The following is a 56426-nucleotide window of genomic DNA, read 5'->3' on the forward strand; positions in this document are numbered from 1 at the left end:
GAGATACGGAATTGATCAGCAGTCTTCGGGCACGGGCGATTACCAGTGCCAAGATGGCTGTCACAATCAATATGCTGATCACCTTGTCAAACTCGGCCCCGATCAGGATTTTGTGGGACATGGTGTAGAGCACATAATCGTCTGTAATGACATTCATGCCTCCACTTTCATAAATGGCATAGCTCATTAATATGAGCCATCCGATTGCCGCCGTAAAACCAGCCAGCAACACATAACGTAATTCAAAGCGAAGTGCCCTTAAGGCAATGAATATAAAAACATACAGTAGCGTTGGTGCTTTTAAATAAAAGGATGGTGGTTGTTGATACTGAATATGGAAACTCCAGATCAGAAACAGAAGGAGAGACATATCCGCGATAACGGATATAGAAAGTACCCATCCTGGAAGACGCCAGTTTATCGCCCAGATAAGTCTGCACACCGAGAAGCTGAAGTAAGCAAATAGCGCATAGGGCACTGGTGCAAACATGGTGTCCTGAGAAAAGGTTTTGGGAGATAGAAAATACAGAACCGCAAAAACCAGAACCAGCAACAATTGAACCGATGCTATCAGGACTTCGGATTGATCTTGCTGGCGTTGAATGGCTAACTGCACACGTTCAGGTGGATGACCTTCGATCGGTTCTCCCAAAAGATATGCGCTTTTTAAAAAAGATATCATCGCATTACTATGCCTGATCCCTTTTAAAATGACAGTCACAACTTCTCATATGTTTGTTAGAATTGTTTTCGAAGCCATAGACTGGTCTCCACGGCACCTTTTCGAAGCGGAATATTATCGAGACCGCTCGCCTCGATTTCTGTTTTCATGCGGCGAGCTACATAGGCGCTTGAAAACAGGAGTTCGAAACCACAAAGCAATAAAGGCGCTACAGCCTGTTGCTCGTTGTAACCCCGCCAGTGCCAACTATCCGGATACGCAAAGGGGAGCATAATGTCGTGGATATGGATTATTACGCCTTTAGGGAGAATGGGCAAAACAGTTAGCAGTAAATGATCGACATCGCTTCCGGGCATTGCAATGTGACTGCTATCAATAAAAAGAATGTCGTTCTCTCCAAGTTGTCTGAATATTTCAGTATCGACAGACTGAACGATATTTCCATGGATTTCGACGGGTAATTTGGATATGTCCGCCCGCGGGGCCGGATCAATTGCTGTGAAGTTGGTGTTGAGTTCACCGTCCTGCACTGCCTGCATCATGAAACGTGTTGAATGCCCGGAACCGATTTCGATAATTGAAGACGGTTTGTATTTTCGAACCATAGAATAGGCGGATGCACCATCCAGCCGGGGAAACCAGTCCTGTTCCCATCTGGGGTAGGGGGGCGGAAATTTACCAAACTCTGCAAAGGTTTCTTGGAAGCCGGAGATAAATTTGAGAAACCTTTCAAACTCCTCTCTCTTCTGATCAAATTTCTCTTCAAGAGACGTGTAGACATGCTTTTCAGACTGCTGCGGAATACTGTCAGCATAGCGATAAGGGATAAAATATCCCTGCTTGCGAATATTAAGAAGGGTGCTGATCCCCATCCGGAGTAATCTGAAATTCATGAACTGAATACCTGCTTGCAATGTGAAGCCTGATTTAGGCTGCCCAGTTATTTTGGTAACTGAACCTGAATATGCTACAGATGATCAAAACACAATAACAGGACCAGATTTCATGGGATCATTCTTCAGCTCTGTAACAAATGGCACCATTCTCACAGTTACTTTACAAAAGCCGGCGCAGCATAATGTATTGAACCCGGATGAAATGGGTGAATTGAAAGATCATTTCCTTGAAATGAGTAAGGTTGAAGGACTCCTCGCAGTCGTTTTGACGGGAGAGGGGAAAAGCTTTTGTGCCGGAGCAAATTTGGGTGAACTGGGTGATTATAATTTTTCTGAAAATCCTTTGGAAAATTTGACGGACGCGATTGAAAATTTTCCGGCCCCTGTGATTTGCAAGTTAAATGGTGGTGTTTACGGGGGAGGTACAGATTTGGCTCTTGCCTGTGATTTCCGGGTGGGGTGTGCCTCAATGAAATGCTTTATCCCTCCGGCCAAGATTGGTATTCACTATCATCCTGCTGGTATGGCGCGCGCGGTCTCCCGGCTTGGACTTGGACCTGCAAAACGGTTGTTTCTTGCACTTGAAACCATGAACGGTCAGGAACTGAAGAATGTCGGGTTTCTGGATTATCTCGTTGAAGAGAGTGATCTCGATCAGTTTGTAGCTGATCTGGCTCAAAAAATGAGTGAACTTGCGCCGTTAAGTTTGCGTGGTATGAAAGCGACATTTAATGACATTGCCCGTCAATCATACAATGATCAGGCAGCGCGCGAAGCCCAGCTTAAATGTCTTCAGTCAGCGGATTTTGAAGAAGGACGCAAAGCCATGGATGAAAAGCGTCCTCCTCGATTTAAGGGTAAATGAAATCAGGTGATCCTGAAACGCTGTAATGTATCGGCAAGATCTGATCCGAACTGATCGCCACGCCTAATCAAACCGACTGCGATTGGCAGTGGTTTCAAATCAGGATGCTCGGGCTCCAGACTTGTGAGCACAGCAACAGGAATATTTTTTGTGACAGGCATCGCTGATAACGCACATGCGATGTCTATACCTGAAAGCTTGGCATGACGGCAGTTGTAATCACTAAATCGGGCTTGGTTTCGACAACGATTTGAAAGGCCTCGACAGGATCCAGAACAGTTGTTACCCGATAGCCGCAGGCTGCCAGTTCTCTCTCCACGACCTTGGCTGCTGTGCGTTGGGGCATTATTAAGATGACTTCTTTGTCCGTGACGGATACATCTGCGACATCGAACGTACTTTTATGAGGCAAGTTCCGTATAACGGTTGCAATTTCTTCGGGCGGTAGTTCTTCACCATCCAAAATTGAGCTGATTTTATCACTGAATCGTTGCAGGTCATCAAGATGTTCCGGTTTCACCTCGGTCGCTTTGCCAAGGAAATCATCCATCCTTAAGCTTAAGGGGGTCAAGCCGGGTAAATTTACTGCTTTTACTTTTAACCGAAGATTTGAAGCATCCTGAGCAAGCAACGCGGCTGCTTCTTTTGGTCCCAGTGTGCCACTTCGAACTTGTTGCATACGCACTTCTAGGCTTGCGACAACATCTCTCGCCTCATCCAGTGCTTCCTGTTCGTACTGGGCTTCCAGTTCTTCTTCACTCAAAACTCTCATAACTACTGATCTTCCCCTCTAATCGATCGATAGGAAGAAGGTTAGGACCTGTGAGTTAAGCAATCCTAAATTCTGAAAAATGAGAGTGATAATCAGGGGTATGAAGGCAAATGTGACGGGTTTTCCATAAATATTCGGAAAACCCGGCTGAGATTTAGAGGATAAATTTGGATAAATCAGAATCGGTTGTGAGATTCCCCAGATGCTCATTTACATATGCAGCGTCGATTACAACTTCCGTGCCTGCACTATCCGCAGCAGAAAAGCTTATGTCTTCCAGAACCTTTTCAAGAATTGTGTGAAGCCTGCGGGCGCCTATATTTTCAACCGTTGCGTTAACCTTTTCGGAGATGGCTGCGATTTCCTCAATTGCATCATCGGCGAAAGTCAGTTTCACTTCTTCAGTTTCCAGAAGCGCTACATATTGCTTGATAAGGCTTGCCTGAGGTTCAGTAAGGATCTGTTTAAAATCTTCTTTGGTCAGCGGCGTTAGCTCAACCCTGATCGGAAGACGTCCCTGTAACTCTGGAAGTAGATCAGATGGTTTCGCGACGTGAAACGCGCCGGAGGCAATAAACAGGATGTGGTCAGTGTGCACAGTTCCATATTTTGTTGAAACGATTGTTCCCTCGATCAGAGGCAGCAAGTCTCGTTGGACACCTTCGCGGCTCACATCAGCACCCTGACGGTCACTTCTTGCACAAATCTTGTCAATTTCATCAAGAAATACGATCGCATTATTTTCGACAAGTTTGATTGCATCGCGAACAACATTGTCCTCATCCAAAAGCTTGTCGCTTTCTTCTTCAATCAAAACCTTGTAGCTGTCAGCGACTTTCATTTTTTTGGGTTTGGTGCGCTGAGGACCCATCTTGCCAAAAATATCATTTAAATTGAGCATACCCATTTGGGCACCAGGCATTCCGGGAATATCAAATGTCGGCATACCACCCGAACTGTTATCAATGAGATTAAGCTCAACTTCCTTGTCGTCGAGCTGCCCTTCTCTTAACATTTTTCTGAATTTCTGACGCGTATCTGCAGTTGCGCCTTCACCAACCAGCGCGTCCAGAACTCTCTCTTCTGCTGCCAGTTCAGCCTTGGCGACGACTTCTTTGCGCTTTTGGTCGCGAACCATGGAAATTGCTATTTCCATCAGATCGCGAATAATTTGTTCAACATCCCGGCCCACATAGCCCACTTCAGTGAATTTAGTCGCTTCCACTTTCAGGAATGGTGCATTTGCAAGTTTGGCAAGGCGTCTGGAAATTTCAGTTTTACCAACACCGGTCGGACCAATCATCAGAATGTTCTTGGGCAGGACTTCGTCTTTCATCTCGTCAGAAAGCTGCTGTCTGCGCCAGCGGTTGCGCAGGGCAATCGCTACTGAACGTTTGGCTTCTTTTTGTCCTACAATATGCCGATCCAGTTCATAGACAATTTCACGGGGGCTCAGATTTGCCATAATCAAATACTCTCTACGGTCAGATTTTCATTTGTGTATACACAGATTTCAGCGGCAATTGCCATTGACTTGCGGGCAACCTGCTCGGCATCCAAGCCATCAACATCGATAAGGGCTCTCGCAGCGGAGATGCATAGTTCCCGCCCGATCCGATAGCGATAATTCCATCTTCGGGCTCCAGCACATCGCCATTTCCGGTCAGGATCAGTGAAACATCTTTGTCTACGACAGCCATCATTGCTTCCAGGCGCCGCAGGTATTTATCGGTTCGCCAGTCTTTTGCAAGTTCAACACAGGCACGTGTCAGGTTTCCGGGATGCTGCTCAAGCTTGCTTTCCAATCGCTCAAACAGGGTGAACGCATCGGCTGTTGCGCCAGCGAAGCCTACTATTACATTACCTCCAGCGCCAATTCGGCGAACCTTTTTGGCATTGCCTTTGATAACAGTTTGGCCCAATGAAACCTGACCATCACCGGCAATAACGACTTTGTCGCCTTTGCGAATGGACAGAATTGTTGTGCCGTGCCAACTTTTTTGTTGTTCAGACATGTAGTTCAGCTTTCAGCTTTGTGGTTGATCTTAGACAGACGATGTAACCATTTTCTGACCGGGGTCAAGAGCTGGTCACCTAAAACAGGCAGCAAGAAAGGTTTCCAGTTCACATAATTTGATCATGAGCGTCTGCAAACCAGTAACAAAAACGAGGGACCTGCTTGGAGATTTCAATGCAACAGACTCATGATCAGAACACACGTAAAGTTGAAAAAGTAAATAACCTCAAGGCTATTTTCGATATTTTGGCGTATCTGCAGGTAGATGCATGTGAAGACGGACATGTTGAACTGTCCGATAGGTTGGGTTTTGCAATGAACTGCGCAGAACAGGAGTTAAAGCAGCTTCAGAAAGAAAATGAAAAAGCAAGCGAACCTTCAACGCCACCTGTCGCCTGATTTTACCGAAAAGTAATCCCTGTCATTCCTGCAAGCAGAGTATTTATGCGTCTTTTCTTGGTTTTGGCGACGACTCCTGCTATATCCACGCTGTGGAATTAACTAAAGTCGCTCCGTGAAAGGAATGCACATGCGTGAAGGTCGTGTTACGCGGACAACGAAAGAAACGGATATCGAGGTCTGGTTGGATCTTGATGGTACAGGCAATTATGATGTCGAGACAGGTATTGGCTTTTTGGACCATATGCTTGAACAGCTCTCCCGTCATAGTCTTATTGATCTGAAAGTCCGCGCCAAGGGTGACCTTCACATTGATTTTCATCACACCACGGAAGATACCGGAATTGCGATCGGACAAGCCTTTTCCAAGGCACTTGGTGATTTGAAGGGTATTCGCCGTTACGCTTCTGCTCATATTCCAATGGATGAAACGCTGACCCGGGTATCACTGGATATCTCCAATCGTCCCTATCTCATTTGGAAAGTCAATTTCACTCGGGATAAACTGGGTGAGATGGATACCGAGCTTTTCAAGGAATGGTTTCAGGCTTTCGCAGGGTCCGCTGGGATCACTTTGCATATAGAAAATCTATATGGTGAGAACAATCATCATATTATTGAAAGCTGCTTTAAGGCACTGGCACGCTCACTTCGCGATGCGGTGGAAATTGATCCGCGCAGAAGTGATGCAGTTCCTTCAACAAAAGGTGTTTTGGGCGGGTGAACAAGCTCGCCTGAATTCTCATATTCCCCAACGAATGAAGTTTAGGAATTGAGCGGGTTCGCAAAATGGACCTGCTCAGGAATTTTAAAATGATTGCAATTATCGATTACGGTTCCGGGAACTTGCGCTCTGCAGCCAAGGCGTTCGAGCGCTGCGTTCAGGAAACTGGTTTAAGCGAAGAGGTTGTTGTAACAAGTGATCCTGATGTAGCTGCAAAGGCGGATCGTATTGTACTGCCCGGTGTAGGAGCCTTTAAGGATTGCAAAGATGGCCTGCAGTCCGTTTCTGGAATGACCGAAGCGCTAACGGAGGCAGTTCTTGGCAGAGGCGTTCCTTTTTTTGGAATTTGCGTCGGAATGCAACTGATGGCCAGTCGCAGCCTTGAATACGGAGAAACCGACGGGCTTGGCTGGATCGGAGGCTCTGTATCACCGCTTGAGTTGAGCGATCCGACGCTGAAAATTCCGCATATGGGTTGGAATGAACTTGAAATGACTTCCGATCACGTCTTGCTGGAAGGACTTGCTGACGGGGATCACATCTATTTTGTACATAGCTATCATGTTGTAACAGAAGATCCCTCTCATGTGTTGGCGACAGTGAATTATGGTGGAACTGTTACTGCCATAATCGGGCGGGACAATATGATCGGTACCCAGTTTCACCCAGAAAAAAGTCAAAGCGCTGGATTGAAACTGATTTCGAACTTCCTGAACTGGAAACCATGAGGCCAGAAATTATGGATGACAGTAACAAACCCATATTACAGCCTGTGATTGAGCTTATGGACGACATCAGTGATCGTGATCTTGAAGATCTTTGTATTGCTGTGGATGAAGCAGTGCTTGATGGAAACGGTTTTGGTTGGCTCAAGCCGCCTGAGCGGAGCAAGCAAAAATCGTTTTGGCGAGGCGTTGTTACAATGCCAATGCGAGAACTTTACTGTGCCCGTTTCGAAGGGCGCATCGTGGGGTCAGCCCAGCTGATAAAACCATTTGCCAATAATGAAGCCGGGGCGCATATCGCCAATATTTCAACCTTTTTTATTGCCCCTTATGCCCGTGGACATGGGCTGGCAATTGGTATGCTGGAGGTACTTGTTCAGTCTGCCCGTAAACAGGGTTTTAAAGCTCTGGAGGTGGATGTGAGAGAGACCCAGAAAGCAGCCATTTCCCTAATCGAGAATAGCGGATTTGTCCGCTGGGGTGTAAAGAAGAAATATGCGTGGAACGGAGAGCGCTTTGTAAGCGGTTTCTACTATACCAAAGACCTTGAGGAGGTCGTCAAATTATGAACCTGTATCCCGCAATCGATCTCAAGGATGGCAATTGCGTCCGACTGTTACGCGGCGAAATGGATGCTGCAACGGTGTTTAACAATGATCCGGGCGCACAAGCCAAAGCGTTTCGCGATGCCGGTTTCAAGAAGATACATCTGGTGGACCTGAACGGTGCATTTGAAGGCAAACCGGTAAATGCCGAAGCTGTTGAGCGTATTCTGGCAGCGACCGATGTTCCAGCGCAACTGGGTGGTGGTATTCGTGATCTGGAGACAATTGAAATGTGGTTGTCGAAAGGAATTGATCGAGTCATCCTGGGCACCATTGCCTTAAAAGATCCGGAATTGGTCAAGACGGCTTGCCGTAATTTTCCGGGTCATATTGCCGTTGGAATTGATGCAAGGGATGGAATGGTTGCGATCGAAGGCTGGGCTGAGACAAGCGAGACTTCAGCCCTTGATTTGGCCCGCAAGTTTGAAGACGCAGGCGTGGATGCAATCATATATACCGATATTGATCGAGACGGCGCGCTGCAAGGGGTAAATGTTGAGGCAACTCAGTCACTTGCAAGTGCAATTTCTATTCCTGTGATCGCATCAGGTGGTGTTGCGTCAATCAAGGATATTGAAAACCTTCTGGCTGTCAGGGATAGTGGTATTGAAGGCGTTATTATTGGTCGGGCGCTTTATGATGGGCGCATTGATCCTGCCGCAGCCTTAGAACTGGTGGAACAGGCCAATGCTTAAAGCGAGAGTGATACCCTGTCTGGATGTTAAGGATGGCAGAGTTGTCAAAGGGGTTAATTTTGTTGACCTTATTGATGCTGGTGATCCGGTCGAACAGGCGCGGGTTTATGACGAACAGGGCGCTGATGAACTTTGTTTTCTGGACATAACCGCAAGCTCTGATAATCGGGACACCATTTATGATGTGGTCCGAAGAACCGCGGAACAATGTTTCATCCACTAACCGTTGGCGGAGGTGTCAGAACTGTTGATGATGTTCGAAAACTTCTTCTTGCTGGCGCTGACAAGGTTTCCATTAACACTGCGGCGGTTACAAATCCCGAATTTGTTCGAGAAGCTGCGCAGAAATTTGGAAATCAGTGTATTGTGGTTGCAATAGACGCGAAGCAGACTGGTGAAAACAGGTTCGAAATTTTCACTCATGGGGGACGAAACCCTACCGGAATTGATGCTGTGGAATGGGCCCGGAAGATGGCCGATTACGGTGCGGGAGAAATTTTGCTGACCTCCATGGACAGGGATGGGACGCGTTCAGGATTTAATCTTGAGCTTACCAGAGCGATTGCGGATGCTGTTAAAATTCCGGTGATCGCCTCGGGAGGTGTTGGAACTCTAGAGCATCTGGCAGAAGGAATAAGAGACGGCCATGCAACAGCTGTGTTGGCGGCTTCCATTTTCCATTTTGGAGAATACACTATCACTGAGGCCAAAGAAGCAATGCGGGATGCAGGCATTCCTGTAAGATTATAACGGAGGCGGAATGAGTAGTCAGGCTGAAATGCTGGATCGTCTCTATGAGACTGTTTTGGCTAGAAAAACGGAGACTTCTGAAAACTCCTATACCGCGAGGCTTTATGCCAAGGGCACAAAGAAAATCGCTCAGAAGGTCGGTGAAGAAGGCGTAGAGCTTTCGCTTGCGGCAGCTTTGGAGAATAAGGCTGAAATTGTAAGCGAAAGCGCTGATCTGTTGTACCATATGTGCGTATTATGGGCGAATGCGGACATCACTCCGGACATGGTGTACGCAGAATTGGCAAAGAGAGAGGGCCTTTCAGGCCTTGATGAAAAAGCCTCCAGAAAAGAGAAGGGGTAGACAGATGGCATATGATACCGAAAATATTTTTGCAAAAATCCTCCGAGGCGAAATACCAAATAAAACGGTATATGAAGATGAAAATATTCTCGCTTTTCATGATATTGCACCGAAAACACCCGTCCATGTTTTGGTAATACCAAAAGGTGAATATGTGGATATGGATGACTTTGCGGCGAACGCAAGCGCAGCAGAGATTGGCAACTTTTTCGCAAAGGTTGGGCAAATTGCCCGTGATCTTGGCGTTCATGAATCCGGCTATCGGATGGTGACAAATAATGGTGAAAATGCTGGCCAGATTGTCCCTCATTTTCACGCACATATCATGGGCGGCCAAAAAATTAAGGAAGGCAGTATGGCGCGGGGGATGCAATCCTAGATATCAAGCGTTGTTGCATCCTTTACAATATGAACTTGCAATGGCCGGTTACGCCCGCGGATAATCACTTCCTGCCTTTCAGTGTTTCCCTTGAAACCGGCTTCTCGCGCGATCCGATCCGAGAAAATGAGTTGGCTTGAATATTCTTTGTTCATGCTTCAAGCCGGCTGGCGGTATTCACCGCATCACCAATAGCCGTTATTGACGTTGCTTTGCCATAACCCATTTCACCAATGATTGTTTGCCCCATATGAAGTCCAATACCAATACGCAGGGGCTCACCCAGATCCGATTTTAGACTCTGGTTCATCTGTTCAAGTGCAATTGCCATTTCTTTTGCGGCTGAAAGGGCTTTTTGTGCAGCCTGATCCGAGGAATCCTCCAGACCAAACAAAGCCATAACGCCATCCCCGATAAATTTATCAAGATGGCCTCCACTTTTCTCGATTGCCTCACCCATATGCCGGAAATACTGGTTGATTACGAAGACCACATCATAGGGAAGTTTGGATTCAGAAAATTTCGTAAAGGATCTGAGGTCGGCAAATAATATGCCGATATCCTTTTCGCGGCCTTGCAAATAAGCTGGCCGTGCGAAGGAGCTGCGATGGGATGGAGATTTATCCGCGAGAAGAGGGGTCACCGTCATATCTGACATGGCAGGAACCTGACAAGCCAGCCTTGTTCCTTCGCTGGCGCCAACCCGTTTCAGAACTGTAAGTTCGTGATCGGAGGGCGGCGCAATCTGATCTCCCCCCGATGTAATACGGACCCTGCAGGTCGAGCATCGACCCCGTCCTCCACAGACAGATGCATGGGGAATGTTACCCAGTTTGCTAATGTCGAGTATGGTTGTACCAGGGGGTGCAGCTACTTTCTTGCCTCCGGGATAGGTGAGTGTGATCAACCGTTCTTTTCTGAAATGCAGGAACCAGAATAGCCTGCTCATCAACAGTATAAGCAGAATGAAGATCATTGCCTGCAATCCGGTATCCCGTACCTGATAGGCCCAGAGAATATCCTCCTCAGACAGGTTCAAGCCGGCGAAGAGCTGCTCTCGCCAGCTTGCTTCACTTGATAGGACCTCAATGGCTTGCGCTGCCATCAAAAATCCACAGAGTGCCAGTATCGGCAATATGATCGCTGCTGTATACAAATACGGCATAGCCTTTTCATACCAAGCTTTAGGCGGAGCCAGAAGTGAACGCCCAGGCACCCATGCGCCCACGCAACCAACAGGCCTACAGATTGCAGCAGGGATTGAACCGGTTGAGCGATCCAAATTGAATATATTACGTAGGAATAGTCATCATTTATCCCAAAAATCTCGTGCGCAACTCGCGTCCCAACAATATGACCGATCATGAGCGGAGGAATTGCCAGCCCTAGAATGATCTGCAGGACTTCTTTGGCGGGAATACGCCGAAAAGATCTATGTGTGAGCAACCTCATGGAGGTCAAAGCAAGATGTATTATCAATGCGCCAATCAGAAGCAGAGATCCCAGCGGATTTCGCCAAAGGGCGACAAACACATCACGCCCTCTGTCCAGTACTTCTAGAGAAATAAGCCCCAAAGTGTGATTGAGCAGATGGGTCGTTAAAAACACCATCAGGATCAGGCCACTCAAAAGGCGAAGTCGTTCTGCCTTGAAAAGAGTTTTTAATGTGGTGGCTTTACCGTCACCATGATCCTGTGCAGTTGCCATTTATGCTCCCGATTTTGCAATCAGGGTGTTTGCAAATCGTGTTACTGTCAAGAAAAAGGCAGAAGTTCACTTTAAGTTGAGCTTGTCACTCACCAGCGTTTTCAGACTTGTAGCTGGACGGGCGCCGACATGGCTGATGACCTCTCCCGCAGCAAGAGAAGCGATAGCGCCGCTTTGTGCCAGACTTAAGCCATTTGTAAATCCATACAGGAACCCGGCGGCATATAGATCGCCTGCTCCCGTTGTATCAATAACATCAACCGACAGGTCAGCAGCAATTTCAACTTCTGAATCCTGTGTCAAGATAACAGACCCTTTTTCACCGCGTGTGATACAGGCTATTTCAACTTTGTCTCTGATAGCGCTTATGGCGCTGGAAAAGTTGTCGGTTTGATACAGTGATTTTAGCTCATCCTCATTGGCAAACAGGATATCGACACCGTCCACAATGAAATCTGCGAACTCGTCTCTAAAGCGATCCACGCAAAAGCTGTCAGAAAGGGTGAGTGAGACGCGCTGTTTGGCTTCATGAGCTATTTTTGCGGCTTTACGAAATGCGGCTTTACCGCCTTCAGGGTCCCACAGATACCCTTCCATGTAGGTTACTGCTGACTGAGAGATTGCTTCTTCATCAATGTCATCAGGGCCCAGTTCCACGCAGGCTCCAAGATAAGTATTCATGGTGCGATGGGCATCAGGAGTGATCAGAATGAAGCTGCGAGCGGTTGCAGGGCCGGCAGTGCTTTTCTGAGTTTCGAAATTAACGCCAGCTGCTTGGATATCATGTGCAAATATGTCGCCCAACTGATCATTGCGAACCTTGCCGATATAGTTGCTTTTGCCGCCAAGTGAGGCGACACCCGCAGCAGTGTTTCCCGCGGAACCACCAGAAACCTCTATTGCGCTTCCCATTTTTGCATAAAGATCAATGGCACGATTTTCATCGATCAGGTTCATTGAATTTTTGACAAGATTTTCAGTCTCAAGAAATTCATCTTCAATTTTGCTGAAAACGTCAACAATGGCGTTGCCAATACAAGTGGTATCAAATCGTGTACTGTTCATAATGTCTCCTGAGCGATGTGCGGGCGGAGTATACGCTTTTGGGCGCCCTTTACAAGGTAACGCTGTACAAGAGGTTTTGTTTTTGCCAAATTTAATAAATGAACGAACTTATAAAAATGACTGCACTTGAAGCAGTTGAAAAATTGAAATCTCGCGAAATTTCGCCGTTGGAGCTTATTGATGCCGCAGAACAGCGGATCGAACAGACGAATGATGCTGTGAATGCATTACCTGTTTTGTGTCTGGACCGTGCGCGAAAACATGCTCAAAAAATACTGAATGAAAAGCCACAAAACGGGCAAAAATCCTTATTTGGACTACCAATTGCGATCAAGGACCTGACGGCGGTTGAAGGGGTCTTGCACACCAATGGATCCCCGATCTTCAAAGACCAGATCGCTCAGCATTCTGATGTAATGGTGAAACGCCTTGAGAAAAATGGGGCTGTTGTAATTGCGAAAGCCAATACGCCAGAATTCGGCGCCGGGGCGCAGACTTTCAATGAGGTTTTTGGCACAACGACAAATCCTTGGAATACACGAAAGACTCCCGGTGGTTCGTCCGGTGGCTCAGCTGCAGCATTGGCAGCAGGGCAGGTCTGGCTTGCACAAGGCAGTGATCTTGGCGGGAGCTTGCGTATCCCGGCCAGCTTTGCGGGTGTCGTAGGGCTGCGCCCCTCACCGGGGCGCGTAGCTCATGGACCTTCAGCGTTACCATTTGGTCTGAACTCAGTAGAAGGCCCAATGGGGCGTACCGTGGCTGATGTTGCTTTAATGCTTGATATGATGGTTGGGCAGGACCCCTGGGATCCAATCAGTCTGCCGGCGCCTAGCTATTCTTATCTGGATAAGGTGCAACAACCGGTTCAATTTAATCGGATTGCGTACAGTCCGGATCTGGGTCAATGCCCCATTGACGCAGAAGTTGCTGAAATTTGCGGAAAAGCGGTGAGCGGTTTGCGCGAATTTTCTGCCTCCGTAGAGGAAGATTGTATCGATTTCTCAGGTGGTCACGATATCTTTCAGATACTTCGCGCGGCTCAATTCGCTGCGGCTCATGGCCCCAAACTGGAGACACATAAAGACCTGCTAAAAGAGGATGTTATCTGGAATATATCCGAGGGTTTCAAACTAACCGCTAATGACATTGGTTGGGCTTTGCGTGAACAAGGGCAGCTTTTCCATCGAAGCGCTGCATTTTTTGAAACCTATGATCTATTGGTAACGCCAACTGTTATGGTGCCCCCCTTTGATCATGAAATTCGATCGCTAAAAGAAGTGAACGGCGTCAAGTTTGACAATTATATAGCCTGGCTTGCGCAAACCTATCTGATTACAAATACGACTTGCCCCGCTATCTCGGTTCCTTGCGGATTTACCAAATCTGGATTGCCCGTAGGGCTGCAAATCGTTGGCCCTGCACATCGTGAAGATTTGGTTCTGCAGGCAGCGGCACAATTTGAAGCATTGCATGAGTATTCTGCGATGACGCCCATTGATCCTAGGACAACCCTAGAAAGCGTTTGAACTTCACGCTATAAACACTTACATCTGAAAGAATTGCAAACTGCTCATTGGGGGATTGTCGTGTTATCTGCGATCAGTAAGTCCATCGCTCAACTTTCGGATCCGGCCTTTAGATCGGTGATCATCAAGTCGTTGATTGCGGCTGTGGTCGCTCAGATCATAGCCTTCATCGTTATTTTCCAGCTTACTGGATTGATTCCGCCCACTGATTGGGAATGGGTGAATAGCGTGATCGAGGTTTTAAGCGGGATTGGTGCCTTTGTTATTGCGTTGTTACTTTTTCCGCTGGCGATGAGTGCTGTTATCGGCGTCTTGCTGGATGATATTGCCGATGCGGTGGAGGCGAAGCATTACCCTCAGGACACTCCCTCAAGGGACATTCCGCTTTGGTCAAGTGTGTATGATGCTGTGAAGTTTTTCGGCGTTATCATTTTATTGAACCTGTTGGTTTTGCCTCTTTACCTGATCCCGGTCATTAATATTTTCATATACTATTTGTTGAACGGGTACCTGCTGAGCCGAGAATTCTTTCAGCAAGTCGCAGTTCGGCATCATGAAATGCGGGTTGTAAGCAAGCTCAGAAAAATTGGAAATATGGAAATTTTTCTAACCGGCGTAGCAATAGCATTTTTCATGACGATCCCGATTTTGAATTTGATCGTTCCGATTATTGCGACGGCAACTATGGTGCATTTATATAAGGCTCGAGCTAAATCTGCAGCAGGCAGTGCTTTGGTTAAAACGCAATGAAAATCCTGCCAAGGTCAGTTTTGGTTGGAATATCTGTGACTTTGCTTGCCGCCTGCGGCACGCCGGTGGAGCGTGAAAATGCCCGCACAAGTGAACAAGCAGGAACTTCCAAGCTATCAAAAGAAATTTCGAAAGTTGAGGAAGCACCAGAGCAGACAGAAGCAAGCAATGTCAGTGAAGATGACAGCAAGCGCGATCCGGTAGAGATCTCTAATATTGAACCTGAACCAGAGTTTGAGGTCCCGCCGACGAGCGTTTTAAATGGCAAGACACCAGAGGAAATACAGGCAGTATTTGGTAAGCCAGTGCTGCTTCGCAAAGAAGAGCCAGCACAGATCTGGCAATATCTGACAACAGAATGTGCTTTGCATATTGTGTTTTATGCGACTGGCGATGAAGAGCCTGTCGTAACACATGTCGCGATGAATGACCGGGTTTCAGCCAATAAAGTGAAACAGCCTAAAGACTGCTTTAAAAGCCAATTGCAGCGTGTCGGCTTTGATCGGGTTAAAGCCCTCAGCTAATTGGCATTTAACTGACTGTGGTTTTACCCTTGAATTTGCAAAGATCTTCAACCAGGCAATTTGGGCAATCTGGTTTGCGGGCCTTGCAGATATAGCGACCGTGTAAAATCATCCAATGATGTGAGTGTCTTAGATATTGTTTGGGAATTTTCTTCTCGAGCTTTTTTTCCACTTCAAGCGGTGTTTTGCCGGGCGCAATTCCAGTTCTGTTTCCAAGCCGGAACAAATGGGTATCTACAGCAATTGTGGGCTGCCCAAAGGCAATGTTTAGGACTACATTTGCTGTTTTCCTGCCAACACCAGCGAGTTTTTCCAGCTCTTCTCTTGTTTGAGGAACTTCGCCATTGTGATCCCGAATTAACGCTTCACATAGTTTAATTACGTTTTTTGCTTTTGTTTTGTAAAGGCCAATGGATTTGATGTAATCGCGAACCGTATCTTCACCAAGCGCAAGCATTTTTTCGGGCGTGTCAGCGATCGCAAACAGAGGGCCGGTGGCCTTGTTAACCCCCACATCGGTTGCCTGAGCAGACAATACGACTGCAACAAGTAATGTAAATGGGTTCACGTAATCCAGTTCACCTTTCGGTTCTGGATTGGCTTCGCTCATTCTTCGAAAAAATTCTTCGATATCTGCTTTTTTCATGACCATGTTATTGGCATAGCCTGCCAAGACGTGCAATGATGATTTTAATATCGGAAAGTCCAATATGACACAGGATCCTTTAACTCCAAAAATCTCAGGCGTTGATTATTCCCTTTTGCTGCGACCTCATAGAAGTCTCTCGCCAAGAGCGTTTTTGATTTTGATGAGCTTCATTGCAGGGGTGAGTTTTATCATTGGCGCCGTGTTTGCCAGTATGGGAGCGTGGCCGGTGTTTGGGTTTTTTGGTCTTGATGTTCTGCTCATCTACTGGGCTTTTAAGTGGAATTTTCGATCAGGGCGTTGCTGCGAAATCATCGAAATCACAAATGGAAAGCTCGTCATCAAGAAAATTGCTGTAGGTGGCCAGGAAAAGCGGTGGGCAATGGACACCTACTGGAGCAAAGTTGATTTTAAGAACAAGCGTATTTTAGTGAGTTGCAGAGGAACGCAACACGAAATCGGTGAATTTCTTGTGCCAGATGAAAAAGAAGAGGTATTTAATAACCTCAGCGCGGCTTTAAGGCGCAGTCAAAACCCAGTGTTCGCCTAATCGTCCAGACCCAATACATCCATCATGCTGTAATAGCCTGCGGGTTTGTCTGATGCCCATAATGCAGCTTTGACTGCTCCTCTTGCAAAAATTGAGCGATCGCCAGCTTTATGTGTAATTTCGATAATTTCGTCCTCGGCAGCAAACATAACAGTATGGTCTCCCACAACATTGCCACCGCGTAGAACTGCATATCCAATGTCTCCGGCTTTGCGCGGACCTGTAATGCCATCGCGTCCCCGGTCCGCGACGGTATCGTGGTCAACTCCGCGGCCTTCAGCCGCGGCCTTGCCAAGTTGCAAGGCTGTACCAGAGGGGGCATCGACCTTGTGCCGATGATGCATTTCTACAATTTCGATATCAAATTCATCGTCTAGAATGGCGGCAACTTTTTTAGTCAGTTGTGCGAGCAAATTAACGCCAAGGCTCATATTTGCACCTTGTACGATTGTTGCACGACTTCCGTTTTGGGCAATTATCTGCTGATCTTCATTGCTGATACCAGTGGTGCCGATGACATGAATTTTACCGAATTTAGCGGCGAGGGAGGCGTGTTCAACTGTAGCTGCCGGTGTCGTGAAATCTATTATGGCATCACAAGTCTGAAAGAGCTTTTCCGCACTGTCGGCAACGGTGACATTCAGAGCTTCAACCCCCGCAAGTGTCCCGATATCTTTGCCAAGGAAAGGTGAGACCGCCGGTTCGGTACCACCTGCAACGTGACAGCCTGCGGTCTGGGTAACCTGTTTGACCAGCATTCTGCCCATGCGACCACCACATCCGACGATACCGATTTTCAAGTCACTCATTATCCTGTTCCTGCTTAAAATTGGGATAGCGGAGGTGGTGTAGCATGAAAAAACCCCTCTGGCGAGGGGTTCATATCAATCTTTCAGGTCTGCGAGGAAGTCTTTTACTCGAGAGAAAAAGCCTTCGCTTTCCGGGTTATGGGCGCCTTTGCCTTCTTCTTCGAACTCACGTAGCAGTTCTTTTTGGCGCTTCGTCAGATTGACCGGTGTTTCCACAATGGTGTGGATATACATATCGCCATTTTCGGATGAGTTCATGATAGGCATGCCTTTGCCACGTAATCGGAACTTCCGCCCTGACTGAGTGCCAGCTGTGATGGATACTTTCGCTCTTGCGCCATCCAGCGTGGGAACTTCAATATCGCCGCCCAATGCAGCGGTTGTGATCGGAATTGGAACCCGGCAATGCAGGTTCTGTCCGTCCCGTTGAAATATACGGTGATCCGCGACTGTCAGGAAAATATACAAATCGCCCGGAGCCACCACGTAAACCCATTTCTCCTTCACCGGAGAGACGAATTCGATTACCGTCATCTACACCAGCCGGGATATTGATGGAGAGCGTTTTTTCCTTGTTTACCCGGCCTTGCCCGCGACATTTAGTGCATGGCTTTTCGATGACACGGCCTTGCCCGTGACAAGTCGGGCATGTTCGTTCAATGGTAAAGAAGCCTTGTTGGGCGCGGACCTTGCCGTGACCGTGACAGGTGCCACAATTCACAGGGGCAGAGCCTTCAGCTGCACCAGTTCCCTCACAACTGTCGCACTCGACAGAGGTTGGAATTTTGATTTCGGTTTCTTTACCGTGGTAGGCTTCTTCGAGGGTGATTTCCATATTATATCGAAGATCTGATCCCCGGTTTTGTGAGCTTCCGCCGCCACGGCGCCCACCCATGAAGTCACCGAACAGGTCTTCAAAAATATCAGAAAATCCACCAGCACCCATGCCGCCCATACCGCCATGACCCATGCCACCATTTTCAAAGGCGGCGTGGCCGTACTGGTCGTATGCTGCGCGTTTTTGTTCGTCACTCAGGACCTCGTAAGCCTCGTTGAGTTCCTTGAAGCGGGCCTCGGCTTCAGCGTCACCGGGATTGCGATCCGGGTGATATTTCATAGCCATCTTGCGATAGGCTTTCTTTAGGGTGCTTGCGTCGCATCTCGAGAAGCCCCTAGAATTTCGTAATAATCGCGTTTTTCCATAAGGTCCTACTCAACCAAATGCCGCTCCGGTCTGGTATTCAGGCCGGAGCGGATCTTTAAAAGTACGGGTGTAACCTTTAATAAAGGTTACTCGGCCTTATTTGTCTTTCTTGTCGTCGTCGACTTCTTCGAAGTCAGCGTCAACGACATCATCATCGTCAGAACTGTTGGAGCTGCTTGCATCTGCTGCATCATCAGCACCTTCAGCCTGAGACTGAGCGTAAACCGCTTCACCCAGTTTCATTGATGCCTGTTGCAAGGCTTCCATTTTGGCTTTGATATCCTCAACATTGTCAGAGTCTTTGACTTCTTTCAACTCATCCAATGCAGTCTGGACAGGACCTTTGACATCATCACCGACTTTGTCGCCCATTTCAGAGAGAGTTTTTTCAGTTGTGTGGACGAGACTATCCGCCTGGTTCTGGACTTCAACGCGTTCTTTACGCGCTTTGTCTTCAGCAGCATGCTCTTCCGCATCTTTCACCATGCGTTCAATGTCATCATCACTTAGACCACTTGAAGCCTGGATCTGAATTTTCTGCTCTTTACCAGTACCTTTGTCTTTCGCTGACACATTCACGATACCGTTGGCATCAATATCGAAGGTTACTTCAATCTGAGGAACACCGCGAGGGGCTGGTGGGATCTCGGATAGATCAAAGTTACCCAGCAATTTGTTGTCAGCTGCCATTTCCCGCTCACCCTGGAAAACCCGAATAGTCACAGCGGACTGGTTGTCTTCGGCGGTAGAGAATGTCTGGCTTTTCTTTGTCGGAATTGTCGTGTTCCGGTCGATCAGACGTGTAAACACACCACCCAGTGTTTCAATACCAAGTGACAATGGTGTTACGTCAAGCAGAAGAACGTCTTTAACATCACCCTGCAGAACACCAGCCTGAATAGCTGCGCCCATGGCAACAACTTCATCAGGGTTCACGCCTTTATGTGGATCGCGGCCAAAGAACTCTTTTACAACTTCCTGAACCTTAGGCATACGGCTCATTCCACCGACCAGAATAACCTCGTCGATTTCACCTTTTTTCAAGCCAGCATCTTTAAGAGCTTTCTCACAAGGTGGCAAAGTCCGCTGGATAAGATCGCTTACAAGATTTTCAAACTGTGAGCGTGTCAGTTTTACCTGCAAATGTTTTGGACCAGATGCATCGGCAGTGATAAACGGCAGATTAACATCTGTTGCCTGAGATGATGAAAGCTCAATCTTGGCTTTTTCAGCAGCTTCTTTAAGGCGTTGCAGGGCCAGTTTGTCACCGCGCAGATCAATGCCATTTTCTTTTTTGAACTCATCTGCCAGATAATCAACCAGCTTCAGGTCAAAGTCTTCACCACCGAGGAATGTATCACCATTTGTAGAGTGGACTTCAAAGACGCCATCACCGATTTCCAGAATTGAGACGTCAAATGTACCACCGCCAAGGTCAAAGACCGCGATTTTCTGGTCTTTCTTGTCCATGCCATAGGCAAGTGCGGCCGCTGTTGGTTCGTTGATGATACGCAACACTTCAAGACCCGCAATTTTACCTGCATCCTTTGTTGCCTGCCTCTGGGCATCGTTGAAGTATGCCGGAACTGTAATTACAGCCTGAGTTACATTTTCGCCAAGATAGTCTTCTGCAGTTTCTTTCATCTTTTGCAGAATGAATGCAGAGATCTGGCTTGGGGAGTATTTCTCACCTTTGGCTTCGACCCACGCGTCTCCATTGTCAGCTTTGACAATGTTGTAGGGAACCATATCTTTGTCTTTTTGGGTTGTCTTGTCGTCGAAGCGCCGTCCGATCAGACGTTTGATTGCAAAGAGTGTATCGGATGGGTTTGTAACAGCCTGGCGTTTGGCGGCCTGTCCAACGAGTTTACCATCGTCTGTGAATGCGACCATTGATGGTGTAGTGCGGGCACCTTCAGAGTTTTCAATTACGCGAGGATCTTTACCATCCATAACCGCGATACAGGAGTTTGTGGTACCCAAATCAATACCAATTACTTTTGCCATATTATCCTCTTCTATATTGGCAGATTTTTACAGCCATTCCTTGCACCGTAAAAACCCCCTAGGAGTTAAACTTACTGTCAGACGTCTATATAGGTGTGATGCCAAAACAGTGCAAGTCTCCACGCCAACAGAATTTGTGTTTTTTGATAAGTTACACGGGAAAAACTGTTCATCATGCGCCGTTGTGGAATTTCTTTACGCTTGTGTGAACCTCTGGTAGGGAGAAATATTATTTTAATTGTCTTCTTTTGATTAAGGCATTTTATGAGCGAAAATCAACAAACCGAGCCAGCGGCTGATTTGGCTAATTCTCCTGATCTGGAGCAGAAGAAAGGCCTTTTGGCAGCCCTTGGCGCTTTTGGTTTATGGGGTGTTTTTCCACTCTATTTTAAGGCGATCGGCCATATTCCTGTATTTGAAGTTCTGGCGAACAGAATTGTGTGGTCACTGGTTCTGGTATTTTTACTGGTGGTCATTACGAAAAGGTTTGGGCACCTAAAAGCAGCGATATCAGATCGCAAAACATTTTTGCTTTTTCTTGGGTCGACATCCTTTATTGCGCTGAACTGGACAACTTTTGTCTGGGCAATTGCAAATGACCGCGTTTTGGAGGCTGGGCTAGGATATTATATAAACCCCTTGGTGAATGTTGGCCTTGGCATGCTTTTCTTTCAAGAAAAGCTCAACCGTTGGCAAACAACGGCGATATTTTTGGCGATCTGTGCGGTTGCGTTAATGACATACATTATGGGGCATCTTCCCTGGGTTTCCCTGGTTCTTGGATTTTCCTTTGGTTTTTATGGCTTGTTTCGCAAGAAGGCGCAGACGGAATCTACCGTAGGTTTGATGGTTGAAACTGCGATCCTGACGCCATTTTGTCTGGCCTATCTTGTGTTTTTGGTGATGACTACAGGGCTGCAGGATGGACAGGTTGCCGGTGGCTTTTATTCCATGCCGGATTTTCTGCTTCTTGTTGGAACAGGTGTGGTGACAGGCGTTCCGCTCATATTGTTTTCTTACGGTGCGCAGCGACTAAGGTTGTCTACAGTGGGAGTTATGCAATATATAGCGCCGACAATGCATGTTGTGCTCGCCATCTTTATTTTCAACGAAGCATTTTCACATTTGCAATTTGTCGCATTTGCGCTGATTTGGATCGGGCTAATTATCTACACCATCGATGGCATTCGCCAACGCTAATAAAAAAAAGCCGCTGCGATTGCAGCGGCTTTTCATGAAGACTTGAAGTCACTTAAACTTTTTGATCTACATGAGCCTCTTCTTTTTTCTGGCCGCCTTTGGATACGCCAACCAACGCGGGGCGAAGTAATCTGTCAGCGATAACATATCCGGGCTGTACAACCTGCAAAACTGTTCCTGGCTCTACGTCCGGATTTTCGATTTCAAACATGGCCTGATGCAGGTTTGGGTCGAATTTTTTACCCTCAGCTTCAATTAGCTGGATTTTATGTTTGCTAAAGGTACTTAACAGCTCACTTTCGGTCATTTCAACGCCGGTGAGTAAAGTTTTTACCGTTTCATTTTCCCGATCCTCTTCAGAGACGGCATCAATTGCGCGCCGAAGGTTATCGGAAATAGTAAGCATATCTCGTGCAAATTTTGTGACGCCATAGTTCAAGGCATCTTCTTTATCTTTTTGAGAACGCCGCCGCATATTTTCTGTTTCAGCCATCGCACGCAATAGCTTCTCTTTCAAATCTGCAATTTCGGCTGCTTGTTGCTCTTCAACAGACAGAACGTCTTCTTGCGGTGCCTGTGTCTCTTGAGCTTCAGCGATGGCGTCTGCTGTTGCAGCGTCCAATTCTTCTTGGCTTACAGTTTCCAAATTTTCACTACCTTGCTCTACACCCTGTTCGTTTTCAGGTGTTTCCTGAGAATTTGGGTTTGTGTTACTCATCTTTTCCATTTCCTAACTCGGCGTTACTCAATCCAGCAATCTGCCAATTACCTTTGCCGTATAGTCGACCATCGGAATAATACGGGCATAATTCAAGCGCGTCGGACCAATTACGCCCACCACTCCGACAACCTGTTTGCGGCTATTCTGATAGGGAGAAATAATCATTGATGTTCCAGAAAGCGAGAAAAGATTGTTTTCAGAACCAATAAAAATTCGAACTCCGTCTCCTCCCTCAGCCAATTCAAGTAATTTAATACCTTCCTTGCCAGCTTCAAGGGTGTCAAATAACTGTTTTATCTGTTCTAAATCTTCAAGGGCCTGAATATCCTGCAATAGATTGGAGTGCCCGCGCACTATCAGTGTTTCTTTGCCTCCCCAACTGGCTATGCCAGATTCAACCAGATTAGCTGTCAGCTCATCTAGCTGAGCCTGATGAGATTCGATTTCATCGGCAATCGCTTTTTTGGCCTGCTGTAATGTTTTTCCGCTAAGCCGACTGGTCAAATAGTTACTGGCTTCCTGCAGGGCGCTTGCAGACAAACCAGAGGGGATTTCTATTGTCCTGTTTTCAACAAGCCCGTCTTCGGTCACCAGAATTACCAAGCCTTTGTTTAGGCTGAGGCGTATAAACTCAATCTGTTTTATGGCGCTGTCTGATTTCGGGGCCATTACCAGACTTGCGCAATTGGAAAGACCCGAGAGCATACTTGAAGCTTCGGTAAGTACTTCTTCGAAGTTTTTACCTTCCACCGCGCATCGCATTTTTATATCTGCCCTCTCGTCTTCAGTGAGGTTTCCAACCTCCAAAAGGCCATCAACAAATAGTTGCAGGCCGGCCTGAGTTGGAAGTCTTCCTGCTGACACGTGAGGTGAATAAAGCAAACCCGCATCGGTCAAATCAGCCATGATGTTGCGAATTGACGCGGGTGAAAGGCCAATTTTATCGAGTTTTGATAAAGTTCTGGAGCCGACGGGTTCCCCGGTCTCAATGAAAGTCTCGACAATGTTCCGGAAAATTTCACGGCTACGTTCGTTTAATTCCTGAATATGCATAGAGATCTGTCTTCCATCACATTAAGCCCGCGACAAAAACGGTATAAGCTTTTGAAATGTAGTAAAGGCAGAGCCTTGCGTCAATTGGGCGCAAGAGCTACAAGGTAGTCAAAGTTTTAAACAATACAAACTCTTGAGGTGAAGTTATGCGGCCATCGGGTAGAAAACCAGAAGACCTTCGCAAGATCGTCATGGAACCTGGCTATGCCAAAAATGCGGAAGGCTCCTGTTTTATTAAGGCTGGTGATACGCATGTTCTGTGTACAGCAAGTGTTGAGGATAGAGTGCCGCCATTCCTACGCAATACAGGTAAGGGATGGGTGACCGCAGAATACGGCATGCTGCCACGTTCTACAGGGTCTAGAATGGGCCGTGAAGCCGCAAGAGGGAAACAACAGGGCCGTACAGTTGAAATTCAGCGTTTGATCGGCCGTTCTTTACGCGCAGTCGTTGATATGGAAGGGTTTGGAGAGCGTCAGATCACTGTCGACTGCGATGTAATTCAGGCAGATGGAGGTACAAGAACCGCTTCGATTACCGGGGCCTATGTCGCCTTGTATCAAGCTTTCAATAATCTGGTAGAGCAGGGAAAAATTCTGGAAGTGCCGATGCAGCACCAAGTGGCGGCAGTCTCCTGTGGTATCTATAACGGTGTGCCAGTGTTGGATCTGGATTATCCTGAAGACAGTAATGCCCAGGCGGATGCCAATTTTGTTCTTTCATCCGATGGCAGAATCATTGAAATACAGGGCACGGCTGAAGAAGATCCATTCACAGAAGCGCAGTTCACCTCTTTGTTCACATTGGCGAAAGCCGGGGTGAAAGAGCTCTGCGCATTGCAGCGTGAAGCATTGGGGCTTTAAAATGCATCGGCAGTTTTCAGGAAGTCGGCTAATCGTTGCCAGTCACAATCAAGGAAAAGTGCGTGAAATTGGTGAATTGCTGGATGACTTTGGCGTGGAGCCGGTATCCGCAGGCGAATTGGGCCTTCCTGAACCTGTGGAGGATGGTGATAGTTTCATCGCAAATGCGAAAATCAAGGCGTTGGCCGCAGCCACAAAATCCGGTGAGGTTGCGCTTAGCGATGATTCAGGTTTTGCAGTTGAAGCTCTGAACGGAGACCCCGGGATTTATTCAGCTCGTTGGGCTGGCCCGACCAAAGATTTTTCAATTGCAATGGCCGCAGTGAACGAGAAACTGCAGGAGCTTGGCCCCAACGCAAACAAACGATCCGCGTTCATTTGCGCCTTGTGCCTTGCATGGCCGGATGGTCATACAGAATGTTTTGAGGGCCGGGTCGAGGGCTCATTCACCTGGCCTCCTCGCGGAGACAAGGGATTTGGGTATGACCCGGTGTTTATACCAGAGGGCAGCACTCTTACTTTTGCAGAGATGGACCCGACTGATAAGCATGCTATTAGCCATCGGGCTGATGCCTTTCGGCAATTGATTGATGCCTGCTTCAAGTCTGACCAATAAGCCTGACCCGGGTTTCGGGGTCTATTTTCATTGGCCGTTTTGCCGAAAGAAATGCCCCTATTGTGACTTTAACAGTCATGTTCGCGCGACCCTTGATGAAGATTTGTGGATTAAGGGCCTGACCTCAGAACTTCGTTACTACGCAGAACGATCAGACAGTCGGAGAGTTACCAGTATATTTTTCGGTGGCGGTACGCCTTCATTAATGTCGCCCAAGGCCGTTGGAACTTTGCTTGATGCGGTAGACGACCTTTTTGAAATGTCTGATGATGTGGAAATTTCACTTGAGGCAAACCCCACATCGTCCGAAGCGGAATCGTTTTCCGGTTATAGGCTGGCTGGTGTGAACAGGCTGTCCATGGGGGTCCAGTCATTACAGGATAAATATCTGAAATTCCTTGGGCGTGAGCATTCAGCAAGCGAAGCCTTGGAGACGATTGAGCTCGCTAAGCGCCATTATGACAATATTTCCTTCGATTTGATTTATGCACTTCCTGATCAAACGCTTCTTGAATGGGAATCTGATTTGCTGACGGCAATGGATCTGGCTGGTGATCATCTTTCGCTTTATCAGCTAACGATTGAGCCAAATACCGGTTTTGCCGGCGCTTATAAACGCGGTGAATTTCAGCTGCCACGTGATGAGCTGGCAGAAGATATGTATTTGCTGACACAAACACTTTGCGGGCAAAGAGGATTAAGTGCATACGAGATTTCAAACCATGCCCGTGCAGGATATGAATGCCGGCATAACCTAACCTATTGGCGGTATGGGAGTTATTTGGGTGTTGGCCCCGGCGCACATGGTCGGCTGCTCGAAGATGGGGTTCGATATGCAACTGCTCAACTAAAGCGGCCTGAAAGTTGGCTGCGAGCGGTTACTGAAGAGGGGCATGGAACAGAGAGCATGGAACCTGTTGGCAATGCTCAGGAATGCGCAGAAGAGGCATTGCTGATGGGAATGCGTCTGAGCGAGGGTGTCTGGTTTGAGAACCTTAAGCAGGTAGCGGGTATCGATTTTGAAGCGGTCGTTTCAAAAGAAGGTCTGGAGCGGCTGCTCAAAGCTGGTTTCGTGGAGATGGACGCACATAAGATTGTAGCCAGCAATAACGGCCGATTTGTTTTGAATTCGGTTCTCGCAGAGTTATTGGGCTAATCAATTTATAGCGGGTGTGAATGTCGTCGGTGCGGCTTCCAATAATTCCAGACTATCTTGCCCTAACTGCATGACAGCAAGCCCACGTTCAGCGAGCCCACTACTGTTAAAGCGAAATATCCCATTGTATCCAGAGAAGCCTTTGGGACTCTCCAACCGGTCTTTTGAAAATTTCTGTTCGACGTCATCAAGCGCAAGTAGCCCCGATAATGCCATTGCGTCATAAGCAAGGCTGGCGATGCGAGGAGGGGTGTATCCATAAATTGAGTTAAATCGCGCCAGAAAACTGTTGGCTGGTCCGGGTGCTGGAGCTGCAAACCACCCCCCTACCAAAGAAGGTTCTGTCGTAAGGCTTACATCCGCCCATAACCCGGTCCCAATAAATTGGACTTTGGCCGGATCCACATCGTAGAAAGAAAGTAGCGGAGCAAGTTCCCGCAGGCGCTGCCCTCCTTCAGGAATAATGATAGCTTCAAAATTGACTTCACCGAGTGTGTCAAGCTTTGCGAGCTTTTGAAAAAGTGCTTTGGATTGAGGATCTTTTTTATCTTTGACCTTGTTAATCTCTCGTTGCAGGTTGGCTTGACGGACTTCGTAATTTGCAACGCTTCGAGCAATGGACTGGAGCTCTTCTGAACCTGGCGGCAAATCAGTTGGAAACCGGTTTACCTGTGTAAGCGATACACCTAATTTTCTACTTTCGGCCTCAATGCTGTTCATTGCTGTCTCACCATATGGTGTTTGAGGGGCGAGTACAGCGAATTTCGAGAGGCCTTGTCTGTAGGAAAATTCAAGAATTCGGCTAATTTGCTGCTGGACTGTCAGACCCAAAAGATACACACCGTTTCCGGCGACACTCACATCTGTGGAAAATGTGAGTATGCTAATGTTGTTTTGCCGGGCCATAGGCTGAATAGCCCGAACGGAACTTGCAAACAGAGGGCCAAGAATAATTTCAGCGCCTTCTTGTATTGCAGATGTTGCAGCGTCACGCGCCCCGTCAACTGTTCCTTTTGTATCGTAAGGTTGCAGTCTCAATTGTGTGTTGTTCAGATCAAACAATGCGATTTTGGCAGCGTTTAACAAATCTGTTCCAACTTTTTCATGTTGGCCAGAGAGGGGGAGCAAAATGGCGATTCGAACGGCAACTGCGTCTTCGGGTAACTGAGGCCGATTCAATTGGACTGATGGTTGGTTAAACTTGGGCTGATCGGTTGTTGGCTTCTGCCGTTGGCTTTCCAGAAGCTTTTCGGCGGCCAGCTTTTCCTGAGAAATCGTTTCTTCAGCAGGCTGGGTGGCTTTTGGGGTTGGTTGCGTTTCTTCTGTTTTGGCGACGGGCTGTTTTTGTTCCGGATTTTGCAGAAACGGAGAAATCGTTTCACAACCGGTGAAAAGTTGTAGGGAAATGAAAATAGCCAGTAAGCGCTTTCCACCTGAAAACCTGAAAAATCGTCCCATGAATCTATACTTCCCCGTCACAAGCCCTCGCGCAGGCTGGTAATTCTGTCATTTGGGTGTATCCTAAAATTTCATGACTTTGGGCTGCAAGCAAATAAAGTTCAATCTGTTTGACTGAAGCAGTCAAGTGAGGCGAATTTTTGACATCTGCATCAAAAAACAAAAGAAAATTTCGCAAGCAAAGAGCCTATCGGCGCGGTCTGATAGCTGAGAAAGCTGCACTCCTTTTTCTTTTAGTCAAAGGGTATAGATTATTGCAATTGCGCTATAAGAAACCGGTCGGGGAAGTGGATCTGCTCTTGAGAAAGGGAAAAACACTTGTTGCCGTTGAGGTTAAATTGCGAGAAACCGAGGAAGCCGCCTTGCTCGCAATTGGCAATATTCAAAAGCGCCGCATTCGAAATGCCTGTGCGCAATATGTTACAGAGAACCCTCAATTTTCCAGTTACGATGTTCGTTTCGATGTTGTTGTAATTACGAGATTTTTTAAAATTCCGTTACATATTGAAAATGCTTGGTAATAGAGATTGTCAGCTTTTATCGCAGTCGGATTGAAGCTATAGTCGCTGAAAAAATGGTTAAGGGTTTGCTTGATGAAGTGGGTGTTGGTTTTGTTTGTGGGTGCAATCAGCGCCTTTTCTTTGGGAGGCTGCACCCCCGTTGGGATTGCAGTGGGTGGTGCCGCCGCAGCAGGTGTTGTTGTCGCGGAGGAGCGTTCTGTTGAGGATGCATTCAAAGATACCGGTATTAAGCTGGATATTGCGAATAAACTTTTTCAGGAAAGTGAGACCCTTTTTGTAGATATTTCAACAATCGTATTCGAAGCGAGGGTGTTGATGATGGGGGAGGTGGCCCGTGAGGAAGATCGTCAAAAAGCCCTTGAAATCGCATGGTCAAATCCTGAAGTCAAAGCGGTCCTCAATGAAATTAAAATCAGAGATGAAAACAAACCTGCTTCGAAGACTTCGGATGCTTGGATAACTGCAAAACTTAAAACCAGACTGGTTCAGGATCTTTCCATTAAACATATCAATTATTCCGTTGATACGGTTAATCGTGTCATTTATCTCATGGGAATTGCGCAAAATCAGGCTGAGCTTAATCGAGTGAAGCTTCATGCGCGCGATATTTCCGGTGTCGATGGCGTGATCAGTCATGTGATATTAAAAACTGATCCCAGACGCAACTAAAAGCTTGCAGTCCGCTCTAAACTGGTTACATCAATCATTGGCGCAAGCGGGTTAGGAAACACAAACACAGGATAAGAATATGAGCCTCACAGTTGCCATTCAAATGGATCCCATTGAAAGTGTTGACATTAATGGTGATAGCACCTTTGTGCTGGCACTGGAAGCGCAGGCACGTAGACATAGCCTGTATCATTACGGGCCTGGTGATTTGTCCTATCGGGATGGGAAAGTTACCGCCCGTGCAAGAGCATTATCGGTACGCAGAGAGTTGGGTAATCACCATTCGCTGGGCGCTGAAGAGGTAATCGATCTTTCGCAAATGGATGTTGTTCTCATGCGGCAGGATCCTCCATTTGACATGTCCTATATAACCGCAACTCATTTACTCGAAAAAATCCACCCAAAGACCCTGGTGGTCAATGATCCTGCGAGTGTTCGCAATGCGCCTGAGAAGATATTTGTCACCCAATTTGAAGGTGTATTGCCACCTACTTTGATATCTTCTGATATCAATGAAATGAAAGCCTTTCGCGAAGAACACAAGGATATTATTGTTAAGCCACTATACGGTAACGGCGGAGCTGGTGTTTTCCATTTAAAGCCAGAAGATGAAAATCTGACGGTTGTCCATGAACTGTTTACTCAATTCTACCGCGAACCCATGATTGTGCAAAAGTATCTTCCTGAAGTTCGCAAAGGGGACAAGCGTATAATCCTTGTAGATGGGGAGCCTGTTGGGGCAATCAACCGTGTTCCTCAAGAAGGTGAAAGCCGCTCCAACATGCATGTCGGTGGGAAAGCGGTGAAATCTGACCTGACACCGCGCGAGGAAGAACTTTGTGAAATTATTGGCCCATCCTTGAAGGAACAGGGGCTTATTTTCGTCGGTATTGATGTAATTGGCGATTACTTGACTGAGATAAATGTAACTTCACCCACAGGGTTACAGGAAATAAATCGGTATGATGACGTAAAGCTCGAAGCAAATATCTGGGATTGTATCGAAGCCAAAATCGGATAATTTTCAGTTGCATAAATAATACAATTAATTAGGGAATTACCAATTAATAAATAAATGTTATGGTGTTGCTCTTTTTTGGGGGAAGAGCAATGCAGTCACGTATTACAACTTTGGCCTTTCAGGGGCTGGAAGTTCGTCTGGTCAGCGTACAGGTCTTGATGGCTGCGGGTTTGCCAGCGTTTACTGTCGTGGGCCTTCCTGATAAGTCAGTCGCGGAAAGTAAGGAGAGAGTGCGAGCGGCTCTCACCTCACTTGGGATTGGTCTTCCTGCAAAGAGAATAACCGTAAATTTGGGGCCTGCTGATTTACCCAAGGAAGGAGCCCATTTTGACCTGCCCATTGCTGCAGGATTACTAACTGCGATGGGTATCCTGCCAGCAGATGAAATGGAATCCTTTCTGGTTTTGGGTGAGCTTTCACTTGACGGAGCTTGTCAGCCAGTAAATGGCGTTCTCCCGGCAGCAGTTGAAGCGGTTTCTCAATCTCTCGACCTGATATGTCCCGCTGGAAATGGTGGGGAAGCGGTTTGGGCTGGTGATCTTGATATTCTGGCCCCCAAATCATTGCTGCATCTGGTGAACCACTTCAAAGGTAGTCAGGTGATTTCATCTCCAATTGCTGAAGTGGAAAACACTGAACAGGTTCAGTTACGGCTTGAAGATATAAAAGGGCAGGAGGCAGCAAAAAGAGCCCTGGAAATAGCCGCAGCGGGTGGTCATAACTTGTTAATGAGTGGGCCACCCGGTTCCGGAAAATCCATGCTTGCGGCACGCCTTCCATCCATTTTACCTAAGCTTGACGCGCGTGAAGCATTGGAAGTCAGTATGATTAACAGCATGGCCGGCGTGCTGAAAGACGGTAAACTTACACGCAATCGCCCCTATCGTGAGCCACATCATTCTGCTTCGGTTGCTGCAATAATAGGGGGAGGGCGGCGGGCTAATCCCGGTGAAGTCTCTCTTGCGCATCAAGGGGTTCTTTTTCTGGACGAACTGCCAGAGTTCGGCCGTCAAGTTCTTGATACGCTGCGTCAGCCAGTTGAAACGGGCCGTGCAGTTATTGCCAGAGCCAATATGCATGTGACATACCCGGCCAGATTTCAACTCGTTGCCGCAATGAATCCCTGCCGGTGTGGCCATTTGGACGACGCCGCCAAAGCGTGCTCGCGGGCACCAAAATGTGCGGTTGATTATCGATCCAGAATTTCGGGACCGATGCTGGATCGTATTGATATTTTTGTTGAGGTTCTAGCACTGAGCGCCTTTGATCTTACGAGAGCCAAACCTGGGGAGAGGACGGAGGTTGTCGCGAAAAGAGTGCAAACCGCAAGGGAAATTCAGCGTGAACGTTATGAAAGTTTTGCACCGGGCAGTGACATTCGAACCAATGCAGAAGCAGAAGGTGATACGTTGGAAAAAGCCGCACCATTGGATGGCGAATGCCTGAAACTGATGGAAGAGGCAATTGAGCGGTTCCGGCTCTCAGCCAGGGGCTACCACCGCGTGCTTAAAGTAGCCCGAACGCTGGCGGATTTGCAGGCCTCTGATCAAATTAACAGATCTCATGTGGCGGAAGCATTGAGTTACAGGCAAGGGTTAAGCGGATAGGAAGGTGCCTTAGTCGAGTTCCAGTTTCTCGATATTACGCCGTGCGATTTCACCTGCAGGGCTGTGCGGGGTAATTTCCAATACGGTCATCCAATCGTCGCGAGCGGCTTCGGTGTTGCCCATAAGACGGTGGAGAATTCCTCTTTCAATGAGAGCATCTATTTGAGAGGGGTCAAGTGTGAGTGCAAGATCAGCGTCTTCAAGCGCTCTTTCATTATTTCCCAAATGACGCCAGGCTGCAGCGCGAAAAGCAAGTGCATCCGCACGTGTGGGATCCAAGCGGAGAGCAAGGTCCAGATCATTGAACGCCTCTTGATAATTTTCTGCCGCTGCGAGAATGCGGCTGCGATCAATTAGTAAATCAATGTTTCCGGGATCAAGGTCAAGTGCAGCACTCGCCACGGCATGGGCTCTGGGAAATTGTTCTGCTAATAGCCAACTATTCGCTGCCTGACTTAACATAGCGACAACATGCTTACTGCCTGCTGCATGCATGTCTTCGGCGATTTTTTCCATTCGGTCAGCTGCAAGGTGGTATTTTTTCATTCCCATAAGCGCGAGTGCAGCGCAGTGCCGTGCAGGGAATCCTCCTCCTTTGTCACGCCACGATAGCGCTGATTCAAAGGCCAGCTCTGGTTCAATTCTTGTGAGCTTCAGGCAGGCTTCGTATTCTTGGTTTTCACTTCTGGCTATTGCTTTTTGGGACCATATCACTACTGAAAAAACGGTTAAGAACAGTATTGGAATGAGGACAAAAATATATTTGGATTGAAAGCCCCTCACTCAGCATCTCCACGGTATTTTGAAGTATTAACTTTTTTCAACTTCACGAGCTAACGGCAAAATACGTCAAAAATAGGAATTTTGTCTGTCAAGTTGAATGAAGGGTGCATAATGACTGAATTAAGCAAGGATGCAAGTAGTCTCGTTAATGGTAATTCAGCAGGTGAGTTTTCCATTCATAAAAAAAGAGCATCTGCCAATTTTAGCTACCTGCTTCCCTTGGTTCCGCTTAACCACGGTCCTGCGCTCTATCTTGCCTTAAATTACGACAGCAGCATTGAAGGTCCCGGTTATTTGCCATGGGGATGGTCTTTGCAAGGTACGGATACGATTGAAAAAGCAAAGGGTGGGATGTTTTTTCTAAGTGATGAGCTCGTGTATCCCCAAGAAGTGGAGCAGGATCTTATTAGTCTTTATGACATGAACGGAATAAAAACCACATATAAACGGGAGAAAAATGCGCCTATCGAAAGATACAACCCAATTTGCGTGGAAGATGTATACGGTAACCGATGTGATTTTAACTATGATGACGAGTTAAAGCTTGTTCGGGTAGTGCCAAATATCAAAGATCAAAAAACACCAACAATCGAATTCGATTATGAGCCGAAATCTGGTCAATTGCAGTGTATTCGGTCAGTGTTGGATGGTCAGAATTGCTATGCGACAGAAATCATCAGAAGCTACCAGCAAATATCAAAAATTCGATCATCTTCCTTAAAAAACGGGAGAGAGCAGGAAACTGAAGTTCCGGAGTTTGAGTTTGATGTTTCAGCGAAGTTGATGACAAAAGTTAAATGTCGAAAAGATGCTGAAATCAAAATCCAATACAAAGGGGAGACCGGAGTCGTATCGAATTACTGTGAAGTCAGCAAACCTTTCAGAAATCTTCGCCAAACTGTCGCTTTTGACGTCTGTACAGGAAAACGACATGCGGCGCATAACAGCTATTATTATTTTGACCGGGTGACTATTTATTCCTCAACTTTGAGAACCGGATCCAACTGGCGTTACGGTCAACATGGTTCAGTTGCAGGACTATTGACAGGCGAAGAGTTCGGCTCGAAGCAATCAAGTGACGGAGCTATCATCCCTCAGAGGGCGCAGTATTATAAATATTGTAGTCCGAACTCTTCCTCGTCCCCAAAGATTAGCGAAATTGCAACATTTCGAAAAGACCCGCAGGGTGAGAAAAAATATTCCTATGAGAAATTTGAATATGACAATCAAGGTAATCTCACGTGCAGTTCAAATGGAAAAACCGCGACATATAATGAATATATTGAGGGACCAGCTCCCTATCATACTTTTTTCTTAAAATCAGTAATGCACTGTGATGTCACCAAATTGAATAAAAAATCACAGGGTAAGATCTTGTCAGCGGAAAGATTTGAGTATGATTTTGATCCATATAGCGGGGCTTTAGTTCGTCAACGGCATCAACAAGCCATTGAAGTCGGTAAGTTTCTGAATCCCGTTATTTCTGAATATGATACAGCGGGCAGATTGACCCAACAGATTGATCAGAAGCAGTCGGTAACCGTATTCAAATACGATGAATATGGGTATCTCAAACTTCAGATTTCAAGCTCACCAGATAAAAAAAATAACCTAAAGAATCAATTTTGGTATTGTCCCATTTCAGGTGCGCTCCGGGAAAAAAAACTGGGGAATGGAGCGCATTGGAAGTACAAAATTGACGGTTTTGGAAATGTGTTAACTGAATCCCGAAAATCAATTTCTGCCGATTGGGATGACAGATGCCTTGTTCTTTCGCGTAAAGTTGATTGGTGTGAAAGCGCTGGTCTGTATAGAGAAGTTATAGAAAGACCTGCCGGAAATGAAACAGAAGTGGCAGTTACAATAATTCTGAAAGATGGATTGGGGCGACCTTTTGTCATTGTGCAAGCACTGGATGAGAACAGATGGGAGGTTGAACTACACCATTATGATCTTAGGCATAGGATGACTGCAAAGAGCCAGTCTTTTGTAATCAGATCAAGTAGAGAAGGACTCATTGCGCGGCTGTTGAAACAGAAAAAAGGAATTGAGTGGGAAAAATCCTATTCCGACCAATTTGGGCGTTTGTCAATGGTGCGTCAGCCGGATGGATCAAAAGCAAGTTATCAATATTTTGAACGTAAAGAGGGGTTGCAGATTGAGCAGGTCACATTCTTTAGTCCCAATGGTCACCAGCAACATGTTGAAAGGCGCGAGTATTCGGCAGACGGTGAAGTTCGGTTTCGGAAAACCGGTGATACGGAGCAGACTATTCAGAAGCTGGACATTATTGGGCGTGTCGTATCTGAGCGCTCGGGCATTAATAATAAGGTGGATTACACCTATGATCTGATGGGGAATTGCGTAAAAGAAGAACGTATTCAAGGTGGAATAACTAGTTATGTTTATGATCAAAGTGGCTCGCTTTGCACAATGGTCAAAGACGGAGAGAAATTTTATTATAAGCGAGACTGGCAGGGGCGAGTTGTAAAATTTTCGTCGGATAGCCCTAATAATGAGCTATCCCAAAATACGATCCAGTACAAATATGATGAGAATGAAAACATCACCTATCGGATAAATCATCTTGCTGACGGAACAATAATTCGATCCGGTATTTCACCGTTCGGTGAAGAGATCTTTAGAAAGGTAACAATCGACGGGCGGGAATTTGATCCCGTTAGAACAGAATATTGGCCAAACGGGCAGGTACGGCGTCGCCAGTTTCCGGGGGGCAGGTTTATTGATTATGAATATGATGTGAAAGGCGTCATGCGGAAAGTGAAGCGTGACGGTGAAGAGAACCCGCTAGTTACTTCTGAGTATTTGAACGGAAATGGTCTTACGCAGAAGCTACGTTTTCAAAATGGAGTCGAGGAAACCTGGCGTTTCAATGGAAATGGTCAGATCAAGTCACTCATAGTCACTGGTGAAGGGCAGGCAGGCCAAAGAAAAACATATTTCAGTCAAGGGTTTGACTATTTAAACGGCTCCCCCGCAAGAATTTCTGCCATTTCAAACAAGCGAGAGGCTCGGAAGGCTGAAACTGAATATTTTAGTTATGATGAGCGGTTTGGATTATCGTCAGTTTACACCGCCGGTTCAGGAGAGAAATTATCTCAGACCTGGGGCGTAACTCAACCATTCGCCGGCAAAATCAAGCGCTCAGGCAATGGGTATGCAAATCGAATAAGTCATGTAGCAAACAGCACTGATTTAAAGTTTGATAAACTTGGCAACTTAATCAAGGCAGACAGTGAGACACAAGATGGCAAAATCACAAGTGCTTTTCGCTACGATGAGAAGGCAAACCTATTGCAGGTATGCCAAAGTGATGGAAGTGAGTCGATATTTCTGGATACGGATTACGAGTGCCGGAAAACCGAAAATGGCGATATTTATTATGTGATTAAGGTCGTCGGGCCAAATGGTTTTATTGCAGAGCTTTGCTGTTCGACCGATACAATAGGTAAACAAGCCTTTTCTAGCGATGAAAAATCAGCCGGCCTGCGTTTTACTGCGCAACGGGCTGAAGATGTATTCATTCATTTAGATCATCAGGGATCCAGTATTCTTGCGACAGGGAAAGATGGGAAACCGCTTGCACATCTGAAGTTTCTTCCTTTTGGAAAAATTGATGATGACAAAAGTAGCGGTGTTATTTTCTTTAACCCTTATTTTGCGGGAATGCGATTTGATCACAGATTAAATTTGTATTTTTCCGAAACGAGGGTCTACTGCCCAATATCATTGGAATATCTTAGCCCTGACCCAGCACGTGGATTAGCTGACCAATTCGCTTATCCTCCCGATCCGATTAATTTTTATGACGAGCAAGGGTTGTGTCCTTGGCCATGTAGTCGTCGGTCATTCAAGGAAAATTATGGCAGGCCAGCAAATTTAAAAGCGGGTGTAATCTTAACAGGTCTTAATTGCTTTCTGGTATTCTTACCCGTTCATTCACTGATTTTTGGATTTGATTTTCCTGCCACATTGCGTTGGACAATCGGTTTAAGTGCCTGGTTTTTTACGGTATCGCTTCTTACAAACTTGTTCGAGAATTTTAACCGAACATGCCGGGGTCAACGAAACAATCCGGAGACGTATTTGTGTGGGCCAAACAGCTTGATTGTTTTCAAATCGCTTATTTCCGTACTGGTTGCAGTTACCTATTTGGGACCAATGCTGTCTTTTATTGGAAATGATGAATGTGAACCTTATGCGCTGCTTAATTGTTCTGACAGTTTTTACAAAATGAACCTTGTTCGAGGTTTGTTGGCGACTTCAATTGCGGCTCCTATCGCCAATTTAGTCAACAAATGTGTAGTACAATCGGAATATAGAAACAGGGCATTGTTCAATCAGTTTATATCCAGCACAGGTAGTCTCTGGTTTTCTTATTTGATTTGGCAAATTTTTGACGTTGCTCAGCTGTATTTTATCTATGACCGGGGGCCTAAGGGCGTTCTGCATTTCAAACGTGCGTTTTTGACAGGTGAAATTTTCTTGGGTCCGCTTATGGCGCAACCCAACCCGGTTTGGGGTTTGTTGCCTGCTTTGTGCCCTGCAAATTTTTGGAATTATTTTTTCGATGACCGGCCACGGAGCACGGATGGTGCGCAAATTCCGTGGTTTGCGGATCCACAGCCAATGGTGGGATCCTCAAGACCTTCAGTGGAGATGACTGATGTTGAGGATCCTGAGGGAGGTGGCGATGAGGATGAAGGTTCAGATGGAAGTTTGGAGATTGTTGCTGTAGAGCCAGATGGAGAGGATGAGGATGCGCAAGCAACGCTTCCATATGGTAGAGACGTAGAGCCGCAAGAGAATGATGATGATGTCTGATTTCTCACACGCCATAAATCAGTCTAATTTCGCCTTTAATTGCTGAACTAACAGTTCACAGGAAGGATTTCAGCAATGAACAGGCTATTGGCTTTCACTGGTATTTCATTTATTGCTCTGGCTACGACGGCACTGGCTGCTGAACACATGCCAGTTCAGGATCATGTTGTTTTGAAGCTGACAGAAGAAGGTTGGGTGACAACTCATTCTGCAGATGTCGATGTGCATTTTAATATTGTTCAGCAAAAAGAAACCGCAGACGAGCTCAAAAAGGAGATACTGGACTCGCTGGAGAGGTTATCGCCAGGCACTGAATGGTATGTATTATCTTCGCAGGAGACGAAAGATCGAACAGGCCTGAACAGATGGAATGTTTCAGCCAATGCTCGATTGCCTGAGAAAAATATTGCTGGCCTTCAGGATAAGGCAGAAGAGTTGAGCCGTGCGGGCTTTAAAATAATAATAGGGCACGTAAATTTTGCTCCTTCTTTGGCGGAGCGAAATTCCCTCCTCGCGAATTTACGAAATCGTATTTATATGAAGGCTAAGGAAGAAGCCGAGCGATTGAGTAAAACGATGGGGGGTGAGCCTTATCGGGTTCAATCGGTCAATTTTACAGCCAGTTTTACAGGCCACCAGCCTGCAATGGCCAAAAATATGATGTTGCAGCGTTCTGCTGCAAATATGGAATCTGATCACTCAAGTGGAAGCGGTGCTTCAAAAATGCCTGTTTCAGAAAAACATCATGTTGAGGCGGTGATCACTTTGGGGCGGTTGGTTCCGGTAAAATAGCAGGTTTAATTGATGGCAAACGGACTTTTGTGTTTCGGTTTTGGGTTTACGGCCAAGGAAATTGCTAAAAAGCTCCCTGATTGGAAAATCTGGGGAACTTCACGGTCTATTGAAAGGCAGAGAACTGACTTTGACCATGTTGAGCCTGTTTTATTTAACGGTATAGAATTTCCCAGTAGAATTTTGGAAATTTCCCATCAGGTAACCCATATACTGTTGTCTGTTCCCCCTGGTGAAGATGGAGATCCGGTTTGCGAACTGTTGCGGCCGCATCTTCAGAAGTTTAAACAGTTGAAATGGGTCGGATACCTGTCAACAACAGGTGTTTATGGTGATTTGAACGGCGGCGTTGCAACTGAGGATACCCCACGCAATCCTTCTGGCGTCAGAGGACAGAGACGTGTCGATGCGGAAGATGCGTGGACCTCATTAGCGCAGGATCATAACTTACCATTACATATTTTCCGATTACCTGGAATATATGGACCGGGGCGCAATCAGTTGGTTTCCTTGCAAAAAGGAAAAGCACATCGAATTGTTAAAAAAGGGCATGTATTCTCGCGTATCCATGTAGCTGATCTGGCAAATATTCTGATCGCATCAATGGACCAGCCGAATCCCGGACGAGTTTATAATGTGGCAGATGATTTACCTGCGCCGCCTCAGGATGTCGTAACTTACGCTGCACAATTGTTAAATGTAACACCTCCTCCCCTTCAGGAGTTTGAGGCGGCAGCTCTGAGCCCTCTGGCACGCAGTTTTTATTCTGACAACAAGACTGTCAGTAATGAGCGGATAAAAACTGAACTGGGTATTTCGTTAAGCTTTCCAACTTATAAAGATGGTTTGAAAGCCTTGTCAGAGGAGCTGTGAGTGTTTATGTAACAATTCTGTTATGTGACGCACAGTGCGGGAATAGTAATGCCAAGAGCCAAATGCTTTGATAGAGAGGAAGCCCTTCAAAAGGCTATGCGTGCGTTTTGGGCACGCGGCTATGAGGCAACCTCAATTCAGGATCTGGTGGAATGCATGGGGATTAACCGCGGAAGCCTCTATGATACCTTCGGTGATAAACACCAATTGTTTCTGGCAGCGCTGGATCAATATACGGATAGTTCTTTAACGCGGGGACTGGCGTTACGCGAAGATGGTAATGCGGCTTTGATCCTGAAAGATTACCTATACAGCTTTATGTATCGCACATTGGGAGATCCGGAAAAGCGAGGCTGTTTTGTTACCAACACTGCTGTTGAACGGTCCTCATATGATGAGCAATGTGCGAAAAAGCTGCGGGAATATTATGATAACGTGGAGAAAGACCTCGCTTTTTTAATTGAACGAGGTCAGCAAGCTGGCGAAATCAACAACAAAAGACCCGCCGGTGAATTGGCGTCCTTTTTTGTCGGGGTCATGCAAGGGGTGCGGGTGCTTGGTAAAGTCCGCCCGGAAGAAGCTGCATTAAGGCCAATGATTGAGGTGGCTCTGGAAACTTTAAACAGTGACGCGAAGGCCGCATGAGTTTTTCTCCTGAGCTTTGGGCGTCAGTGGTCCATGCCGCAATATACATTAGTCTGATCCTGTTTCCCTGGATGATTGGTGGGGCACGTATATTTGCAGGTATTCTTGGGTTTGGCGGAATTATTGCGCTTCTTGCAATGGATTATTTTGTAGGGCAATCCAGTGATGACCTTGCCCTAGCCAGAGATTTGATGCTTTTAACATTGCTAAAAGCAGTGTTTTTCTTTCTGGTAAGCCTCTTGATCGAGCGAATCTTTCGGGCCTATTTGCTCAATAGGGTGCGTACAAAGCCGGATTCGGATGGTGTTGATGCAAAATCCAAAGAAAAATTTGATCGTGAAATGAAATCCATGAAAGAGAGAAGTGAGAAATTTTTGGGGCAATAGAGTTTATTGCGCCATTATTTGCCGGATCAATTTCACCGCTTCTTCGCTATCCCACTCAGCTGGACCAACCAGCCGGGCGACCTCTAACCCTTCTTTATTGATGATCAGCGTTGCAGGTAGTCCAAAGACGCCTGCTGCTCGACCCGATTTCAGGGTTTTATCGTTATAGGGCGCCAGATTTTTGATTTTCAGGGCTTTAAGAAACTTTTTAACACGTTCAATTCCTTGAATGTCATGACTGATTGCCACGACTTCAAACTCATCGGAGCCCAACTCTCCTTGCAGGCGGTCAATGGAGGGCATTTCTTTTTTACAGGGTGCGCACCAGGTCGCCCAAAAATTTAGGAGAATGGTTTTCCCTTTGAACTCTGAAAGGTTAAGGGTCTCTCCGTTTTCGTTGACAAAACTGAAGTCTTTAAGCGGTTCGGGATTGGATGCGATGGTAATGTTTTTCATCTCCCCCACTGCAAGTTCCTTCAGGTTTTGGGAGAAAGCGGTTGAAGTGGCCCCCACAAGCCCTGTAAATGTAAGCAGGAAACCGATTAAGGCTATTTGCGTCTTTTTCGTCTTCATCGTTTTTACTGTCCAACTGTATTCAAGAGAGCCCGAGAATTATGAGCGCTAATGAGCTTTGGGGTGGCAGGTTTGCCAAGGGTCCCGCAGAAATTATGGAACGGATCAATGCATCCATTGATTTCGACAGGCGCCTGTATCGACAAGATATTACCGGATCCCTGGCCCATTCAAGCATGTTGATGGCGCAAGGTATAATATCAAGGGAAGATGGTGAAAAAATTCAGCAAGGATTGCGAACAATTCTTCGTGAGATAGAGGCTGGAGATTTCAAGACTGACCCTGCGCTGGAAGATATTCACATGCATGTGGAGGCCCGGTTGCGCGAATTAATTGGTGACGCCGCAGGAAGATTGCACACCGCGCGTTCACGCAATGATCAGGTTGCGACCGATATGCGCCTTTGGGTTCGCGATACAATGGATCATTTGGATGGTGAGCTTAAAGAGTTGCAATTGGCGTTGGTCAATCTGGCAGACGAGGAAGCTGGCACTGTGATGCCCGGGTTCACGCATTTGCAGGCTGCGCAGCCGGTAACGTTTGGTCATCATATGCTTGCATATACGGAAATGTTTGCCCGTGACCGTTTTCGTCTTGCTGATGCGAGAAAGCGTTTAAACGAATGTCCCTTGGGTTCCGCTGCTCTCGCAGGAACGTCATTTCCAATTGATCGTGAAATGACAGCCAACGAGCTAGGGTTTGATCGGCCTACTGCAAATTCACTTGATGGAGTCTCAGATCGGGATTTTGCGCTGGAATTTTTGGGATTCGCTTCAATTTGTTCTATGCATTTGTCACGTTTGGCAGAAGAAATTGTGATCTGGTCAAGTGCGCAGTTTCGTTTTGTAGAATGTTCGGATAGTTTTTCAACCGGCTCTTCCATTATGCCGCAAAAGAAAAACCCGGATGCTGCAGAGCTTATTCGAGGTAAAGCGGGGCGCAGCGCTGGTGCATTTAACTCTTTGCTGATGATGATGAAGGGCCTTCCTATGACCTATGGCAAGGATATGCAGGAAGATAAGGAGCCGGTATTTGATGCTGCTGATAATCTTCAGCTTTGCCTTGCAGCGATGACCGGTATGATTAGCGACCTTTCTGTGAATAGGGAAGTGCTGAAAGCAGCGTCAGGCGCTGGTTTTGCAACCGCGACCGACCTTGCAGACTGGTTGGTTCGGGAGCTGGATATGCCTTTCAGAAACGCTCATCATGTGACCGGCGCACTTGTAAAGCTTGCTGAAACCAAAGATTGTGGGCTCGAGGATTTAACTCTGAGCGATATGCAGTCAGTTGAACCAACAATCACAAGCGCTGTTTTTGACGTGCTTGGAGTTGATAACTCTGTCGCCAGCCGTGTTAGCTATGGTGGAACTGCACCTGAAAATGTTAAGGCACAAGTCAAGCGCTGGAAAGATCAATTGGCAGGAGAGGCGTAATGCAGAAATATTTGACTGTCTTCCTGATCATGTTTTTGATGGCGGCTGGTATCAGTGCGTGTGGTAAAAAAGGGGAGCCTGTATATCAAAAAGGCTCTGAAAACAGTAAAAGTAACGGCTAAGCGAGGCCCACCAGATGGATCATTTTAATTACCGTAACGGTGAGCTTTTTGCGGAAGACGTATCCGTTGCCGAAATCGCGAAAAAGGTTGGAACGCCCTTTTATTGTTATTCCACAGCAACACTTGAACGACATTTCAAAGTTTTCTCAGAGGCATTTGATGGAGCCAATGCGCTGGTTTGCTTCGCGGTAAAAGCCAACTCCAATTTAGCCGTGATTCGTACTCTTGCCCGTCTGGGTGCTGGTGCAGATGTAGTCTCTGAAGGTGAGTTGAAGCGTGCCCTAGCGGCCGGGATACCAGCCTCAAAAATAGTTTTTTCAGGGGTCGGTAAGCGCCCTTGGGAGATGGAAGCGGCTTTAAAGGCAGGTATTCACCAGTTTAATGTGGAATCTGAACCGGAAATACGGGTGCTGTCCGATGTAGCAAGTCGGTTGGGCATGGAAGCGCCCGTGGCGTTTCGGGTGAACCCAGATGTTGACGCCAAGACCCATGCCAAGATTTCAACGGGAAAGGCTGAAAATAAATTTGGTGTCCCTTGGCAGGATGTTTCACGGATTTATGGTGAAGCGGCCAAGCTTCCGGGAATACGCATTCAGGGGGTTGATGTACATATTGGATCGCAACTAACCGATCTGGACCCATTTAATAATGCGTTTCATCGTGTACGCGAACTTGTAATGCAACTCCGTCAGGAAGGGCATGACATAACGCAGGTTGATCTGGGCGGTGGCCTTGGTATTCCCTATGACGGGACAATTCCACCAAGCCCACTCTCATACGGTGCTGTTGCTTTGGAGGCAATGGGCAATCTTGGGGTTCAGCTTATTTTTGAGCCCGGTCGGTTGATTGTTGGGAATGCCGGTATTCTTGTCAGTGAAGTGATTTACGTAAAGCAGGGGGCGGAGCGCAAATTTGTCATTCTGGATGCTGCAATGAATGATTTGATCCGTCCGGCAATGTATGATGGCTATCATCATATTGACACAATTATAGCTCCAACTGGTGATGTGGAATTGGAAGAAGCTGATGTCGTGGGACCGGTTTGTGAGACAGGTGATACGTTTGCAAAAGGCCGCAAATTACCGCCCGTCGCTGCCGGGGATTTGGTGGCCTTTCGGAGTGCAGGTGCTTATGGTGCCGTGATGGCGTCTACTTATAATACACGGCCTTTAGTACCTGAAGTTCTTGTAAAGGGTGATCAATTCGAAGTGATACGGGCGCGGCCCAGCCTTGATGAGCTTTTACAACTCGATAATGTACCCGCATGGCTGGATAACGACTGAAAAAGCGTTATCTTAGTTCCCTGTGAGGAATTGAATGGATGAACGCGATACAGACTTGGTAACTAATCTGAAACTTCAACGGAAAGTTGCGGTTTTCTTTATCCTTGCCGAGCGTATTTGGGAGAGTTCCACTGCGCTTTTCTGTACTGTGCTCCTTTTTGTTGCATGTACGCTTTCTGGTTTGTGGGAAGTGCTCGACCCTGTTCTCCACCTGATGGCTCTTGCGGGTTTTCTGGTAGCCTTACTGTTTTCCGTTCGACATTTTAGGGACCAGTTCCATTTTCCGGAACAAGCCGAGGCAGATGCTCGTCTCGAGCGGGAGAGCAATCTCTCTCACAGGCCCGTACGCTCAATGGCCGCAGTACCCAAGTGGTTGCATGATGATAACGCACGCAGCCGATATTTTTGGAAACTGCATCAGGATCAACACCATAAGAAACTTGGCCATGTAAAATATTTTTTGCCAAAATTTGGCCTGTCTTCGTCTGATAAATATTCTCTGAGGTCTCTCGTCATTCTCTTGCTGCTTAGCGGTTATGTCGTCGGCGGGACTGCTCCATTTTCACATTTCAGGACCGCATTTAAACCTCACCTAGGAGGGGAGGAAATCAGCCTCGCAATGGATATTTGGGCCGCTCCACCGGAATATACGGGCCGGGCTCCTCAGTTGATCCATCAACTGACAGGTGAAGAAAGCAGGGATCTACAAGCTGCAGAACAAGGGATTAAAAAGTTTACTCTGCCTGAGGGAGCAAAACTGATCGGTCGTGTAAGCGGTGGTGGCAAGGATATTCCGGCGTTTTTTGTAGGAGATGAACAGTTTCCTTTCGAAGTTATAGAAGGCGAAAATTTTCAGATAGAAGTGAATGAAATCGGGGCCGGGCGCTGGACCCTGGAGAAGGGCGGAGACACGCTAATTTCCTGGGATTTTGAAATCATTCCAGATTTGCCTCCGATTATCAAAATGTTGACTTTGCCCGCCGTGACAGACAGATCAGCGCTTAATATTATTGCGCTGGCTGAAGACGATTATGGGATTCTGGATCTAAAGGCCCAAATATCAAAACCTGATCAGCCTGAAATTCTGGAAATTCCTTTGCCATTTCCGTCGGGTTCTCCGGTAGTTGAAAGTAAAAGTTACCACGATTTGACGGCTCATGCTGGGCGGGCCTCGTTACAGATTTGTGGGTAGTGGGCAGGGATATAAAAGGGCAGGCCGGAAAATCTAAAAAGGTACGAATTACACTTCCTGAAAGGGAATTTAGAAACCCTATTGCAAGAGCATTGGTGCATGAGCGAAAACAGCTTTTCATTGATGCCGATAAAAACAGATTTGATGTGGTTGGGGCATTAGGTGTCATACTATCCCTTCCGGAAGCGATGACGGGTGATTTCGGGGCTGCTTTGATGGTGAGTGTCGCTCGTAGTGAATTACTTTTCAGGTCCGGAGCCAATTCCATCGAAGAGGTCACCGAACTTCTATGGCAAGCGGCCCTTAAATACGAAAATGGAAACCTCACCCTTGCTGAAGAGGCGCTAAGAGAAGCAGAAAAAAGGCTGATGGACGCGTTGAATAGTGGGGCAACAGATGAGGAAATTAGGCGTCTCGTAGAAGAGCTGAAGCAGGCGATGGATGAATTTTTAGCCGAGCTGGCCCGAAATCAACCTGAAAATCAACCGAACACAGGTGAGGGAGAAGCACTTCGAGCGCAAGATCTGGACAATTTGTTAAGTCAAATTGATGAATTTGCCCGCTCCGGAGCTCGCGATGAAGCTCGAAATCTGCTGAGTCAATTGCAGGATATATTGGAAAATTTGCAATCCGCAGGAATGACCCCGACGCAGAATGGGCAGACGGCTCAGAAAATGTTGGACGCGCTTGAAAAACTAGCGGGGGATCAACAGAAGCTTTTGGATGAGACTATGCGCTCCGTTCAACAGAATGGTTATCTGCAACGGTCGGATGATGAGGCGCAATCAGGTAGTCTTGGTGAACTTGCAAAGCAGCAGGAAGCGTTACGTCAGATGTTGGGTCACATAATGGGAGAAATGGGGTTGGAGGGGAAAATACCGGGTGCTTTGGGTAGGGCGGAGCGAGCAATGAACGATGCACGTGAGCAGCTACAGCTCGGTGATGGCGATGCAGCCCAGGCCTCACAACAGGAAGTTCTCCAGCAATTGCAGCAAGGAATGGAAGGAATTGCGCAAGCACAAGGTACAGGTGCCTCTGGTCAGTTCGGTAGTAATGGAAACAGAGATCCTCTTGGCCGTCAGTCCGGTTCTGATGGCGGGCGAACCGATCCCAATTCAAATATAAATATTTTTGGAAAACCGGGTCTGTCCGCAACTCGTGCAGTTTTGGACGAGTTACGCAGGCGTCTGGCGGACCCTAACCGCCCGGAATTGGAAAAAAAGTATCTGAAAAGGTTGTTGGAGCGTTTTTAATACTGGCGAACTTTTCCGGATTCGCGCTATTTCATAATAAAAATAATCATGCGATTGAGGCGAAATGTCTGAAGATCATCCGTTTGCACAATATGTCCGCGCACTTGGCAAGGGTCCAAATATGTGGCGCGACTTGGATTTTAACGAAGCAAAAGACGCCATGACGATGATCCTGCGCGGCGAAGTTGAACCGTTGCAGCTTGGTGCTTTCCTTTTACTGCTGCGCAGGAAGGGGGAAACTGGTGCAGAGTTTGCCGGCATGGCCGCCGCCGTGAGAGAGCAGTTTTCGGTCGTTAAGGAGCCTGTCGCTGTTGATTTTGATTGGCCATCTTACGCGGATCGGCACCGTCAACAACCTTGGTTCGTCCTGGCTGCGATACTGTTGGCGGATCAGGGGTTTAAGGTCTTAATGCATGGTATTGATGGTTATCATGACGGATATGCGCCCACACGCCCGGTATTGGAGCGCTTGGCATTGCACAGGCAGTGGATCTGACAGATGCGAATGAGCGGCTTCAAACAGAGAATCTTGTGTATGTTGGGCTGGAAAATTTCTCTCCCGAATTACAGAAACTGTTCGACCTAAGACCGTTTTTGGGTGTGCGCACCGCGGTCAATACATTTGCACGCGATTTGAACCCGTTGAATGCGATTTGCCAGATGCAAGGTGTGTTTCATCCACCTTATAAAAAGGGTCATCTGGAAACAGCAAAAATACTGGGTGTTCCCAACGCAATGATTTTCAAGGGGGGCGGCGGTGAAGTTATGCGAAACCCAATGAAACCAGCCCGCGTAGATGCTTTGATCAATGGTGAAGAGCGGGAAATTGTCTGGCCGGCACTGACCAATGAAAATACCTATAAATGGCGCGAAGAAAATTTAGCCCCTGAACAGGTGGTTAAATTGTGGACGGGGGGTGAACTGAGCCTTTCTGTACCCATTCTGGGTGTCATAGGAACACTTGCCATTGCCCTTAAAATGAAACATCCCCAGATGAGTGAAGAGGGGCTGGATAAAATGGCTCATGAAATATGGGAAGCCCGCGATAAGGACCGCTTCAGCTGATCACTCTGTGAAATTGTAACTCAGTTTCATTGGACAGCTCTTTTATTAATTTATAGCCAGCCAGGTTGAAGTCTTTCAGGCCTTCTGGAGAATCTATTTCGTTTTCACTTATGAACCTTGCCATCATCCCGCGCGCGCGTTTTGCGGAGAAGCCGATGACTTTTGCTGTGCCGTTTTTTACCTCTTTAAATATGGGGGTTACGACTGGGTATTTGAGAGCTTTTTTGGGGATTGCTTTAAAGTATTCGGTTGATGCCAAATTGACTACAATTGGATTCTTGTGCCTTTCAAGTTCAGCATTCAAAGCCTTGGCCAGCTTGTCTCCCCAAAAAGAATATAGGTTTTCTCCTCGTGAATTGGGCATTCTTGTACCCATTTCCAGCCGGTAAGGCTGAATAAGGTCAAGTGGCCTGATCAGACCATAAAGGCCTGATAAAATTCGGACATGCTCTTGCGCAAATTTCACCGCTTTTTCATCCAGTGTGTTAATTTCCAGACCGGCATATGTGTCTCCGTTAAAGGCATAAGCCGCCTGTTTGGCATTTTCCGGAGTAAACGGGAATTTCATCTCCTTGAAGCGTTGAAAATTGAGCTCACTCAAATCATCACTGATCTTCATCAGCCTTTTCAAATCGTCCGGTTTTTGAGTTTTCGCTGCTTTCAGGAGTTCCTTAGTGTCAGATGTAAATTGAAGATCTGAATGCTCTTTGGGAAGGTTTTCACGGTCAAAATTCAGTTTTTTGGCAGGTGAGAGTAAAGCGAGCATTTTCTTTTCCAACTGATAACAATGATCTATCTGTTTTGCCTGTTCTGTCCCGTTGCGTCAACAGGCTTGCGCCACCAAAGATCAACGCTCGTTCCATAGTTCGGAGCATTTGCAGGAAATTCAATCTGTGCAGTGTGATAAAGCCACTGCCGATCCTTGTGGTGTAGGGGAATGGCGTAATATCCCCACAACAGCAATCTATCAAGTATGCGAACCGCCGCTTCGAGCTGGGGCCTAGTTTGAGATTTTGCAATGAGTTCCGTAATGTAGTCGATAGTCTTGTTTCTAATTCCCGGATAATTTCGGCTACCGGGAGAAGTTGCCGACGAGCTATGCCAGTAAAACAGTTGTTCATTGCCGGGCGACAGACTTTGTCCCCATTTGGCGATCATCATATCGAAATCAAACACACCTATGCGGTTTTGATAACTAGCGCTATCGAGTGTGCGAATGGTCAATGTAATGCCAAGCTGCTGCAGATTTTTCTGAAAATTACTCAAGAGCCTAAGATGGGAACTGTCGTTTGTGATCAGTTCAATCTTAAAAGGAGTGTTTAGGCCTTTAGGATAAAGCTTTCCCTGTTTGTAGCTGAAACCAGCTTGCTCAAGAAGGTTGCGCGCTTCTATCAATCGATCCCGAATACGGCCAGTTCCAGTTGAAACAGGGAGCGAAAATTCTGCAACAAAAAGACTTTCAGGGTAATCCAACCCAGAATTTTTCAGTATAAGCCTTTCATCTGCATCCGGTAGGCCGGTTGCCTTTAAACGTCCCGCGCCAAAGTAACTTGTGGTCCTTTTGTAAAGGCTGTGAAGCAGGTTTTTATTGACCCATTCAAAGTCATAGGCAAGTGTTAGAGCCTTCCGCACGAGTCTGTTGGAAAATTCGTCTCGGCGTGTGTTCATAACGATTCCCAGAAAGGGCGGCGGTAATTTGACATCGATTTCTTTTGTCATCAGATTATGCTGGGTAACGTTCTGCCGTTTTGCCCATTTTCCGGGATCATTTTCGAAATAAATGTCTATCTCGCCAGCTTTCAAGGCTTCGAACGCGATATCCAAGTCGCGGAAATACTCAAATTTTATCTGGTTGAAATTGTAGCGTCCCTTGAACGGTGCTCGGTCTTGAGCCCAAAAATCAGGATCCTTAACATATTCGATAGTTTTTCCGGGAATTACGTTTTGAATTTTGTAAGGACCACTTCCAACAGGAATGTTCAGGCTGGCCTCATTGAAGTCTATTCTTTGAAAATAATCCTCCGACAAAACTGGCATGAGTGCGAAAATTAATGGAATTTCAGGGCCACTCTTATTGTGGAAATCAAATCTGATGGCATGAGAATGGAGCAGCGTAACTTTTTCTGCCTGCTTGTAATATTGCCTGTGATTGGGGCGCCCGCTTGTTTTCAATACATGATGGCTAAAACGAATATCATGTGCAGTTATGGGGGAGCCGTCAGAAAATCGGGCTTCTTCATCGATATTAAAAATGATCCACTTCCTGTCAGGTCCCATTTCATACGACTTTGCGACAGAAGGGTACAGGCTGAAAGGTTCGTCATCTGCCCGCTCCATCAGGGATTGGTAAACCATGCCAAGTCCCGCAGCGGAAACCCCTTTAATGAGAAACGGCTGCAAGCTGTCAAATTTTCCCAAAACCGGGAGCCTGATTTTACCTCCTTTGGCTGCCTCCGGGTTCACATAATCGAAATGAGAAAACCCGGCTTTGTATTTGGGTTGCCCATACATTGAAAGGCCAAGCCCGATTTCTGCCGCGCTATGTTGTATTGATACGAAAAGCAGCGCCAATACATATCCGTAGATTTTTCTTTGGCTTTTCATAAAGCGGAATTCTTTAGTATTTTTGCAAGTGTATCCACATGTACAGGCATCGCCTTTTCAGATGTTCCTGCGAAGCCGATGATCAGGCCGTTTTGAGATGATCCTCCTTTGTAAAAACGGGAGAGAGCACGTAAAAACAATCCGCGTTCACGACATTTTGCTTCAATTTGTGTGTCTACAAGGGGTTCTTTTAAATGTGCGACTAAGTGCATCCCGCATTCTTGGCCATTCACATCCAGATACGGAGCGCATTTATCCTGTAAAAGGGACAGAAGCTTATCATGTCGGCACTCATACAATGTACGCATGCGCCTGATATGTGTTGCCAGATGCCCTTCGGATATGAATTCAGCAAGAGCAGCCTCTGCAGTGGATGGGGAGTGACCATCTATATCACGGCGTAATGCCAGAAATATTTCCACCAAGTCTTCAGGTACGATCAAATATCCAATCCGAAGCCCGCTGAACATCACCTTGCTCATGGAGCCGACATAAAATACCCGATTGTCAGTGTCCAGTCCTTGAAGAGAGGAAATAGGTCTGCCCGAATATCTGTATTCACTGTCATAATCATCTTCCAGAAGAAATTTGTCTTCCTGTTTGGCCCAACCCAGTATTTCCAGCCGACGTTGCAGGGACATGGTTGGTCCGAGTGGATATTGGTGAGACGGGGACAGGCATGCAAGCCGGGCATTCGGAGCTTTCGCAACAGCCTCTTCCAACATAAACCCCTGCTCATCAACAGGAACAGGAACAGGGCGGGCGCCGGCCGCAATTATGGATGTTCGGGTTCCGGGGAATCCCGGATCTTCCATAAGAATAGGGTCGTTTGCATTGGCGAAAGCTTTAATGACTAAATGAATGGCTTGTTGTGAGCCAGAGAGAACGATGACTTGTTCAGGTTTTGAATTAACCGCCCGCGTCTGGGCTAGATGTTCTGAAAGTGCAGCCCGCAATTCGAAGCTGCCCGCGACCGGGTTTCCGACGAGTGCCGATTTTTCAGGGCGGCGCCAGTGTTTAGCCAGCAGTCTTGCCCAAACATCAAACGGAAATTGATCCAGTTCCGGCTGGCCCGGTGAAAAAGTCCCTTGCCTGCTATCACCGCCACTTTGATACGGGCGCAGTGCTTCAGCTTGCGTAGAAAGTTTCACGTGCCTTTTCTGAGGGGCATGTGTTTTGGAGCTCTGCTTTGACTTTAATAGTTCATCGGGGAGTTGATCGGAAACATAAGATCCGGACCCCATGCGACTTTGAAGGTACCCCTCCGACATAAGCTGATCAAAAGCGGCAAGGACAGTATTTCTGGAAACTTTAAGATCGGTTGCCATCAGACGGGTTGAAGGCAACCGTGTACCTGGTTTGATAACACCTGCTAGGATGTTGTCACGCAAAGTCAGAAACAGTTGCCGATGCAGGGGCGCTGCACTCGTGCGGTCCAATGACAGGTTTGACAGATAGGCGAATTTCATATTGACGGGCTTTTTATTGGTACTTCATATTTACAAAATATGTCATGAAGTTGATACCAATTTCAACTTGATAGCCAAAATTATGGGCGAAACAGTTAACTGCTGAGCATAAACCGCCTATATAAATATAAACCTTAGCAAATCAGGAGTTCAGTCTTATGGGTTCAGGATCAGAAATAGCCTATTTCGCAGCCGGTTGTTTTTGGGGCGTTGAAGCCGCATTTCGTCAAGTTGACGGTGTGCTTGAAACAACGGTCGGATATCAAGGAGGGCATACCATTAATCCAACCTATGAACAGGTTTGTTACGAAGACACCATGCATGCCGAAGTGGTAGCGGTTCGTTTTGACCCGAGCAGAGTTTCATATGAGGAACTGTTGCAGGTATTTTGGAAATGCCACGACCCAACAACGTTGAATAGACAGGGTCCCGATATCGGAACGCAATATAGATCGGCAATTTTTTATACGTCAAGTGAGCAAAAGAGGGCGGCGGAAAGCTCCAAGGCAGAGCTTGAGAGATTAAAAGTATACGCGAGGCCCATCGTAACCGAAATTACTGAAGCTCCCGACTTTTTCCAAGCTGAAGAGTATCATCAACAGTATCTTGAGAAACGCGGCATGGCCACATGCCGGATTTAAGGTTGAGGGACTAAACTATCAGGCTAACTGTTCGCGAAACCCTTGAAAACCCATCAGACTAATCGTCAGATTTCGTGTGTCGCGGTAAGCTTGTGACGCAGATTGGAAAATATGCGTATCCCCTGGTTCGTTTGTTTGGCCTGAAAGTAAAGGATGCTGATCTTGTGCAACCTGTTGCGCAACGAAAGGTGTGGATGCATGTCCCAGTGGTAAGGGTTCGCGATGTCGTGTGGGAGCAGGCGACGGACTGTGCTTCTGTTTGAGGATAAGCTCGACTGTTGTTTGTCGGTTTCCGTGAGCCTCAACCTCTCGGCTTCGCTTGTGACCCATAATATGGGTATCAATTTCCGCCTTAAGATGCCTTTTTTCCTCAATTCTCTCACGCAACAACTTCTGCTCCAGATAAGCCTCATATTCAGCTTGTCTGACGTCAGAAGAATGGTACGCGTGAACCGCATATGAGTTGGAACGAGATAGCTCCATTTGGGGCAATTAACCTGATCTTGTTATTCGCAAAAAGGGATGCTGTGGTTAATCGTAACCTTTCCCCCGTATTCTGCGGAGGGTTGAACGCTACTCTATCACAACAGTGGACTCTAAATGTGAACAAATAGTTACCAATTCAAGTCACATAAAGTTGAGTAATCCAACTCCCCTAATATAACGTAAGAGTTATGTTTTGCCTAGTTGCTGTGATTTTATTTTTCACTCAACTTATCAATCCGGGCCTGCATCTGAGCGAGCTGGTCCTTCAACTCTTTCATCATCTCAGCCGCATTCTCAGACTGTTCTTGAGGTTTGCTTTCAGTTTCGGGGGTCGCAGGTTTGGGCGAGCCGTAGGTAGGAGGCGTGAACATCTTCATGGCTTGAGTAAACATAGCCATATTCTGACGACCCATTTCTTCAAACTGCTGATAGAGCGGATTTTCACGCACGCCTTCGGGCAGTGCATCGCGCATCTTGTCCTGATTGCTCGTAAAGGATCGCATGGACATATCCAGATAATCCGGAACAATCGTTTGCAGGCTGTCCCCATAATAGCGAATCAATTGCCTCAAAAAACTGATTGGCAGAAGGTTTTGCCCTTTTGCTTCTTCTTCAAAGATGATTTGCGTGAGAACAGATCGAGTGATGTCTTCATTTGTTTTTGCATCATAGACTACGAACTCTTCACCTTGTTTCACCATTTGGCTTAGATGATCGAGAGTCACATATGACGATGTCGCAGTATTATACAAACGCCTATTGGCGTATTTCTTGATGGTAACTGGGGCTACGGTATCAGAATTAGTATCGACCAAGTGAATTCATTCCCTGTAATTGCTGCGCTGCAATTGCGTATTGTGCAATGCAGTTACGTTTTTGGCAATAATTATCATTTGATCACGTAAGAATAGCTTGCTGGTTGTTAGGGCGTACAGGGTCTATAATTGTCTTATGTCAACGAAACCGGAACTCAAAAAGACAGTCCTGGAATTTTTCGATTTGTGGCAAAGACAACTTGCTGCCTCGTCGAGGAACCCTGAGACCACATTACTGCAACTCCTTGGCCAGCAGGAGGAGCTGGTGAAGAATTTGGTGCGTGAAAATGAACGAAGCGACGATAAAAATGACTGACGTTGCTCAAAATTTTCGCAGTTTGGCCCCAAGGCCGTTGGGTTTACATCTTGGACTAAGTGCCATGACGCTAAGCAGTTCAGTCAATGCGATTGTAATGTGCAGGTCTGGCCAGCTCCCTTGGATACCGGAACTGGCACAAGAGGGCCGGGAACTCTCTGAAAAATTACAGCAGTTCGATATTGCGGAAATTTCAGCGGCACTGGCGAGCGAAGGACATAATAAACTGGTGTCCATGATGTCAGGAATAGCGAAGTATCGAAAACATCCTTATAAACGGCAGGAAAGTCAGCACCCGATTATATGGTCAAAGGGTAATATCAAGCTGAACGACTGCGCTCCTGATCTTGGACAAAGCTCTCCCATACTGTTGATGGTTCCGTCTTTGGTGAACAGAGCCTATATTTTGGACCTGATGCCGGGAAACAGCTTAGTGGAGGCGTTGAGGGAAGCGGGAATTCGGCCGTTACTCATAGACTGGGGAGAGGTCGACCCTGATGAAAAGGAGTATTCCTTGATGATTATATTCTGAATGTCCTAGGACCGGCATTGGATTTTGTTAAAGTAAAGTTTGTGGGCACCCCTATTCATTTATTTGGATATTGTATGGGAGGTACGCTCTGTGTTGCGCTCAGCCATTTCCGGCAACAGGACTTCAAAAGTTTTGTCGCAGTAGCAACACCTTGGAATTTTCATGAAGGACTGGGGCTGGCTGCAAAAAACTTCCTTAATAACGAAGCTTTCTGGTCGGCTTTGCTAAGTGGTTTTCAGGAACTTCCTGTTGATATATTGCAGGCATTTTTTACGTCACTCGATCCCAATCTATGTATGAACAAGTTTGAACTTTTTGATCGAATGGATCAGGCTTCCGAGCGCGCAACAGTTTTTGTTGCACTTGAAGATTGGCTGAATGATGGTGTTCCGTTGGCGCCAAAAGTTGCACAAGCCTGCTTCGTTTCATGGTATGGTGAGAATGCGCCATCGAACGGCCAGTGGTCCGTAGGGGCAGAGTTGATTAATCCGAAGAATATAACAATTCCGTCATTAATTGCTGTACCATCAGCGGATAAAATTGTTCCGCCTGCTTCAGCGAAAGAATTGGCCTTGCAGTTACCAAATTCAGAGTTACTTACTGTAGGAAATGGTCATATTGGAATGATGGTCGGGCGTGGGGCGCGTCAAAATTTATGGCAGGATGTTATTGACTGGATCAGAAATATGTAATTAATTTACCGCAGATGCACAATAATTGTTGCATGTGCGAATTTAAAAGGTTATTTCGTTAATTGTCGAAAACTATTTCGAAAATTGCGAAATAAGAATAATGATTGAATTTTAATTAGTTTTCGAAAAATGAGAGGTCTGCAATGGATGTTGTAATTACAAGTGCGGCACGGACACCGGTAGGTTCCTTTAATGGTGCCCTTTCCGCTTTGCCCGCCCATAAACTGGGCGAGGTTGCGATACGTGAAGCACTTAAACGGTCACAGGCCAATGGAGCTGATGTATCCGAAGTAATTATGGGCCAAATCCTCACTGCAGGCGAAGGTCAAAACCCTGCACGGCAAGCAGCAATTGCCGCGGATTTACCGGTAGAGGTCCCTGCTTGGGGTGTAAACCAGCTATGCGGTTCGGGTTTGCGTGCCGTTGCGCTTGGCTATCAGGCCGTGTTGAACGGTGATAGCAAGATTGTGGTCGCTGGTGGCCAGGAAAGCATGAGTCAGGCACCGCATTGCGCTCATTTGCGCAATGGTCAGAAGATGGGAGCGCTGGAATTTACAGACACGATGCTCAAAGATGGCTTGCTGGATGCATTTCATGGCTATCATATGGGAAATACAGCAGAAAATGTCGCTGCCAAATGGCAGATCACGAGAGAACAACAGGATGAATTTGCAGCGGCTTCTCAGGCTAAAGCCGGTAAGGCACAGGAAGAGGGACGCTTTAAAGATGAAATTGTTCCTGTGACCATCAAAGGCCGCAAGGGCGATGTTGTTGTTGAAGATGATGAATATATTCGGGCAGGCACCACTGTTGAAAAGCTGAGCGCGCTTCGAACTGCTTTCCAAAAGGATGGGGGCAGTGTTACTGCCGGTAACTCATCGGGAATTAATGATGGCGCAGCAGCAGTTGTTATGATGTCCTCAGATGAGGCGCAGGCTCGCGGTTTGGCACCTATGGCTCGTATCGTTTCATGGGCACAAGCTGGTGTAGATCCGTCGATTATGGGGACGGGCCCAATTCCAGCAAGCGACTGGCGCTGGAAAAAGCTGGCTGGAGCGTTGATGATCTTGATCTGATCGAGGCTAACGAGGCTTTTGCTGCTCAGGCTTGCGCTGTGAATAAGGATCTTGGATGGGATACAAATAAAGTAAATGTAAATGGAGGCGCAATTGCTATCGGCCATCCGATTGGTGCCTCTGGAGCAAGGGTTTTGGTAACATTACTGCACGAAATGCAAAAAAGAGACGCAAAGAAAGGTCTCGCAACTTTGTGTATCGGCGGCGGTATGGGAATTGCGATGTGTGTTGAACGGTAACTTTCATTACAACTGAGGATGATAGGGATATGGGCAGAGTAGCAATTGTAACAGGCGGTACACGTGGAATTGGCGAAGCCATTTCTGTAATGTTGGCAGAAAAAGGTTATAAAGTTGCTGCGAATTACGGCGGTAACGATGAGCGGGCCAAAGCCTTTACTGAGCGCACTGGAATAGCATCGTATAAATGGGATGTTTCCGATTTTGACGCCTGCGTTGAAGGCGTTGCAAAAGTGAAGGCGGATTTGGGGCCGGTTGAAATCGTAGTGAATAACGCTGGTATCACCCGCGATGGGACTCTGCACCGAATGGATAAACAGTCCTGGCAGGAAGTCATCGATACGAACCTTGGCTCCTGTTTCAATATGTGCAGGGCAACCATTGAAGATATGAGAGCAGCCAAATTTGGCCGTGTTGTCAATATCGGATCAATTAATGGTCAGGCAGGGCAATATGGACAGGTAAATTACGCTGCTGCCAAATCTGGTATTCATGGTTTCACCAAAGCTATGGCGCAGGAAGGGGCGGCACAGGTATAACCGTAAATGCCATAGCTCCGGGTTATATCGATACTGATATGGTTGCTGCTGTTCCGTCCGCAGTTCTTGAAAAAATTGTTGCTAAAATTCCGGTGGGTCGTCTTGGTAAGGCTAGCGAGATTGCAAGAGGCGTTTGCTTTCTTGTCGCAGACGAAGCTGGTTTCATAACCGGTTCCACCCTGTCCATCAATGGTGGACAGCATATGTATTAAGTCGGGCCCTGTCTAACCGACTTGAAGAAAAGGCA

At 46.8% G+C, this 56426-nt stretch carries 55 protein-coding genes and 6 pseudogenes (1 of these 61 cut by a window edge); 37 read left to right on the plus strand and 24 right to left on the minus strand.

Annotated features, from left to right (window positions below; genetic code table 11):
* Both JCM23214_RS03445 and JCM23214_RS03450 read right to left on the minus strand, forming a co-directional pair.
* Positions 1–721: the 5' portion of an adenylate/guanylate cyclase domain-containing protein gene (locus JCM23214_RS03445; RefSeq protein ID WP_199899267.1), read on the minus strand. Its footprint begins 677 nt before the window's first position; the window shows 721 of its 1398 coding nt (coding positions 1–721); its start codon is at positions 719–721; the stop codon falls past the left edge of the window.
* Between the two features lie 17 nt (positions 722–738).
* Positions 739–1575, minus strand: a complete 837-nt coding sequence (locus JCM23214_RS03450) for a class I SAM-dependent methyltransferase (RefSeq protein ID WP_037492813.1) — start codon at positions 1573–1575, stop codon at positions 739–741.
* A gap of 112 nt (positions 1576–1687) precedes the next feature.
* Between JCM23214_RS03450 and JCM23214_RS03455 the strand changes: the two genes are divergently transcribed.
* Positions 1688–2443 (plus strand): enoyl-CoA hydratase/isomerase family protein, encoded by a 756-nt coding sequence (locus JCM23214_RS03455; protein WP_148301759.1) that lies wholly within the window; start codon positions 1688–1690, stop codon positions 2441–2443.
* A 2-nt stretch (positions 2444–2445) separates the two neighbouring features.
* On the opposite strand, the gene JCM23214_RS23405 is transcribed toward JCM23214_RS03455, so the two are convergent.
* The 4 genes and pseudogenes from JCM23214_RS23405 to hslV form a co-directional block, all read right to left on the minus strand.
* Positions 2446–2604 (minus strand): hypothetical protein, encoded by a 159-nt coding sequence (locus JCM23214_RS23405; RefSeq protein ID WP_159104292.1) that lies wholly within the window; start codon positions 2602–2604, stop codon positions 2446–2448.
* Positions 2605–2627: 23 nt separating this feature from the next.
* On the minus strand, positions 2628–3215 hold the full coding sequence (locus JCM23214_RS18895; protein WP_051548005.1) for a PleD family two-component system response regulator: 588 nt from the start codon (positions 3213–3215) through the stop codon (positions 2628–2630).
* 154 nt (positions 3216–3369) lie between these two features.
* The gene (hslU, locus tag JCM23214_RS03465; RefSeq protein WP_025897568.1) at positions 3370–4680 is read right to left on the minus strand and encodes an ATP-dependent protease ATPase subunit HslU; all 1311 of its coding nucleotides are present in this window, start codon (positions 4678–4680) and stop codon (positions 3370–3372) included.
* A gap of 2 nt (positions 4681–4682) precedes the next feature.
* A pseudogene (hslV, locus tag JCM23214_RS18900) lies at positions 4683–5230 on the minus strand (ATP-dependent protease subunit HslV).
* A 176-nt stretch (positions 5231–5406) separates the two neighbouring features.
* Here hslV and JCM23214_RS03475 point away from each other — a divergent pair.
* The 8 genes and pseudogenes from JCM23214_RS03475 (at position 5407) to JCM23214_RS03510 (ending at position 9852) form a co-directional block, all read left to right on the plus strand.
* Entirely contained in the window at positions 5407–5631 is a 225-nt protein-coding gene (locus JCM23214_RS03475) for a hypothetical protein (protein ID WP_025897570.1), read from the plus strand.
* A gap of 130 nt (positions 5632–5761) precedes the next feature.
* The gene (gene hisB / locus JCM23214_RS03480; RefSeq protein ID WP_025897572.1) at positions 5762–6355 is read left to right on the plus strand and encodes an imidazoleglycerol-phosphate dehydratase HisB; all 594 of its coding nucleotides are present in this window, start codon (positions 5762–5764) and stop codon (positions 6353–6355) included.
* A gap of 89 nt (positions 6356–6444) precedes the next feature.
* On the plus strand, positions 6445–7083 hold the full coding sequence (gene hisH / locus JCM23214_RS03485; protein ID WP_025897574.1) for an imidazole glycerol phosphate synthase subunit HisH: 639 nt from the start codon (positions 6445–6447) through the stop codon (positions 7081–7083).
* On the plus strand, positions 7080–7649 hold the full coding sequence (locus JCM23214_RS03490) for a GNAT family N-acetyltransferase (RefSeq protein ID WP_037492569.1): 570 nt from the start codon (positions 7080–7082) through the stop codon (positions 7647–7649). Before hisH ends, JCM23214_RS03490 begins: the two co-directional genes overlap by 4 nt.
* Positions 7646–8380, plus strand: a complete 735-nt coding sequence (hisA, locus tag JCM23214_RS03495) for a 1-(5-phosphoribosyl)-5-[(5-phosphoribosylamino)methylideneamino]imidazole-4-carboxamide isomerase (protein ID WP_025897577.1) — start codon at positions 7646–7648, stop codon at positions 8378–8380. Before JCM23214_RS03490 ends, hisA begins: the two co-directional genes overlap by 4 nt.
* Positions 8373–9130, plus strand: a pseudogene (gene hisF / locus JCM23214_RS18905) (imidazole glycerol phosphate synthase subunit HisF). Before hisA ends, hisF begins: the two are co-directional and overlap by 8 nt.
* Before the next feature lie 10 nt (positions 9131–9140).
* Positions 9141–9473: a phosphoribosyl-ATP diphosphatase gene (locus JCM23214_RS03505; RefSeq protein WP_025897578.1), complete on the plus strand. Its 333-nt coding sequence runs from the start codon at positions 9141–9143 to the stop codon at positions 9471–9473.
* Between the two features lie 4 nt (positions 9474–9477).
* Positions 9478–9852 carry a histidine triad nucleotide-binding protein gene (locus JCM23214_RS03510; RefSeq protein ID WP_025897579.1) on the plus strand — a complete coding sequence of 125 codons (375 nt, stop codon included), beginning with the start codon at positions 9478–9480 and terminating at the stop codon, positions 9850–9852.
* Here JCM23214_RS03510 and JCM23214_RS23410 read toward each other — a convergent pair.
* The 4 genes from JCM23214_RS23410 to JCM23214_RS03520 form a co-directional block, all read right to left on the minus strand.
* Positions 9849–10007, minus strand: a complete 159-nt coding sequence (locus tag JCM23214_RS23410) for a hypothetical protein (protein WP_159104293.1) — start codon at positions 10005–10007, stop codon at positions 9849–9851. The two genes, JCM23214_RS03510 and JCM23214_RS23410, sit on opposite strands and share 4 nt — an antisense overlap.
* Positions 10004–11017, minus strand: a complete 1014-nt coding sequence (locus JCM23214_RS22025; protein WP_084264533.1) for an adenylate/guanylate cyclase domain-containing protein — start codon at positions 11015–11017, stop codon at positions 10004–10006. The genes JCM23214_RS23410 and JCM23214_RS22025 overlap by 4 nt, the downstream gene beginning before the upstream one ends.
* On the minus strand, positions 10957–11559 hold the full coding sequence (locus JCM23214_RS22030; protein ID WP_051548007.1) for a hypothetical protein: 603 nt from the start codon (positions 11557–11559) through the stop codon (positions 10957–10959). The genes JCM23214_RS22025 and JCM23214_RS22030 overlap by 61 nt, the downstream gene beginning before the upstream one ends.
* A gap of 66 nt (positions 11560–11625) precedes the next feature.
* Entirely contained in the window at positions 11626–12624 is a 999-nt protein-coding gene (locus tag JCM23214_RS03520; RefSeq protein ID WP_025897581.1) for an adenosine kinase, read from the minus strand.
* Between the two features lie 116 nt (positions 12625–12740).
* Between JCM23214_RS03520 and JCM23214_RS03525 the strand changes: the two genes are divergently transcribed.
* The 3 genes from JCM23214_RS03525 to JCM23214_RS03535 are packed head-to-tail and all read left to right on the plus strand — an operon-like array spanning position 12741 to position 15424.
* Entirely contained in the window at positions 12741–14150 is a 1410-nt protein-coding gene (locus tag JCM23214_RS03525; protein WP_199899268.1) for an amidase, read from the plus strand.
* 60 nt (positions 14151–14210) lie between these two features.
* Positions 14211–14900 carry an EI24 domain-containing protein gene (locus JCM23214_RS03530; protein WP_025897584.1) on the plus strand — a complete coding sequence of 230 codons (690 nt, stop codon included), beginning with the start codon at positions 14211–14213 and terminating at the stop codon, positions 14898–14900.
* Positions 14897–15424: a hypothetical protein gene (locus JCM23214_RS03535; protein ID WP_025897585.1), complete on the plus strand. Its 528-nt coding sequence runs from the start codon at positions 14897–14899 to the stop codon at positions 15422–15424. Before JCM23214_RS03530 ends, JCM23214_RS03535 begins: the two co-directional genes overlap by 4 nt.
* 7 nt (positions 15425–15431) lie before the next feature.
* Here JCM23214_RS03535 and nth read toward each other — a convergent pair whose 3' ends face one another.
* Positions 15432–16076, minus strand: a complete 645-nt coding sequence (nth, locus tag JCM23214_RS03540; protein ID WP_500801827.1) for an endonuclease III — start codon at positions 16074–16076, stop codon at positions 15432–15434.
* A gap of 58 nt (positions 16077–16134) precedes the next feature.
* On the opposite strand from nth, the gene JCM23214_RS03545 reads away from it, so the two are divergent.
* Complete coding sequence (locus JCM23214_RS03545) at positions 16135–16620, plus strand: DUF2244 domain-containing protein (RefSeq protein WP_025897587.1); 486 nt, start codon at positions 16135–16137, stop codon at positions 16618–16620.
* Here the strand turns inward: JCM23214_RS03545 and dapB are convergent.
* The 3 genes and pseudogenes from dapB to dnaK all read right to left on the minus strand — a co-directional run bounded on the left by dapB (position 16617) and on the right by dnaK (position 20640).
* Positions 16617–17420 (minus strand): 4-hydroxy-tetrahydrodipicolinate reductase, encoded by an 804-nt coding sequence (gene dapB / locus JCM23214_RS03550; protein WP_025897588.1) that lies wholly within the window; start codon positions 17418–17420, stop codon positions 16617–16619. The two genes, JCM23214_RS03545 and dapB, sit on opposite strands and share 4 nt — an antisense overlap.
* Positions 17421–17504: 84 nt before the next feature.
* Positions 17505–18632 (minus strand): annotated as a pseudogene (gene dnaJ / locus JCM23214_RS18915) (molecular chaperone DnaJ).
* Between the two features lie 97 nt (positions 18633–18729).
* Positions 18730–20640: a molecular chaperone DnaK gene (gene dnaK / locus JCM23214_RS03560; RefSeq protein ID WP_025897590.1), complete on the minus strand. Its 1911-nt coding sequence runs from the start codon at positions 20638–20640 to the stop codon at positions 18730–18732.
* Between the two features lie 264 nt (positions 20641–20904).
* Here dnaK and rarD point away from each other — a divergent pair, with 264 nt between their 5' ends.
* On the plus strand, positions 20905–21840 hold the full coding sequence (rarD, locus tag JCM23214_RS03565; RefSeq protein ID WP_025897592.1) for an EamA family transporter RarD: 936 nt from the start codon (positions 20905–20907) through the stop codon (positions 21838–21840).
* Positions 21841–21892: 52 nt separating this feature from the next.
* Here rarD and grpE read toward each other — a convergent pair whose 3' ends face one another.
* Both grpE and hrcA read right to left on the minus strand, forming a co-directional pair.
* Positions 21893–22558, minus strand: coding sequence for a nucleotide exchange factor GrpE (gene grpE / locus JCM23214_RS03570; RefSeq protein WP_084264650.1), 666 nt, complete (start codon positions 22556–22558; stop codon positions 21893–21895).
* A 27-nt stretch (positions 22559–22585) separates the two neighbouring features.
* Entirely contained in the window at positions 22586–23614 is a 1029-nt protein-coding gene (gene hrcA / locus JCM23214_RS03575; protein ID WP_025897596.1) for a heat-inducible transcriptional repressor HrcA, read from the minus strand.
* Between the two features lie 146 nt (positions 23615–23760).
* Here hrcA and rph point away from each other — a divergent pair, with 146 nt between their 5' ends.
* Genes rph through hemW form a run of 3 tightly spaced genes read left to right on the plus strand, consistent with a single transcriptional unit; the run spans position 23761 to position 26249 of the window.
* The gene (gene rph, locus JCM23214_RS03580) at positions 23761–24477 is read left to right on the plus strand and encodes a ribonuclease PH (RefSeq protein WP_025897597.1); all 717 of its coding nucleotides are present in this window, start codon (positions 23761–23763) and stop codon (positions 24475–24477) included.
* 1 nt (position 24478) lies between these two features.
* Complete coding sequence (rdgB, locus tag JCM23214_RS03585; RefSeq protein WP_025897598.1) at positions 24479–25093, plus strand: RdgB/HAM1 family non-canonical purine NTP pyrophosphatase; 615 nt, start codon at positions 24479–24481, stop codon at positions 25091–25093.
* Positions 25068–26249, plus strand: coding sequence for a radical SAM family heme chaperone HemW (gene hemW / locus JCM23214_RS03590; protein WP_051548008.1), 1182 nt, complete (start codon positions 25068–25070; stop codon positions 26247–26249). The genes rdgB and hemW overlap by 26 nt, the downstream gene beginning before the upstream one ends.
* Here the strand turns inward: hemW and JCM23214_RS03595 are convergent, their stop codons facing one another.
* Positions 26250–27707 (minus strand): penicillin-binding protein activator, encoded by a 1458-nt coding sequence (locus JCM23214_RS03595; protein WP_025897601.1) that lies wholly within the window; start codon positions 27705–27707, stop codon positions 26250–26252. It lies immediately after the preceding gene.
* A gap of 140 nt (positions 27708–27847) precedes the next feature.
* Between JCM23214_RS03595 and JCM23214_RS03600 the strand changes: the two genes are divergently transcribed.
* From JCM23214_RS03600 to JCM23214_RS03615, 4 genes are all read left to right on the plus strand, one after another.
* Positions 27848–28228 carry a YraN family protein gene (locus JCM23214_RS03600; protein WP_025897602.1) on the plus strand — a complete coding sequence of 127 codons (381 nt, stop codon included), beginning with the start codon at positions 27848–27850 and terminating at the stop codon, positions 28226–28228.
* 72 nt (positions 28229–28300) lie between these two features.
* On the plus strand, positions 28301–28897 hold the full coding sequence (locus tag JCM23214_RS03605) for a BON domain-containing protein (protein ID WP_025897603.1): 597 nt from the start codon (positions 28301–28303) through the stop codon (positions 28895–28897).
* Positions 28898–28976: 79 nt separating this feature from the next.
* Positions 28977–29918 carry a glutathione synthase gene (gene gshB, locus JCM23214_RS03610; protein ID WP_025897605.1) on the plus strand — a complete coding sequence of 314 codons (942 nt, stop codon included), beginning with the start codon at positions 28977–28979 and terminating at the stop codon, positions 29916–29918.
* Positions 29919–30007: 89 nt separating this feature from the next.
* Positions 30008–31525, plus strand: a complete 1518-nt coding sequence (locus JCM23214_RS03615; RefSeq protein ID WP_025897606.1) for a YifB family Mg chelatase-like AAA ATPase — start codon at positions 30008–30010, stop codon at positions 31523–31525.
* A 9-nt stretch (positions 31526–31534) separates the two neighbouring features.
* Here the strand turns inward: JCM23214_RS03615 and JCM23214_RS03620 are convergent, their stop codons facing one another.
* Entirely contained in the window at positions 31535–32308 is a 774-nt protein-coding gene (locus JCM23214_RS03620; RefSeq protein ID WP_025897607.1) for a tetratricopeptide repeat protein, read from the minus strand.
* 111 nt (positions 32309–32419) lie between these two features.
* Here JCM23214_RS03620 and JCM23214_RS03625 point away from each other — a divergent pair, with 111 nt between their 5' ends.
* From JCM23214_RS03625 to JCM23214_RS03645, 5 genes are all read left to right on the plus strand, one after another.
* Entirely contained in the window at positions 32420–37153 is a 4734-nt protein-coding gene (locus tag JCM23214_RS03625) for an RHS repeat domain-containing protein (protein ID WP_025897610.1), read from the plus strand.
* A 75-nt stretch (positions 37154–37228) separates the two neighbouring features.
* Complete coding sequence (locus JCM23214_RS03630) at positions 37229–37945, plus strand: SIMPL domain-containing protein (protein ID WP_025897611.1); 717 nt, start codon at positions 37229–37231, stop codon at positions 37943–37945.
* Between the two features lie 12 nt (positions 37946–37957).
* A complete protein-coding gene (locus JCM23214_RS03635) occupies positions 37958–38818 on the plus strand; it encodes an SDR family oxidoreductase (protein WP_025897612.1) in 861 nt (286 codons plus the stop codon).
* 48 nt (positions 38819–38866) lie between these two features.
* Positions 38867–39463 carry a TetR/AcrR family transcriptional regulator gene (locus JCM23214_RS03640; RefSeq protein ID WP_025897613.1) on the plus strand — a complete coding sequence of 199 codons (597 nt, stop codon included), beginning with the start codon at positions 38867–38869 and terminating at the stop codon, positions 39461–39463.
* Positions 39460–39849, plus strand: coding sequence for a hypothetical protein (locus JCM23214_RS03645; protein ID WP_025897614.1), 390 nt, complete (start codon positions 39460–39462; stop codon positions 39847–39849). The genes JCM23214_RS03640 and JCM23214_RS03645 overlap by 4 nt, the downstream gene beginning before the upstream one ends.
* Before the next feature lie 3 nt (positions 39850–39852).
* Here JCM23214_RS03645 and JCM23214_RS03650 read toward each other — a convergent pair whose 3' ends face one another.
* Positions 39853–40422: a TlpA family protein disulfide reductase gene (locus JCM23214_RS03650; protein ID WP_025897615.1), complete on the minus strand. Its 570-nt coding sequence runs from the start codon at positions 40420–40422 to the stop codon at positions 39853–39855.
* A gap of 41 nt (positions 40423–40463) precedes the next feature.
* Between JCM23214_RS03650 and argH the strand changes: the two genes are divergently transcribed.
* The 6 genes and pseudogenes from argH to JCM23214_RS23010 all read left to right on the plus strand — a co-directional run bounded on the left by argH (position 40464) and on the right by JCM23214_RS23010 (position 46770).
* On the plus strand, positions 40464–41855 hold the full coding sequence (gene argH, locus JCM23214_RS03655; protein WP_037492571.1) for an argininosuccinate lyase: 1392 nt from the start codon (positions 40464–40466) through the stop codon (positions 41853–41855).
* Positions 41855–41977, plus strand: a complete 123-nt coding sequence (locus tag JCM23214_RS25820; RefSeq protein ID WP_267879370.1) for a hypothetical protein — start codon at positions 41855–41857, stop codon at positions 41975–41977. The genes argH and JCM23214_RS25820 overlap by 1 nt, the downstream gene beginning before the upstream one ends.
* 14 nt (positions 41978–41991) lie before the next feature.
* Positions 41992–43260: a diaminopimelate decarboxylase gene (gene lysA / locus JCM23214_RS03665; protein ID WP_025897617.1), complete on the plus strand. Its 1269-nt coding sequence runs from the start codon at positions 41992–41994 to the stop codon at positions 43258–43260.
* A 34-nt stretch (positions 43261–43294) separates the two neighbouring features.
* Positions 43295–45705 (plus strand): annotated as a pseudogene (locus tag JCM23214_RS26980) (DUF4175 domain-containing protein).
* Positions 45706–45769: 64 nt separating this feature from the next.
* The gene (locus tag JCM23214_RS23005; protein WP_084264539.1) at positions 45770–46201 is read left to right on the plus strand and encodes a hypothetical protein; all 432 of its coding nucleotides are present in this window, start codon (positions 45770–45772) and stop codon (positions 46199–46201) included.
* Entirely contained in the window at positions 46192–46770 is a 579-nt protein-coding gene (locus tag JCM23214_RS23010) for a hypothetical protein (RefSeq protein ID WP_084264541.1), read from the plus strand. The genes JCM23214_RS23005 and JCM23214_RS23010 overlap by 10 nt, the downstream gene beginning before the upstream one ends.
* On the opposite strand, the gene yaaA is transcribed toward JCM23214_RS23010, so the two are convergent.
* Genes yaaA through pdxR form a run of 3 tightly spaced genes read right to left on the minus strand, consistent with a single transcriptional unit; the run spans position 46763 to position 50843 of the window.
* Entirely contained in the window at positions 46763–47536 is a 774-nt protein-coding gene (yaaA, locus tag JCM23214_RS03685; RefSeq protein ID WP_025897620.1) for a peroxide stress protein YaaA, read from the minus strand. The two genes, JCM23214_RS23010 and yaaA, sit on opposite strands and share 8 nt — an antisense overlap.
* Before the next feature lie 26 nt (positions 47537–47562).
* Complete coding sequence (locus tag JCM23214_RS03690; protein WP_025897621.1) at positions 47563–49374, minus strand: extracellular solute-binding protein; 1812 nt, start codon at positions 49372–49374, stop codon at positions 47563–47565.
* Complete coding sequence (gene pdxR / locus JCM23214_RS03695; protein ID WP_025897622.1) at positions 49371–50843, minus strand: MocR-like pyridoxine biosynthesis transcription factor PdxR; 1473 nt, start codon at positions 50841–50843, stop codon at positions 49371–49373. The genes JCM23214_RS03690 and pdxR overlap by 4 nt, the downstream gene beginning before the upstream one ends.
* Positions 50844–51001: 158 nt before the next feature.
* Here pdxR and msrA point away from each other — a divergent pair, with 158 nt between their 5' ends.
* The gene (gene msrA / locus JCM23214_RS03700; protein ID WP_025897623.1) at positions 51002–51484 is read left to right on the plus strand and encodes a peptide-methionine (S)-S-oxide reductase MsrA; all 483 of its coding nucleotides are present in this window, start codon (positions 51002–51004) and stop codon (positions 51482–51484) included.
* 18 nt (positions 51485–51502) lie between these two features.
* On the opposite strand, the gene JCM23214_RS03705 is transcribed toward msrA, so the two are convergent.
* Both JCM23214_RS03705 and phaR read right to left on the minus strand, forming a co-directional pair.
* Positions 51503–51967 (minus strand): hypothetical protein, encoded by a 465-nt coding sequence (locus tag JCM23214_RS03705; protein WP_025897624.1) that lies wholly within the window; start codon positions 51965–51967, stop codon positions 51503–51505.
* Positions 51968–52182: 215 nt separating this feature from the next.
* Positions 52183–52785 (minus strand): polyhydroxyalkanoate synthesis repressor PhaR, encoded by a 603-nt coding sequence (gene phaR / locus JCM23214_RS03710; protein ID WP_025897626.1) that lies wholly within the window; start codon positions 52783–52785, stop codon positions 52183–52185.
* A 287-nt stretch (positions 52786–53072) separates the two neighbouring features.
* Here phaR and JCM23214_RS22035 point away from each other — a divergent pair, with 287 nt between their 5' ends.
* The 4 genes and pseudogenes from JCM23214_RS22035 (at position 53073) to phbB (ending at position 56391) form a co-directional block, all read left to right on the plus strand.
* Positions 53073–53633 (plus strand): hypothetical protein, encoded by a 561-nt coding sequence (locus JCM23214_RS22035; RefSeq protein WP_051548009.1) that lies wholly within the window; start codon positions 53073–53075, stop codon positions 53631–53633.
* Positions 53634–53674: 41 nt separating this feature from the next.
* The gene (locus JCM23214_RS22040; RefSeq protein ID WP_267879388.1) at positions 53675–54325 is read left to right on the plus strand and encodes an alpha/beta fold hydrolase; all 651 of its coding nucleotides are present in this window, start codon (positions 53675–53677) and stop codon (positions 54323–54325) included.
* Between the two features lie 143 nt (positions 54326–54468).
* A pseudogene (locus JCM23214_RS18930) lies at positions 54469–55640 on the plus strand (acetyl-CoA C-acetyltransferase).
* Positions 55641–55669: 29 nt separating this feature from the next.
* Positions 55670–56391, plus strand: a pseudogene (phbB, locus tag JCM23214_RS25245) (acetoacetyl-CoA reductase).
* Positions 56392–56426 lie beyond the last annotated feature (35 nt).

The organism is Sneathiella glossodoripedis JCM 23214 (assembly GCF_000616095.1).
Taxonomy (GTDB): domain Bacteria; phylum Pseudomonadota; class Alphaproteobacteria; order Sneathiellales; family Sneathiellaceae; genus Sneathiella; species Sneathiella glossodoripedis.

Excerpts from the sequence above, each read along its gene's own strand:
- JCM23214_RS03490 (WP_037492569.1), top strand. The coding sequence starts at position 7,080 with ATGAGGCCAGAAATTATGGATGACAGTAACAAACCCATATTACAGCCT.
- rarD (WP_025897592.1), top strand. The coding sequence starts at position 20,905 with ATGAGCGAAAATCAACAAACCGAGCCAGCGGCTGATTTGGCTAATTCT.
- hisB (WP_025897572.1), top strand. The coding sequence starts at position 5,762 with ATGCGTGAAGGTCGTGTTACGCGGACAACGAAAGAAACGGATATCGAG.
- JCM23214_RS03595 (WP_025897601.1), bottom strand. The coding sequence starts at position 27,707 with ATGGGACGATTTTTCAGGTTTTCAGGTGGAAAGCGCTTACTGGCTATT.
- msrA (WP_025897623.1), top strand. The coding sequence starts at position 51,002 with ATGGGTTCAGGATCAGAAATAGCCTATTTCGCAGCCGGTTGTTTTTGG.
- pdxR (WP_025897622.1), bottom strand. The coding sequence starts at position 50,843 with ATGAAATTCGCCTATCTGTCAAACCTGTCATTGGACCGCACGAGTGCA.
- JCM23214_RS03525 (WP_199899268.1), top strand. The coding sequence starts at position 12,741 with ATGACTGCACTTGAAGCAGTTGAAAAATTGAAATCTCGCGAAATTTCG.
- JCM23214_RS03455 (WP_148301759.1), top strand. The coding sequence starts at position 1,688 with ATGGGATCATTCTTCAGCTCTGTAACAAATGGCACCATTCTCACAGTT.
- JCM23214_RS03650 (WP_025897615.1), bottom strand. The coding sequence starts at position 40,422 with ATGAAGACGAAAAAGACGCAAATAGCCTTAATCGGTTTCCTGCTTACA.
- JCM23214_RS22035 (WP_051548009.1), top strand. The coding sequence starts at position 53,073 with ATGAACGAAGCGACGATAAAAATGACTGACGTTGCTCAAAATTTTCGC.
- JCM23214_RS03630 (WP_025897611.1), top strand. The coding sequence starts at position 37,229 with ATGAACAGGCTATTGGCTTTCACTGGTATTTCATTTATTGCTCTGGCT.
- argH (WP_037492571.1), top strand. The coding sequence starts at position 40,464 with ATGAGCGCTAATGAGCTTTGGGGTGGCAGGTTTGCCAAGGGTCCCGCA.
- JCM23214_RS03640 (WP_025897613.1), top strand. The coding sequence starts at position 38,867 with ATGCCAAGAGCCAAATGCTTTGATAGAGAGGAAGCCCTTCAAAAGGCT.
- lysA (WP_025897617.1), top strand. The coding sequence starts at position 41,992 with ATGGATCATTTTAATTACCGTAACGGTGAGCTTTTTGCGGAAGACGTA.
- JCM23214_RS03605 (WP_025897603.1), top strand. The coding sequence starts at position 28,301 with ATGAAGTGGGTGTTGGTTTTGTTTGTGGGTGCAATCAGCGCCTTTTCT.
- yaaA (WP_025897620.1), bottom strand. The coding sequence starts at position 47,536 with ATGCTCGCTTTACTCTCACCTGCCAAAAAACTGAATTTTGACCGTGAA.
- JCM23214_RS03615 (WP_025897606.1), top strand. The coding sequence starts at position 30,008 with ATGCAGTCACGTATTACAACTTTGGCCTTTCAGGGGCTGGAAGTTCGT.
- JCM23214_RS03635 (WP_025897612.1), top strand. The coding sequence starts at position 37,958 with ATGGCAAACGGACTTTTGTGTTTCGGTTTTGGGTTTACGGCCAAGGAA.
- JCM23214_RS03690 (WP_025897621.1), bottom strand. The coding sequence starts at position 49,374 with ATGAAAAGCCAAAGAAAAATCTACGGATATGTATTGGCGCTGCTTTTC.
- rph (WP_025897597.1), top strand. The coding sequence starts at position 23,761 with ATGCGGCCATCGGGTAGAAAACCAGAAGACCTTCGCAAGATCGTCATG.
- JCM23214_RS03450 (WP_037492813.1), bottom strand. The coding sequence starts at position 1,575 with ATGAATTTCAGATTACTCCGGATGGGGATCAGCACCCTTCTTAATATT.
- gshB (WP_025897605.1), top strand. The coding sequence starts at position 28,977 with ATGAGCCTCACAGTTGCCATTCAAATGGATCCCATTGAAAGTGTTGAC.
- grpE (WP_084264650.1), bottom strand. The coding sequence starts at position 22,558 with ATGAGTAACACAAACCCAAATTCTCAGGAAACACCTGAAAACGAACAG.
- hrcA (WP_025897596.1), bottom strand. The coding sequence starts at position 23,614 with ATGCATATTCAGGAATTAAACGAACGTAGCCGTGAAATTTTCCGGAAC.
- rdgB (WP_025897598.1), top strand. The coding sequence starts at position 24,479 with ATGCATCGGCAGTTTTCAGGAAGTCGGCTAATCGTTGCCAGTCACAAT.
- hslU (WP_025897568.1), bottom strand. The coding sequence starts at position 4,680 with ATGGCAAATCTGAGCCCCCGTGAAATTGTCTATGAACTGGATCGGCAT.
- hisH (WP_025897574.1), top strand. The coding sequence starts at position 6,445 with ATGATTGCAATTATCGATTACGGTTCCGGGAACTTGCGCTCTGCAGCC.
- JCM23214_RS03475 (WP_025897570.1), top strand. The coding sequence starts at position 5,407 with ATGCAACAGACTCATGATCAGAACACACGTAAAGTTGAAAAAGTAAAT.
- JCM23214_RS22030 (WP_051548007.1), bottom strand. The coding sequence starts at position 11,559 with ATGGCAACTGCACAGGATCATGGTGACGGTAAAGCCACCACATTAAAA.
- JCM23214_RS23410 (WP_159104293.1), bottom strand. The coding sequence starts at position 10,007 with ATGAACAAAGAATATTCAAGCCAACTCATTTTCTCGGATCGGATCGCG.
- JCM23214_RS03705 (WP_025897624.1), bottom strand. The coding sequence starts at position 51,967 with ATGGAGCTATCTCGTTCCAACTCATATGCGGTTCACGCGTACCATTCT.
- JCM23214_RS03505 (WP_025897578.1), top strand. The coding sequence starts at position 9,141 with ATGAGTAGTCAGGCTGAAATGCTGGATCGTCTCTATGAGACTGTTTTG.
- hisA (WP_025897577.1), top strand. The coding sequence starts at position 7,646 with ATGAACCTGTATCCCGCAATCGATCTCAAGGATGGCAATTGCGTCCGA.
- JCM23214_RS18895 (WP_051548005.1), bottom strand. The coding sequence starts at position 3,215 with ATGAGAGTTTTGAGTGAAGAAGAACTGGAAGCCCAGTACGAACAGGAA.
- nth (WP_500801827.1), bottom strand. The coding sequence starts at position 16,076 with ATGGTCATGAAAAAAGCAGATATCGAAGAATTTTTTCGAAGAATGAGC.
- JCM23214_RS23005 (WP_084264539.1), top strand. The coding sequence starts at position 45,770 with ATGTCTGAAGATCATCCGTTTGCACAATATGTCCGCGCACTTGGCAAG.
- hemW (WP_051548008.1), top strand. The coding sequence starts at position 25,068 with ATGCCTGCTTCAAGTCTGACCAATAAGCCTGACCCGGGTTTCGGGGTC.
- JCM23214_RS25820 (WP_267879370.1), top strand. The coding sequence starts at position 41,855 with ATGCAGAAATATTTGACTGTCTTCCTGATCATGTTTTTGATGGCGGCT.
- JCM23214_RS03510 (WP_025897579.1), top strand. The coding sequence starts at position 9,478 with ATGGCATATGATACCGAAAATATTTTTGCAAAAATCCTCCGAGGCGAA.
- JCM23214_RS03625 (WP_025897610.1), top strand. The coding sequence starts at position 32,420 with ATGACTGAATTAAGCAAGGATGCAAGTAGTCTCGTTAATGGTAATTCA.
- JCM23214_RS03520 (WP_025897581.1), bottom strand. The coding sequence starts at position 12,624 with ATGAACAGTACACGATTTGATACCACTTGTATTGGCAACGCCATTGTT.
- JCM23214_RS03645 (WP_025897614.1), top strand. The coding sequence starts at position 39,460 with ATGAGTTTTTCTCCTGAGCTTTGGGCGTCAGTGGTCCATGCCGCAATA.
- JCM23214_RS03545 (WP_025897587.1), top strand. The coding sequence starts at position 16,135 with ATGACACAGGATCCTTTAACTCCAAAAATCTCAGGCGTTGATTATTCC.
- JCM23214_RS23405 (WP_159104292.1), bottom strand. The coding sequence starts at position 2,604 with ATGCCTGTCACAAAAAATATTCCTGTTGCTGTGCTCACAAGTCTGGAG.
- JCM23214_RS03535 (WP_025897585.1), top strand. The coding sequence starts at position 14,897 with ATGAAAATCCTGCCAAGGTCAGTTTTGGTTGGAATATCTGTGACTTTG.
- JCM23214_RS22025 (WP_084264533.1), bottom strand. The coding sequence starts at position 11,017 with ATGCCGTATTTGTATACAGCAGCGATCATATTGCCGATACTGGCACTC.
- dnaK (WP_025897590.1), bottom strand. The coding sequence starts at position 20,640 with ATGGCAAAAGTAATTGGTATTGATTTGGGTACCACAAACTCCTGTATC.